The organism is Alteromonas sp. IB21 (genome assembly GCF_016405965.1).
Lineage (GTDB): Bacteria > Pseudomonadota > Gammaproteobacteria > Enterobacterales > Alteromonadaceae > Alteromonas.
In genome coordinates this window covers 1-48,228 of sequence record NZ_JAEFCD010000035.1, presented here as the reverse complement: position 1 = coordinate 48,228, position 48,228 = coordinate 1, and the positions used below count along the sequence as shown (strand labels likewise).

Below are 48,228 nucleotides of genomic sequence, written 5' to 3'. Positions count from 1 at the left end.
TCTCTGTTGGAGAGAGTGGATAAATTTGGTCAATTAATTAATGCAATTGGTATAATAGTGCTATCAGAGCGGTTTGATTGCGTAAATTGAGAAGTATCTGTTACTGCCCCTGGTGAAGATTGAACGCCGTTTATTTCACTGAAAAAGACAAATTCAGACAAATTGGGCACGTCAAAATATTTTGCTTGTTGTGTATTGTCTGACAGGAGGTCACCAAGCACTATGGTTGTGCCGTCCTCTTCAATTATCTCGTTTTCTTTGCTTACAGCAATGTACGCTGTGGTTTCAAGAGAGGACGATAATGCATTATTAGATTGTTGTCGAACGGCAGTAAAACCAGAGCTGGTGGTTTCAGAGGCTTTGGTTAGTTCATAGCTATTAGCGTTACCTTCATTTTGTTGTGTTTGCTGTTCTAATAGTAATAATGGCCTTGAAAGAAACTCTGTTGTGAATTGGTGTTGAAACTCCCCTGGCGAGCTATTAATAGTGCCAATTTCTATCACACTTCCTCCAATAGTGTGTACACCTCGTTGAGCAATTAAAAAGCTTGCGTTTACTGAGGTATCTGGAGCATTTGCTGAATCCCAATCTACTCTTGCTTGAAACGATCCTTTGTTCGTGCCATTACCGCTTACAATATTTTTTATATTAAACGTATAGTCTTCATAAAGCATGCTGTTGTTTTCAACAATTACATTCATCGAAGAAAATATGGCGGCATCCGAAAAAGAGCTATCAAATTCAAAGGTCTGCCATTGATTAGTTAGGGTTTGATCCTTTAATAGCGCAATTGGCCCAGCAAAAGCGAATAAAGGTAAAATAGCTAGAAAAGATAAAGCAACACGTTTGGTATTTTTTATTTTCATTTCTATTGATACATGCAATAACGTTTAGTTGGCTGTTTCAAGCAATATAAGTGCCCTTAGCGTAACCCTTAGATTTAACTAAATTTAATTTTCAAAAAAACGCTAGAATAAAAAAAATGTAAATTAGCCTGACACAGATCTAAATACGCTAGAGCAGCTATCTTACTGTCAGAGCGTTTTACATAAATTACTGGCTTCTCGCCACTTTCATGCCATGTATCAGATTTCAAAGACATTATTTAAAAGGTGTAATTCTTGCTTCTGAAAACTAAGGTTACTCTCTCGTAATTTATTCTGCTCTTTTTAACTATACACTTGATAACGCAGTAGGTTTTTGTTGCGTATATAGCGGTCTCCAATAAAAGCATATTCAAGTTTTTGAACAAACATTGCCCGGAACGAAAAACTAGAGAACATTGCTATGACGCACAAAAATTCAATACTGTTAAAAATAACTTTTATCACTTTACTGTTATCGTCATTCGCGGCTTATGGTGGTCTTCGAACCGTCACTGTAGACTGGTCCAACTATTGTGCTGCAGGTTCAGAGCACTCAACCAGCGATTGCGTATTTAATGTGAAATACGATGATTCAGCAACAAGCGCCTCACTATACACTGACGGCGCTAATGGAGTGGGAGAATTCGGTTACGGCGATGACGTATGGGTAGCTAATGTTATCGCGCCTGGTGCTTCTTTCATAAGCCAAGGAATTGTCGACTTAAGTACTTTTTATAATGTTATTGAGTCACAAGTAAGAGCGGAAAACCCATCTGATAGCACAGTATATAATTTTAATACGATAAATAGCGCCTTGCTAACTGACACCTATTCATATGTCTATAACGATAGCACCGGACTAAATTTGAGGTTGAAAAAAGATAGTTTCAGCTTCGAGTTCAATTTCGATAGTTTGTTGGGTAGTTACGAGGTTTTAGACGTAAATGGTAACACAGTGCTTGATAGAGGCCTGAATCTCGATAGACGAGGAACGGTGATTAGTTATCAAGGAGAAATCATATTTGCCCCTTCACCGGGAGAGCCGACACCGCCACCTGCTACAATACCCGAAACCAACCCGCCAGCCCCAGTTTCTGAACCAGAGCCGTCAATCATTAGTGCATCGACACCTCCTATTGGCGGTTTGTTTTTGGGCGCTTTAATTTTAATTTTATCAATTCGAACATGTATTCAATAACGTCTTATTAGATTAAGCTTAATTCTAATTACTAAAAGTAAATGGTATTTGCTATGCGGCGTGAGCACTTAATTGAAAATAGCTCATAACTACCGAAAGTTGTAGCGTGTCAGATATATTTACAACTAAAGACTAATGGCTGGGTTGGTAGATTTAAATTGTTGAAATTAAAATGAAAAATAAACTGGCACTTAATGTGCATTAAAAGTGAATAAGTGTGGTTAGATATATAGTTTGATGCGAAAAATAGTCAACGCAAGCGTTACGATAGATAGTCAGGCAGCATCAAAATAAGCAACTCTTTTGAGGATAAAAAAATGTTTAAAAAATTACTGTTCAGCTTTTTGCTCATCGCCTCATCTGGCGCGGCAAACGCAGCGTTGATTACACAATCGGATAGTGTTACTCGCCAATCCACCAACTTCAGCACTTCTTTAATATTCGATTTGTTCGACCTTGGTCCTAACTTCGAGCTTACAAAAGTGAGTTTTTCAATTGACGGTGATGTATTTGGTTCAGCGGAGATTGAAAGCCGAGATGCTTCGGCTTCTACAATTGATATTTCGATATCGGTTGAACTTACTCTATTTGATACATCTAACGCGCCATTAGTTATTTCGATCCCACTTTTTACACAGCAATTTGAAGCGACAGCTTATGACGGAACAAATGATGCTGGAGGGACTTCGGGCATAACATACACGGGCTTAACTGCTTCTCAATTTGTAAGTGAGTCTTACACCGATGCGTTAACACTAAGTGCATTTACTGGCACTGGTACTGTAAGCTTAGGGTTTGGCGCAAAGGGTACTTCTACAGCTTCTGGGTCTGGTAATCTTGCAACCTTTTTTGAAACAGAAGCCAGCGGCGATGTTGAAGTAATTTATGAGTACCGTGCGCGAGAAGTTTCTGAGCCGTCAATGGTGGCTTTGTTTGGTTTGGGCTTAATTGCTCTAGGCAGTTTAAGAAGAATTAAAAAGTAGAAGCCGCTGAATAAAATACTTTTTTACAAAGCGCCATTCGTGGCGCTTTTTTTATTGCAAAAACTTTAGCCGATATCGCTGGATATAATCACGAGGTAACATCGCTCCAAGAATACGCCGAAGCAGTCTGAGGTAATGAAGGCTATCAACACGCTCTATCTAGGGCGAATATTTTTTCTTCTCACCCTGAGAAAAATTCATCAATTAGCTACCGCAAGTGCACCTGCTTTGGTGTCGAATAATTATACATTTTTGATTGTTTTTTGGTAAACGTCTGGCAATCCCACCTAACGCTTCGCAAATTGCCATGGTAGTAGTTGCTCGATATCGGCGTTGGGCCGACTGAGTTCATCAAGGCAAATCATCATATACTCGAACACATTGAGGTCGTTGGCCTTTGCCGTTTCGATAATGCTGTAGAGCACTGCGCTGGCGTTTGCGCCCGTGGCAGTTTGGCTAAACAGCCAATTCTTCCTGCCTATCACGAACGGTTTAATCGCGCGCTCAGCGCGATTGTTATCGATACTTAGTTGGCCGTCGAATGTATAACGCGCTAGCTTTTCCCATTGGTTCAAGCAGTATTGTATCGCTTCACCTAATTTGGTTTTCGGTAGTACTTGCTGGACTGATTTCGTTAGCCACGTATGGAACTGATTGAGTAACGGCAGGCTCTTTTCTTGCCTGGTGAGGTAACGCACTTCCACCGTTTTATCTTTTAATTGAGTTTCGATGCGGTAGAGCTTTTGGATGTGATTCAGAGCCCAATCTGCTTTGCCACTGCCTTTTTTACCTGCGCCTTTTTTGGCTTCCATGAACTTACGGCGTGCATGTGCCCAACAACCAATGAGTGTGGCTTGCGTTTGCTCATAGCCTTGATAGCCATCTACTTGCAGGTAGCCGTTATATCCATCAAGGAAGTCTACTGCGCATTGCCCAGCGCGACTATTGTGATAATCGTACAACACGATATTGGGTATCTCTGCATCAGAGATATTACCGTTAGGAGAGTCTGCGCCACTGGTGTATAGCCACATGTAGCTTGTCGCTTTCTCAGACTCAACAACTTTCAACGTGGTTTCATCCGCCGCGATAACAGGTTGTTTTAGCAGATGTTGATGAAGCTGTTCATAAAGCGGTTTAAACAGCTCAGCGCAGCGGATTATCCAATCAGCCATGGTTTTACGGCTTAGCTCGATACCATGCTGTTTAAACATCGCTTCTTGGCGATAAAGCGGTAACCCATACTGATATTTGCTGGTGATGATTTGACTTAATAAGCTTGGCGTTGCGTAGCCTTTTGGAATCACGCTGTGAGGTACGGGCGCTTGTTTAATCGTGTTGCTGATACCGTTCTTTTCACAGGTACGGCACGCATATTTAGGGCGAACATGCTCAATCACTTTGACCTGAGCTGGGATAAACTGAAGCTTCTCTGACTTATCTTCACCAATGCGATGTAAGTCGCCGGAGCAACAGCCACAGATTTTTTCTTCATCAGTAAGGTCGTGAACGATAACTTCACGAGGCAGGTCTTTCGGTAGCGGTTTACGTACAGGCTTTTTACGAGTGTAGCTAATCGCTTCTTCAGCTGTTTCAGTTTCAGCCTCAACAACCAACTCTTCCGCTTCATTGAACAACTCACCTTGCCCAGAGTGGCCTTCGGTGCTTTTTCCAAACTGCTTGTGCTGGGCAACACGGAACTGTTCTTCTAAATAGGCAATCCGCGCGCTCTTCTCTTCAAGAAGCGCTTCAAGTTCAGCGATGCGGGATTGGTATTCTTTCTCGTTCATACCACTATTATCCCGTATTAAGCTGCTGATTACCTTACATTATTAAGACTATTTCGTGATCGTTAATCGCTACTTATGATCACAGGTTATAAGCCGGATGCGTTGTAGTGCAACGGCTGATGGCCTATGACATCGTAGCCCGATAACAGCCATTGTAGCTGTTGTTCACTCATATGCATCTGTTTTAAGTTCGCATCGACAGGCCACTTAAAACGATACTTCTCGAGGCGTTTATACCAGAGTGCGAAGCCCGTTTTATCCCAATAGAGTATTTTGACCTTATCGCGCTTTTTGTTGCAGAAGACGAACAGTGCATCGCGAAACGGATTAAGGCCCATATCCTGCTCAACCACGACAATCAAGCCGTTAATCGATTTACGGAAGTCGACGATATCCATGTACAGGTAAATATCAGCAGGCTCTACGAACATCTTCATTCGGCCAATGCCTTCATCACGGTAGCAACCCAGTGAGGATTAGTATTTGTTGGCACGGTAAGTTGAGCATTTCCAAGTTGCAGAAGAAGTTCGCTATCGGTTTCTTCTGTGTATGACTCAACCTTCGTGACTTCACGCTTCACCTGAACAAACTTGCTGCTTGTTCGCTGTAACCGAATATCACGACGCCTGGTGTAGTAAGTTTGAACATTAATCTGCTGTTGGCGACAAAACTCCACCGCGGTGAGTCCACTTTGCTTTTGTTGTTCAAATATATTGAGCCAGTCTTGGATGTCTCTTCGTTGATGTTGCTGCATGGTCATTCTCCTTAGCAAAAAAGAACACCATGCCGTAGCTGACTTATAAATTGAATGTGGGGATTACCGGACGGACACGTTTTTTGTATTCTACTCGCTAATCAACTGAAATTTCGATAAAAAAATGTTGGTTCGAGTTTTGCTAAATCTTTAACTTAAAGCACCTTTAAACATACATTATAAACTATAGGGAAATTTCAGTATGTTTTTAAAAAAAACACTCGTTTGTTGTACCTTCTGCCTTTTTATCGACATAGCTGCTGCAAGACCTATTGAAATCTTAATTAATGGAGATTTTGAGACAGGCGATCTAACGGGTTGGAGTCAGTTGTTGCCAAGTGCGCCTTCTATTGAGTGGGGCGTAACATCTGGGGCTGCGATAGGCTCATACTCTTTAGCGTCTTCGGACGGAACTCGTTTTGCTTCCCCTTGGGTAGAAGGGCCAAACCCTTCAGTCACTACACTTTTTCAAATTGTTGACTTAAATGCACTTCAGATTGACCTGACAAACACTTTCACATTTGGTGCCGAAGCCATATTTGCAGAAGATAAAATTTCTTTGGGATATCAGCTATTTGATAGTAACCAACAGTTACTTTTTACTAATACTCTATTTTCGGGGAGTGGGGGCGCTAGCCCTAATACTACTCGCATCTCTCAGTCATTTTCGTTTGTTACTGGTACGCAGTATATTAGCTTTTTTGCAACAGGTGAATTGCTCAGCGGATCATATATAGATTCTGGTTTTGACCAAGCATCGATATTAGCGCACCTCAAGCCACAGGCTTCAGTAACTTCACCCAAGTACGTCAACTTTCTGTTGCTCTCACTAGTTTTATTCTTAAATATTAGGCAACTGAGAAAAACGAAGGGTTCTATCTCATAGCTCGATTGTTCGCCTGAAAGCCAAGGGCTAAAATCACCATAGACAGCGCAGTATTTGCTGGTGCTTGTAATGGAAAGTCTACAGATATATGAATGGCCATGCCAATAATAGCCATTAGGCACCCAAACGCTGTACCTTTCATTAGTGTGTTTCTTCGTTGTCTTATCGCTTTTATGCAGCTTACAGCGGAGAGTAGGGGAACCATAAACAATAAAATCGTGGCTGGTATTCCAGCCTCTACAGCAAACTGCAAATAGTCATTATGAGCATGATCGTAAAATGCTTTTATCTCTTCCCCCTGGTATTTGGGAAAAATGCCATAGAAACTACCCATTCCAGAGCCTGTTAACGCAAAGTCTTGCAAAAGCGGAATGCTATCTCTTATTACTTCATCTCTGGTTTCTTGTGAGAGGCTTGTTTGTTCTAAACGAGTTTTTACCTTATCAAGCCCAAACCATGCACTTAAAATAAACATGTCTATTATAAACATGCTAATAATTAATATGCTGAGCCCTTTCGTTCGTTTTTTTATTAAAAACAGGCTGAGTAAACCTACGACCGACATGGAGACAAAAAACGCGGTATTGCCCATTCTAGAACGCGACATTACCAAGGCGATCACCATTATCGCCAGAGCTATTCGTACTAGTGCTTTTCCGTGGAGAAGCGTTTCTAGGAAGTTTCGTAACTTTTGAGTTGTTCGAGATGCACTTTTTTGAGCAAGCAGAGTGCTTACCAAAAATCCCACTCCCATACTTAAGCAAAGCATAAGGTAGTTAGCGTAATGGTTTTTGTAAACAAAAGTGCCAGTGGCCATACCGCGTATTGGTAACCCAAAAACTAAGCTGTTGTCTAGCCTAAAAAGAATTTCTAGCGCGCCATATGTTGCTTGAAAAACACCAATTACTACAACAGCTAGTAGCATAGTACGTATCCTTTGAGCTGAATTGCAAAGAAGTAGCGTACACACAAAAAGTGATATATAAGAAATAGTCTTATAAAGTGAAATAGTCGACTGGGCGCTATCTATTGATAACGTGGCGTAATGTGCGTTTCCCAAGGTATACATGTGTTCAAAGGCTTTATCAAAGGCACTAGCGCCAGAATAAGAAGCGTTATAAAGCGATACGGCTTCTGGCGACAGGTACTGCAGCAGCCAAAGGGGCATGGGAATTATTTGTATAACGCTATAGACGAAAAATAGAAAAAGAAGTGTTAATGGTATCTTATGCTTTAGCAAAACCTGCTTTAGGTTACCTGCGTTTACATAAACGCTAGCAAACAATAAAAAATAACATGCTATGTTCATTAACCCCCAGGCCCAAGGGCGATTACTTGCTAAGGGAATAGGTAGCCAAAATAGAAGTGCTAGTAAGCAAAAAAAAGGGGCCTTTCCTTGTGGCGAATTCTTGGTGTACTTCATATTGTATTACAGCAGTATACGTATTTTAGTCAGTGTAAATTAAAAAAAGAGCAGGCACAAAAAAGGCCTTTGTTAAGGCCTTTAAATATGAACTTAATATTTTATAGCTTTGCTAACTAGTTGCCTGACGCTGCTGCGCCACCACCACCGCCGCCACCAGCACCAGTTCCAAACCCGATTGGGCCTGTTGCACTGGCACCTGCCGCAGTTTGGAACAAGTTGCCTTGGTTAGTTTCAGCCAGCATTGGTGAAAACGCTTCAAAAAGCGTTGTGCCCATGTCGGTTGTAACACCTGCCTGGGTAGACGCAGTAGTAAGTGCTGCATCTGTGGCTTCTTGACCGCTAGCTACTGATTCAATGAAGAACGCCTGAGCTTCAGCTGGAAGCGATGCTAATGCTACTTTTTGCGTTTCTGTTAACTCGGTGCTGCCTTCAGCCAGAAGAGCCTGTACCGCACTAGCGGTGTCTTCAGATTGTGCGACAACCTGAGCAATTCTTGCTTCAACGCTGTTGTCTTCCGATGACGTATCTTGCGCAAATGAAAGCGAAGAAACGCTAAGAAGCATTACAGCAATAAACGATAAATACTTGCGCATAAATCCTCCGGTAAAAAAATTAGGTGACGCGTAAACACAACGCCTATGAAACTACTGGTTTAAGAATATCACTCTCTGTAAACATTGCATAGTGCAAATAATAAACGAAATGTAATTGCCAATCAGGTAGACTCAATCCACTTAGTAGGTGCGCTTACCATGTACCCTTGTATACAATCTACGAATAATTCTTGCAAAGTTTGTGCCTCAATTTCCTCTTCAACCAGCTCGGCAATAACGATAATGTTTAAACCGTGGGCAATATTAACCAGCGAACGAACGAAGAACTGGTTATCTTCCATTTTGTGAATATTTCGCGTAAAGCTTCCATCTAATTTAATGTAATTAGGTCTTAGCTTTCTTAAGTGTGCAAATGCCGCAATGCTAGAGCCCACGCGCTCTATAGTGAGTTTAGCGCCAAGGCTACGCAGCGCTTTAGCCAAATAATGAGTATTTTCTGGCGCGTTTTGTAAACACACCTCTTGGATTTCTACCACTAAATGTTCTGCCGATTCAGGCGCCTTTTTCACAAGTTCTAAGAATTTGTCTATGTAAATGCGCTCTGCCAGAGTTAATGGAGACAGATTAATTGCCACTGTTTCAGCCCCATCAGCACTTAAAAGTGTCAGTATTTTTTTCAATATTACTGTGTCTAATTCACCGGCGTAGTGTAAATGTTGCGATTCAGCAATAAGTTGCGACATTGGAAGATATTCTTGTTCATTTTCTCCCCTAAATCGTGCATAGCATTCCGAGTATACTAAGTTATTGTCAAAATCTTTAACAGGTTGGCGAACTATATCTACTGCGTTGTCGCGAATTATGCGATTAAACTGTTTACGCCATTCACTTTGACTAATACGTGTTTCTAGTTCACTGGCCAGCTGCCAACGTTTTGTGGTGTTTTTAGCTGACGTTAGTGCGGCGTCTGCATTTTCCAATAATTGCTGCTTATTACTGAACTCGTTAAATTTTGCCGCGCCTATATGGGCGAAACCATGGGTATACATAGGTAGCGATTGAGCAGAAAACTCTTCAGACAAGTCATTTAAAAAATCACAGCAGCGAGTTTCGTTAACGCCCTCCAGTAGAACAACAAAGTCACCCCCTCGCACGCGGTAAATTTCAGCCGATAATGCCGCGCCTTTGCTTTTAACGATGTGTGCCAGCGTGTTTATATAAATGTCGGCGGTTTGCGCCCCTTCATTTTGGTTTACGTCACCCAGGCTAGATAACCGTATGATCACCAAGTAACCGGTAGGCGCCATCTCTTTATCCGCAAACAATCTAGCTAGCCGATTATCAAGTGCTAGCTTATTACCTAAATTTGTTAGTGAATCTACATAGGCGCTTTGGTAATAGCTTTGCGCCTGTGCGGTAAGTTCGTTGTGCTGCTTGTTTAAAATACTGGCCATTTTGTTAATGGCGCGAACCATTAAGTTGAGCTCTTCAGTGCGCGGCACATCCTCTATTTCGCTGAAGTCACGGGCACTAATTCGCTCCGACGCGCGAACTACCGCAGAAACCGGGGTAAGAATAATGCGAAGTACCGCATACAGCAAAGCACTGCCCACTATGAAAAGTAACAATGTAAATCTAAACGTACTTTGGGCGTTCTCCCACAGTTGCGCATAGCCTTTACCAGGGTGAGACGTTACTGTCATTACGCCAGCAATGCTCCAACCAGAATTGATTTCTGATTCACTAGTAGGTGGGTTTAATGGAAATAAATCTCTAAACCAGTTTGGTACCCCTTGAGGAGTAGGCGGGTTTTCTTTTTCTAACAAAACGGTATTTTCGGTGTTTCGAAGTTCAATACGTTGATAATAACCACTATCGAAAATAGCGTTAACCATAGTCTCAACAATAGGTAAGCTGTTTTCATCGCCCACATAAGGCGATATGGATAACCCTAACGAGGTGGCCGTGTCTTGAGAGTGAGAAGACAGCTGGCTTTCAACATACGCACGAAAACTGTTTACATTTATGTACACAGTGCCAAAAAAAACCAACAGCAACACAAAAAGAAAACCAAGGCTAAATTGCTTTGTGAGTGACATGTTCTTACCTATTATTATTAAAAGTCCCGCTCTATGCGGCTGGTTAAGTCGTCCCACATTTTATGGCGTGAGTCACCAAGTTTTGTTCCGCGCCCTTGTGCTTTTGCTTTATATAAGCCCTCACCATTGAAGCTGTAAACAGGGCGAAGGTCTGGGCGTTTGTTTGCGGGAAGAATACGAGGGTTTATATTATCAAGAATAAGAGGAATTGCATTAGGTTCTGGGTAATAGGCCAATACCATATGGGCTTGATTTTGACGAAGGGCGGTAACAAACATCATGCGTAATTTGCTGTCGGGAATGCCTAAAGCGCGTAAAGAAAAATATTTAGCAATTACATAGTCTTCGCAATCACCGCCGTTGGTACCCAGCATTTCAACAGGTGTAGCCCAATAATCGGGCTTGCCCCAGTGTTTTATATCTGTGTAGTATGGGATTTCGTTGAAAAAGTTATTTATTTCGTATAAAGATTCTAAATCTTCTCTATCTGATTTTCTGTTTATGAAGTTTATCCAAGAAACGATCTTATTGGCATTTTTGTTGCCAAACTTGTTTGTGAGACTCCTCAATTTTTCAGTACTGAGAAATAGCTTCGTCTTTTCTGGGTTAGAATTACTAGGTAGACAAACTAAGAGCAATAAAACAAAAGGTAAGTATTTGAACTTGTTCAGTTGGCATCTCGCTACTAGAAAAGCTTCTACAGGACTATAGCATTTCACTATATATCCCCCAAATATTTTGTGCAAAGTAGTGTATAAAAGGCATAAACAATAATAGTATACCTAAAACTAGATATTTAAAATCTATTCTTACTGTGTAACGTTCGAAACCTTCTAGCTTAGTTTGCTGGAGGAACATACAGGGATTGAAGTATATGAGAAAGATATTTATTGGTGGATGTGATCGCAGTGGTACTACGTTTTTAGCGAGCTTACTGGGAAGTGCTAAGGGGTCAGTGGTAACTCCTGAATCATTGTTTAAGGACACTAGCTTGAAACTGGAGGATGAATTCAAAAGTATTTGTGATGATTGGCGATTTAAAACGTGGGAAATATCTCCTCCAACGGACTATAGTAGTATCGAAACTTTCATGGAAAGTTGCGTTATGAAATATGCAAAGAGTAAAAATATAGAAACGCCTACAGTTTGGATAGATCATTCTCCCAATAATCTGGAAAATTACTCAAAACTTACACACGCCTTTGATAATACTACTTTCATACACATTATTCGTAATCCTTATGATGTAATCAATTCTATAGTACCTCTTGAATGGGGGCCAAACACATCATTTTTTGCGACAATATTTTGGTTAAAGAAAGTAGCTTCTGGACTTGCAGTATCTGAAAAAGACAATGTGATCACCGTCAAATACGAGTCACTTCTAAAGGACGATAGATTTACTGTTTTGGATGGGTTAATGAAGAGTCTTTATTTGACTTCGAATTGTGATAGTAACGAATCTGTTAACTATTTCCTTCCGGATTTCACAAAAGAACAACATCAGTATATTGGAAAATCCAAGCCGAAAGAAGTCAAGAAAAATAATCTTAATAAATATGATTATTATATCATCAATAAACTTGTAGGTAAGGTTATAAAAAATTTAGGTTACAAGGTGAAGGAACATGATGTTTCGATTATTCTATTAGTATTATTTATAATTTATTCTTTTTTTAAGGAAGTCTTGTTTCGCTTTTTTATTAATCCTAAAAAATATAAGAAAAAGAGAGAAAATCTATATGAATCTAAGGGTTAATGATACTTGGAAGCTAGTTATTTTAATAATTCTCTTTGTATCAATTTCTTCATCTTTCGTGAATGTCAGAAGGCTTGATGGATTTACTATTGCAGCTCCTTTGATTGAATTAGGATTTTTTAAGAACTTAGTTCCTATGCTAGGACTTATTTTTATATTTTTTCCTTTATTATACAATGGGACAAAATTTAACGTTGAAAAAAAAGAAAGAGGATTGTTTTTTTCACTTTTGGTTTTTTCAATGTCTCCCTTTCTGTCGTCGTTTTTAGGAACTACTACGAATTTTGATGCTCGAATATTCCTTTATCCTATTTGTGTGTTAGTGGTATTTAAATACGCTCCACCAAATAATTTTGTATTAATGAATTTTGTACACAGGTTATTAAATGTCTATATTGCGATCAACTATATAGTAATAATTTTCGCTTCAAATTGGGCGTTGCAAAAAGGATATACAATTGGATGGTTTGATGCGATCCAAGTAAGGTTATACGGCGTAAGTGGGCATCCGAATAATCTTTCTTCACTCTTACTACTCTATATATTTCTTACACTTTCTATGAGTTGGATATCGAGCTCAAAAAAGATTTTTTTCTTAATTTCGGCTTTCATATTAATTATTCTTTGTCAATCAAAAACTATACTTTTGATTCTTTTTGTTTGTTTGACATACTTTTCCGTTTTAAAATATCAGGAAAAAGTTACTGCTAAAGAAAAATCTTTTTTTAAGTTTATAACAATATTTTTTACTATAATTTTTCTAGTGTTTTTTGTTAGTTCCATTGGTGAAATAGATAGTATTTTGAAGGGATTTTTAGGTGAAGCGCGATACAATAGGTTATCAACGCTTACTGGCCGCGCTATTATTTGGCAAGTTACAATCGAAGAGTTAATTAAGAACCCGATTTTTGGCTACGGTCCAGGACTATATGATAATCCAGAGTTGTTTCAAAAAAGACTAGGATTTACACCTAGTCATGCTCATAACCAAATTTTCCAAACTCTTGGTGAAACTGGCTTTCTGGGTTTAGTTCTATTTCTGGTTGTGTGGTTCAATTTTGGAAGAGCTTCATTTTCAAGTAGAAATAGCAACAGTATTGTGAAAGTACTCTTCTTAGCCATGACTATACGACTAATTACGCAGTCAGTACTTCGCAGTGGATTCGATGAAATATTTTTATTTCAAATTATTTTTGTTTTTATATTGAGGGCGACTCTTCGTGGAGAACCAGAAAATAAAAGTGCTAAGTATTCACAATAAGTACAAAATTAGAGGTGGTGAAGACAAATCTACAGAGTCAGAAAGAGATTTGCTGGCCGAAAACGGGGTAGAAGTTTACACTATAGATGAAAGTAATAACAAAATAACAGGCATTAGAAGTATTATCTATTTTATAATGTCTTTTTTTAATGTTTTTTATTACTTAAAAGTAAGAAGGATAATTATCGAAAAATCTATTGACGTAGTTCATGTTCAGAATTTTTTTCCTATTATCAGTCCTAGTGTTTTTTTTGCAGCTAGTAAATTGAATGTACCTACGTTAATGACTATAAGAAACTATAGACTGTTTTGCTCGAATGCCCTATTTTTTAGAGATAACAAAGTGTGCAGAAAATGTGAAAAGAAGAAGTTTAACTTTTACGCAATTAAGTACAAGTGTTACAGGGAGTCGCGGCTGCAATCTATATACATCTCCCTTTTGTTTTGGTTTTATGACTCAATTGGAGCATGGAGTAAAGTAGATAGATTTATTCTACTAACAGAATTTCAGCGCGAGATGTTTTTACAAAATGGGTTTAAAGATAAACAATTATCTGTCAAAGGAAATTTTGTTTCAGATTATCCCAGCTACGATGATTTAAAGCTGAATCAAGCTTTATATGTCGGTAGGCTTTCTGAAGAAAAAGGGGTCTTAAAACTGATTGATATTTGGAAGAAACAGTCTTTAGCTAATAAATCAAAAATGACACTTGTGTTGGCTGGAGAAGGACCTCTTTACGATAAAATAAAGTCAGAAACACAAAATGAAAAATTCATTAAGGTGATTGGGCAAGTTGAATATGAAACTGTTTATAAGCTTATGGCAGAATCAGTAGTGCTTATGTTTACCTCCAATTGGTTTGAGGGAATGCCGAGAACGATTATAGAAAGCTTTGCATGTGGTACGCCCGTGATTTCATCAGATCTTGGTGCTATGACTACAATGATAGAAGATGGCATTACAGGGTATAAATATAAAAATGAAAAAGAACTTGAAAAATATGTAGATTTACTGATGAAAAATAGTGAACTATTTCGTTCTATGAAGAAAAATTGTTTTAAAGAGTTTCACAGTAAGTACGAAAAAACGAATAATGCAAAAATTCTTATTAAACTCTATAAAGAGTTAATTGAGGAAAAAAAGGATGATTGATCTAAGAATTCTCAAAATGAGGGTAAACCTTTCCAATATTAAAGAAGTTACAGATCGCATAGTTTTTCTATGTAAAAATAAAATAGGCTCTTATGTTTGTGTATCTAATGTTCATATGTGCATGGAAGTTTATGACTCCCCTGAGTTTGAGCGTATCGTTAATAGTTCTGATTTAACAGTAACCGATGGAAAACCTATTTACCTAATCGCTCGAATCAAAAGTATTTTTCGTGGCAGAGATAGTTTACATAGTTTCTCACAGGTTCGTGGTGAAGATCTTGTATATAATATATGTAAACACGCAAATAGCAGTAAAGATATTAAAGTTGGTTTCTACGGTGGTTTTAATAATGATGTTTTAAAATTAGTTACTGAAAAGCTAACGAAATTATATCCAGGCCTTCAAATAGTATTCGAATACTCTCCTCCTTTTAGGTCGAAAGCGACTTTGGAAAGCGAAGAAATTATAGAAAGGATAAATGCGTCGGGAACAAATATCCTTTTTGTTGGACTAGGTTGCCCAAAGCAGGAAAGCTGGATGTATTTACATAGAGACAAAATTAAGTGTTGTTCTATTGGAGTAGGAGCTGCATTTGACTTTATTTCGGGTTCTAAACAACAAGCGCCTAATATTTTTAAAGCTTTGTATCTTGAATGGTTTTTTCGTTTACTATGCGAACCGAAGAGACTTTGGAAAAGATATTTGATTTTAAACCCTAGATTCATAATGTTAAATATTTTATCAATGTTTAACATTGCTAAATAAAATGAATAAATTTTACGCTATAGTAATTGCACTATTTGCTAGAACTTCAGTTATCACTATTATGTTCTTATTAACAGTTGTGATAACAAATAAACTAAATAAATCAGAAGCAGGGGTTTTTTTATATTGCTTAGCAATAATCACCTTTATGAGCGTATTCTTTCGCTTTGGTTTCGATAACGTAATTATAAAGGAGTTTTCGGGTAAAAGTATTTTAACTAAAACCATTAGAAGAGCAAAAGTATTAAACTCATCCGCGGCCTTATCTATATTTCTATTGATTGTTTCATTGTTAGTTTTGAGCGTCTTATGGTTTCCGCTTCCAGTTAAGAAAGACTTAATTTTTATATCCTTAATTATATCTTTTCTTTTATCAATGTCTGTAATAATTGGAACGCTTTTTCAAGCGCGAAATAACATAATTACAGCAACGTTCTTAAATGGCTTCTTACCTAATTTTTTGTTTATAGTTTTTTTATTGGTGTTCCCGAGCTTAGATGCCTTTGGTTCTTTGAAGCTTTATCTCTTAGCGAGTTCTATAGCAGTTGTAATTAGTTTCATTCTTTATTTTAGTAAATTTGAATTGTTCGGCATAGAATATGTCTCGTTTATTGGCCATAAAAAGAGCGTTAAAACAGCATTTTATTTATGGCAAGTAGCTTTGTCCCAACAATTGATAATATGGTCTGGCCAGTTAATCTCAGGTTTCTATCTAGCGAATCAGGACTTGGCTCTTATCGCTGTTTGTCAAAGAATTTCACTGCTTATTAGTTTTGTTCTTGTAGCAGTCAATTTTGTACTTTCACCCATATATGCTTCGTATTTTAACAACGATGAAACTGCAAAAGCTTTGATGCTTTATAAAAGGTCTGTAATATTCTTAGGCTTAGCAGGTATACCAATATTTTTATCAGTATTTTTTCTATTTGATTACTATAAAACCTTTTTTGGTGAGACACTTGAAGATAGCAATTCCAAGTTGATACTTTTAATTCTTTGTTGTGGACAAATTATTAATTTAGTTACAGGTAGTGTTGGTTATATTTTGAGTTTATCGGGTAATGAAAAGAAATTGCGGAATGCACTTTTTATTACTGTTTTCGCTAGTTTACCTGTCTATATGGTTTTAATACCAATTTATGGTATCTACGGTTCCGCTCTATCAACAGCACTAGCAATTGCTCTTCAAAATATTTTGTCAGTGTTTTTCCTTCGGTACTCGTTTAACAAATAATGTAATTGGGCTGGTGAACTATAGTGAAGTTTATATTTAACTTAAAATTCATAATATTATTTTGTTTAGTTCGGCCATGTCTTGCTCTTGATATTTATATTGATGTAGATAGTAGTGATACAGGTGATGGTAGTTTCGACACTCCATTTAATGATATCCATAGTGCATTGGAGTACGTCGCAAACGAAGTTAAAGAAAAGAATATTCGAATAATATTTAGAGCAGGAAGATATGAATTATCAAAGCCAGTAACATTGACACCAAAAATTTTAAAAGATGTTGAAACTATTATTTTTAAGACTTTCGAAAATGAAAAAGTCATCATTACAGGGTCGACACTTCTCAATCGCTGGGAGGTCTATGATAAATATAAACGGATTGTAAGGCACAAAATCGATTTTGAGTCTCCAGCGATGATGCTCTATATCGACAGCATGTTTGCAACAAGAGCAAGAGAGCCTAATAAACTTTCAGAAAAATCGTTTGGTCCTTATTTCCCTCTTACTGGTGTCCATGGTGATGGTTATATGATTTCCAAATCGTTGTGGGATTCATATGCACCCGAAAATATGGAAGGTTTACAACTAATAGTTAAATCTCACTGGATACACCATAATGCCACATATTCAAACCACAAAGAAATGGGAGAAAATGTAATTTTTCTACCTAAACACAAGGAAGAATTACTTTTCTTCAATAAGAATAACGAATTTTATGACAAATCTTATTTTTATTTTGAAGGTGCTTTTAAATTCCTAAACGAAGAGGGGGAGTGGTATTTAGATTACAAGGACGGGTTTATTTACTATAAGCTGAAAGCTAATCAAAACACCAAAGATTTAGTAGGCGAAATACCTAAACTCGAAACTCTATTTTTTATTGAAGGGAATCGTTTACGTAATTTAAGTAATATTGAATTCAGAGGTTTTAAGTTTACTGGCACGGGGTGGGCTAAGCCTTTTACCAAAGGTGGTGCTTATACTCAATTCGCTCAACCTTACGGAAAATCAAAAGAAGAAGTGCGCTCAGATAACGTTCCTCCAGGACTTATATTCGTCAAAAATGTTAAGAATCTAAGAATCACAGACAATACCTTTACTATGATAGGAGCTACTGCGATAAAAATACATAGTAATGCGGACGATCTAATTATTAGTAGAAATGTATTTTCAGTAATGGGAGCAAATGCGATAGAGATTGACAGTCATTCGTCGAAAAATCCAGATAAGTCACTAAAAAGTAGTGGAGTGATAATAGCGGAAAATATCATTACCAGTACAGGCAATGTAGTCACAAACGGTGGTGCAATCCTTTTACATTACGTAAGCAATTCACTAGTAGAAAAGAATACGATATGTAACTTGCCTTATTCTGGAATCCAAGTAGGTAACCAACCGAAAGGCTATAACGATACAGGCACTTTTGGTAATGTTATAAAAAATAATCACATTTTCAATGTTATGCAGTTGCATGACGATGGTGGAGCTATTTATACATTAGGCGGAAATCAGGAAGGAACAATCATCGAGCAAAACTATATTCATGATATTGAGAGGAGTAAGTGGGCTGGAAATTGGTATGTTGACGCGATATATCTAGATAACTTCACACAATTCATTACGGTAAAAGATAATGTGATAAAGAATTCTAATATAGGAGGAGAAAGAAATAATTCTAAAAACAACATATTTGTAAATAACGGTAGAGATATAAAAGAAGCACAAGTAGTAATAGCTAACGCGGGTGCACCGTCTGAGCTACTTGAGAAGTCTCGTATATGTGAATTGTCAAATGGTTCTGATTAGTATTTCAAAAAGAATATTATAACCGTTCCTGATACAGAGTGACATATCCATTTTAGAAGTTCTTCGTTTAGGCTTGATTTAAAGGCGATTTTTTTGCTAAAAGTGCCCAATTGTAATATTGAGTATCTAATCCCTGAAAGATGCTGAAGCTGTCCTATTGGATGTATTGGTGGCATTTTTACTTTATGGGTTGGCAATATAGCAAAATGCATAAAGTAAAGTTCTATAGAACAAGCAGATATCTTAGGGGGACGATAAAGCTTGAAAAGCGCTAGACCTTTACATTTTTAATAAGTTAAGTGGTAACCTAAGCCTAGGTTTGAGGACTTACTTAGAGCATAACACACAAATAATTTTCTTAAACTCCAACTAAAGCTTGAATGTTTAAAACGATTCCTAACATACAGCCTAGAAAAATACTAAACACCCCTTAGGTATGAGTGTAAATCCTAAGGAGTGTTGGTGTTAATAGAAACTTAGCTACGAGTTTTAAACCCTCTTACCGCTAATATACCCATTGAGCATAGCAGTAAGTATAAGACGTTCGGCGCAGAAGCCGGCACCGTCACAGAAGAGGCGGAAGCGAAAATTTCATAGCTAACAAAGTCTTCTCCTCCATCTGGACTATAGTTCACACCTGAACCGTTCTGCCAGGAAATGTTGAGTATACCGTCAGAAATAAAGCTAGACCAAAGCGCATCACTGATGTTAACGGTACCAACTATAGTGTAATCTATAGTGCCAGCATTATTTGTTACACTTAGACCAGGAGTTTGAGCACTCCAATCCGCTAATAAAATACCATCTATAAAAAATCTGAAGCTCTCATTTACAGATTGAGAATAATCACCTTTAATAACGTAATTTATAAAGGCGTTTGTATTCAAATTCGTCGCAACGCTAGCAGATGTACTAAACGATGACCCTGTGGTAGTGAAAAACGTCGTATTCGACGTGATTAGCGCAGCGTTCGCGCTCAGAGAAGCCAAAGAAACTAATAAAACTAATACATATTTCATATTAAAAACTCAATTGGTTACGAAGTTACTATACTAACTAAAGCTATTATTGTGCCACATTTTAAAAGTTCATTTAAAACAGTATCATAGGGTTGTCATGTCTGGGGTTTGAAGAGTGGTTGTAAAAAATATCGACAACGCTCATGCAAAGATATGAGTCAAATCTTATACGGTATATTAAGCTTAAATGAAATCTATTTAAATTGTACAAAGTTTTCAAAAATAAACAGTTTATTTATGAGGTATTATAGAGTTATCTTAATAAAAATACGAAAAAATGGGTTTTTAAAGGGATATGAAAATTTTAGTAACTGGAGCTGCTGGATTCATTGGAGCAGAGGTTTGTAATACTGTTTTGTCACATGGTCATAGAGTCGTTGGTATTGACAATATCAATGATTATTATGATATCAACCTAAAAGAAGCGCGGCTTCAACGTATTGAAAATTCGATCAATAGCGATAACTTTACTTTCCAAAAGATCGGAATAGAAGATAGGGTAAGCGTCGAAACACTATTCAATCAACACAAGTTCGATAAAGTTATACACCTTGCGGCACAAGCTGGCGTAAGGTATTCAATTGAAAATCCACATGCATATGTTGATTCTAATTTAGTTGGTTTCGTAAATATTCTTGAGGGCTGTCGGCATCACAATGTACAGCACTTAGTTTATGCTTCTTCAAGCTCAGTCTATGGTGCAAATGAAACAATGCCATTTGTAGAAAGCGATAACGTAGATCATCCTGTAAGTTTGTATGCGGCATCAAAAAAAGCAAATGAATTAATGGCGCATACTTATAGCCACTTATATAATTTACCTACTACAGGACTTCGCTTCTTCACAGTCTATGGTCCATGGGGTCGACCCGATATGGCGCTTTTTAAATTTACTAAAGCAATTTTAGAAGGCGATGAAATTCAAGTTTATAATTATGGCGATCACTACAGAGATTTTACATATATAGATGATATTGTTGATGGAATTTTAAAAGCGCTAGATAACACTGCTAGCGCTGATACTGACTGGAACGGGAAATCTCCAAATCCCGCTACAAGCAAAGCACTATATCGGGTCTATAACATTGGCGCACATGACCCAGTTCATCTATTGAGTTTTATTGAAACGTTAGAAGAAGCTTTGGGAGTAAAGGCAAAAAAGAATTTGTTACCTATGCAAGCCGGTGATGTAATCGCCACGTACGCAAATGTTGATGCATTAGGTGAGGCTACAGGATATAGACCTAAGACATCAATTAAAGAAGGTGTTGGTAAGTTCGTAGAATGGTATAAGGCCTACTATAACGTCTAGAATTCTTGAAGCTATATAGGAGCAGAATTATACTGATCCTATATAGTTTTTTGAGTACTGGTGAATACTTTCATCACTCGACGCCAGTCTTTTTTCTTTCCAAAGATAGCTGCTATGTTGCTCTCCAAATGGCAGGTGAAGATGATTCTTAGTAACTATTAAATGATAGGCTAGTGCTATGTAGTGTGTGCTGGGAGACTCTCCGAAAACACTGTCCTCATAAAAGTGCTCCCATGCTCCAAGTAAACGCGCGTTTGAGCGATTGAAGCAAACTCCTAACTCATTTTTATTCAAGCGCTCAAATGCTGCATCCAGCGTTTCATTTTTTAAAATACGTCCGCCAGGCACAAACCAAAAGCCCTTTGCTGGGCGATTATTCCTTAAACCGAATAGAAGTTCCCCATGTTCATTTTCTACCACTAAATCTATTGAGATTAATGGGGTAGAGTCTATGACAGTAGTAAATACTTCTTGAGATAGAAAAGACAATGTTAGCCTCTAAAATTTTCCTGATTGTCCAGAAACCATTGGTAGGTGCTAGAGAGACCTTCCTCCAGCGAAATTTGATACTTCCACCCTAGTTCTTTTAGGCGCGAGACATCCATCAGCTTTCTGGGCGTTCCATCAGGCTTAGACGTGTCCCAGATAATCTCTCCATGGAATCCTGTAACTTTCGCAATTGTCTCCACCAATTCTTTTATTGTGCAATCTTCACCTGTCCCTACATTAATATGACTCAACATTGGGGAGGTGACATTGCAGTAAGTGTCTTTATCTAGGTTCATTACGTGAATTGAAGCCGCAGCCATGTCATCCACATGTAAAAACTCCCTCATCGGCGTCCCACTTCCCCATGCAACCACCTTGTCGTCACTCTTTTCAGCTGCTTCGTGGAATCGTCTTAACAACGCAGGGATTACGTGTGAATTTTCGGGGTGAAAGTTATCATTAGGTCCGTACAGGTTAGTCGGCATGACGGAGCGGTAGTCGCGTCCGTACTGTCTATTATAACTCTCACATAATTTAATACCTGCAATTTTGGCAATTGCATAAGGCTCATTTGTTTCTTCAAGTGTACCTGTTAAAAGCGCCTTTTCTTGCATAGGCTGAGGCGCTAGTTTGGGATAAATACAGCTAGAGCCTAGAAAGAGCATTTTTTGAACGTTATTGGTATGTGCAGCGTGAATAACGTTGGCTTCAATCATCAGGTTTTCGTAAATAAATGAAGCTGGATAAGTATTATTAGCATGTATTCCACCTACTTTGGCAGCAGCCAAATACACTTCATCTATTGCATGTTCAGCGAAAAAGCGAGTTACGTCATTCTGATTTGTCAGATCTAAATCGCTTCTGGAGCAAGTAATCAAGCGAATGCTTGAATCTGCTTCTAATTGCCTGACAATTGCTGAGCCAACCATACCCCTATGGCCAGCAACAAAGATAGTTTTCATGAGTTTGTCCCTTTACTCTTTTGCGACAGAAACGGTATAGCCATGTTTTTTCAATAGTGCATGTTGCTTTGCTTTTTCTAGATCTGCAGCCACCATTTCAGAACACATCTGCTCAACAGTGATTTCGGGTACCCAGCCAAGCTTTTCTTTCGCTTTTGACGGGTCGCCGAGTAAAGTTTCAACTTCTGCAGGTCTAAAATAACGAGGATCAACGCGCACTATGACGTCGCCAACCGATAAGCCAGGTGCTAATTCATGATTAACATCTTTAACTGTGCCAATCTCATCTACACCTTCTCCAGAGAATTCTAGAGTTATGCCAGCTTCTTTTGCTGACATAGCGACAAATTCACGTACAGAGATCTGCTTACCTGTTGCAATAACAAAATCTTCCGCGATGTCTTGTTGTAGCATCATCCATTGCATCCTTACATAGTCTTTGGCGTGCCCCCAATCTCTCAGTGCATCCATATTGCCTAAGTAAAGACAAGGTTCCAGTCCTTGGGCGATATTTGCTAATCCCCTTGTGATTTTTCGCGTTACGAAGGTCTCGCCTCGTCTGGGAGACTCATGGTTGAACAGTATGCCATTACAAGCATACATGCCATACGACTCTCGATAATTAACTGTGATCCAATATGCATACATTTTGGCAACTGCATAAGGAGATCGAGGGTAGAATGGAGTAGTCTCCTTCTGCGGAATTTCTTGGACCAATCCATACAATTCCGAAGTTGAAGCTTGATAAAACTTAGTTTTCTTTTCTAACCCTAGAAATCGAATTGCTTCTAATAATCGTAATGTACCGATAGCGTCGACATCAGCAGTGTACTCAGGAGACTCGAAAGAAACCGCTACGTGGGATTGAGCACCTAAGTTGTAAACTTCATCAGGTTGAACTTCCTGCAGAATGCGCGTCAGGTTCGATGTGTCTGTCAAATCTCCATAGTGCAAATGAAACTTAGGGTTATCATTGTGTGGATCTTCGTAAATATGGTCAATTCGCTCTGTGTTAAACAAAGAAGCTCTACGCTTAATACCGTGAACTTCGTATCCCTTTTCTAATAAAAACTCCGCTAAGTAGGAGCCATCCTGGCCGGTTACACCAGTAATAAGTGCTTTTTTCATCTACAGTTTACCTGTTAATTTTATTTTAAATTTATGGAGATTATTTGGGAATTAAGTTCACATTTTGTATTAATTAATATGCAATGTGATGCCTATAAATATCTACAGGGAAATAAATTAATTTTTGAACATTAATCTATCTAAAATTTTCCTTTAAGGCTAGATGTAAATTATGTATAAAAGGTCAAGTTAAATTGAAAAAGTATTCACTATTAGGTGTATTCTACAGTTAAGTGTTGTAATAAGTAGCTTTTTCTTATCCTCATTATTAAAAATAAGGTTGTGTGAAGGGATTAAAATGAAACCAGTTGTTTTAGCAGGAGGCTCAGGCAGCCGTCTTTGGCCAAAATCTCGTGCGGCGCTTCCAAAGCAATTTTTGTCACTTTGCAGTGAAAACACTATGCTGCAGGACACCATTTTGCGATTGAAAGGCATGGATAGCGAAAACGCCATGATCATTTGCAATGAAGAGCATCGCTTCTTAGTCGCTGAGCAACTTCGTCAAAAGAACATTAATCACAGCGGGATATTGCTTGAACCAGTGGGGCGCAATACTGCCCCCGCTATTGCATTAACGGCGTTACATGCGGTGAAATCAGGTGAAGATCCGGTTTTACTTGTTTTGGCAGCCGATCACATTATTAAAGATGTCAGTGCTTTTCACAACGCAATTGAACACGCTCAAAAGCTTGCCCACGAAGGCAAACTCGTCACGTTTGGCGTGGTACCCAACCAGCCTCATACCGGCTATGGATACATAAAAGCGGCAGGTAAGCTAGGAGCCGGGTATGCGGTAGACAGCTTTGTGGAAAAACCTTCTTTAGAGGTCGCTCAAGAATACGTTAATTCAGGCAGTTATTATTGGAATAGCGGCATGTTCATGTTTAAAGCCAGCCGTTATTTAGAAGAGTTGGCGAAATATGATCCCGCCATTTTATCGGTGTGTGAAAAAGCCATCGAAACTCAAGCAACAGATTTGGACTTTATTCGCGTCGACAGCGAAGTGTTTGCTCAATGTCCCGATAATTCAATTGATTATGCGGTGATGGAGAAAACCGACAGTGCTGCCATGGTGCCGCTTGATGCAAATTGGTCAGATGTTGGGAGCTGGGGCTCGTTATGGGAAACGTCTGATAAAGATGAAAGAGGCAATGTGACCATCGGCGATACACTGTTAGAAGATGTAGATAATAGCTATGTTAACGCCGAACAGCGTATGGTTGCAGTGGTAGGGTTAAACGATGTCATTGTGGTTGAAACCAAAGACGCTGTGATGGTGGCTCACAAAAGTGCATCGCAAAGTGTTAAAAAGGTGGTAGAGCAATTAAAGGCTGAAAAACGCCCGGAATTTGAGTTTCATCGCGAGGTCTACAGACCCTGGGGAAGTTACGATTCTATTGACAGTGGCGATCGTTTCCAGGTTAAGCGTATTACCGTGAAACCTGGTGAAAAACTCTCGGTACAAATGCATCACCACCGCGCTGAACACTGGATTGTGGTGTCTGGCAGCGCTAACGTTACCATTAACGATAACACCCAATTAGTTACAGAAAACCAGTCAGTATACATTCCAATCGGGGCAGTGCATGCGTTGGAAAACCCTGGAAAGATCCCCCTTGAACTGATTGAAGTGCAATCGGGCGCGTATCTGGGTGAAGACGATATCGTGCGGTTTTCAGATCGCTACGGCCGCGTGAACAACTAGCTAAGTACGTTGGCTTTAAACCAACTCCACAATCCCAAACTCCAGCCCTCTATCAAGTTTATGCCTAGCGCTGACTTAATCAAATACAGAACAACTAAACCTAGCAATATTGAAAACGAAACAAAGCTTGTTATTAAGAATGCATTCATAAGAACGGCCATTCTTAGCTCTTTTTCAGAAAGCGTTCGCCTGTTTCTTCCTGCCAGCACAACATAATAATAGCGCCATTTAAAAAACTTTACAGTGCCTCTTAGGTCAACTTTGTGTCGACCCCATTCTCGTGCGCCAATGGCATTTCGCAAGTGGGCCAGTTGTTCCTCTGAAAAGGAGTCACTCACTTTATCTGGCATACGCTCTAGTAAACGGCTGATAACAGGGTCTGTTTTAATGTCGTTGATTTGTTTGCTCATGGTTACCCATTTATCCATGGGGGAGGGAAGAACTTACGTCTAGCGTATTATGAATTGTAGGGGTCGTCTATGCCTAATTGAGCCAAGATTTCGATTTCCTTACTTTCCATTTCCTCGGCATCAGCATCATCAATATGGTCATAACCCATTAAATGTAATAGCCCATGAACAGTCATATGCGCATAGTGATCGCTTACTTTTTTTTGCTGCTCTTCAGCTTCACGGCTAATAACGGGGGCGCAAATAACCAAGTCGCCTAAAAGGTTTATTTCAATGCCCGGCGGTGCTTCAAACGGAAAAGACAACACATTCGTAGGTTTATCCTTTCCTCGGTACTCATGATTAAGGCTTTGGCTTTCTGCTTCATCGGTGAAGCGGATAGTCACTTCCTGCTCATCTAAGCCTTCGTATTCGAGCACGGCATTAGCCCAAAGCTCAAGTTCTGAAGGTGAGGGGATGGCTGATAAAATCGCCTCGTCACCTTCAAATGCTTGTTGTACATCAATTATGGCGCTCACGATGCGTTGTCGTCTTTCGTTTGCGTCGCGATATCGTCTTGTGAAGCCTGTTCACGCTGAAATTGCAATGCTTCTTCTTTACGCGCTTTGCGTAAACGCTCTTGTTCAGCGTCATGCACTTCGTATGCTCTTACAATACGCGCCACCACAGGGTGGCGCACCACGTCTTCAGCGTTGAAGAAGTTGAAAGAAATGTCATCCACTTCGCTTAACACTTCAATAGCGTGGCGTAGACCTGACTTTGCGCCGCGAGGTAAATCTACCTGCGTGATGTCACCGGTGATCACTGCTTTCGAATTAAAGCCAATACGGGTTAGGAACATTTTCATTTGCTCTACCGTGGTATTTTGGCTTTCGTCCAAAATAATAAACGCGTCGTTAAGCGTTCTTCCGCGCATATAGGCTAGAGGCGCAACTTCAATGACGTTGCGCTCCATTAGTTTTTCAACTTTTTCGAAGCCCAGCATTTCAAACAGAGCGTCGTAAAGCGGGCGCAAATATGGGTCGACTTTTTGTGAAAGGTCGCCAGGCAAGAAACCGAGCTTTTCACCAGCTTCTACCGCAGGGCGAGTAAGCAATATACGGCGTATTTCTTGACGCTCAAGTGCGTCAACAGCCGCAGCAACAGCGAGGTAGGTTTTACCTGTTCCGGCTGGACCAATACCAAAAGTAATATCGTGGTTTACAATGTTTGCCACGTATTGCGCTTGGTTGGGGTTGCGCGGCTTAATAACTCCGCGCTTGGTTTTAATATTCACCTCTTTTCCGTAGCCGCCAGTGGCGTCTTTTTCAATAACGCGGGCTTCTTGAATGGCAAGATGAACTTGTTCTGCTTCTAGCTCAGGAATACGACCCTTAATAGGCTGAGTTTCTATATAAAGAAGCTTAAGTAATTCGCTAGCACTTTTTATTTGCTGCGGTTCACCCAACACCTTAAACGCGTTATTTCGGTAGGTAATCTCTACGCCTAACCTGCGCTCAATTTGTTTAATGTTGTCATCAAAGGGGCCACATAAACTCGACAAACGTTTGCTATCTGCCGGTTCTAATTCAAATTCGTTACTAACCAATGTACTCAAGCTACTTTTTTCCTCGCTATAAAATGTGTTTAGGCTGGGTTAAATTGTCCCACGCCAAGCTCATCGGGCAAATCTGCCTGATGCTTTGCCATGATAGATTGGGGCGAAACGGCAACACGCAAGCCCATTTCGCTCTCTCTGCGCACAACTTCACCACGTAGTGAGTTAGTGAATACGTCAGTGATGTTCACGTCAACGAATTCGCCAATCATGTCAGGCGTACCTTCAAAGTTCACTACACGGTTATTTTCAGTACGTCCCGAAAGCTCCATTGGGTTTTTCTTTGACGGACCTTCAACCAAAATACGCTGCTCTGTGCCAACCATGTGACGAGCAATACGAAGGGCCTGTTGCGTAATACGCTGCTGTAGTAGGTGAAGACGTTGCTTCTTAGTTTCTTCACTTACGTCATCTACTGCGTCGGCAGCAGGCGTACCCGGGCGAGCACTGTAAATAAAGCTGAAGCTAAGGTCGTAATCGACAGCCTGAATCAAATCCATGGTAGCTTCAAAGTCGGCATCGGTCTCGCCTGGGAAGCCAATGATGAAGTCGCTCGACAAGCTAATGTTTGGGCGAATTTTTTTGAGCTTACGCATTTTCGATTTGTATTCAATTGCCGTATGGCCACGCTTCATCAGGTTCAAAATACGGTCAGAACCGCTTTGAACAGGTAAGTGCAGGTGGTCAACTAACTCAGGGATAGACGCGTATGCTTCAATGATATCGTCAGTAAACTCAACCGGGTGTGAGGTGGTGTAACGAATACGGTCGATGCCATCGATAGCAGCTACAAGCTCTAGTAACTCAGAGAATCGACAAATTGTACCGTCGTAATTTTCACCGCGATATGCGTTAACGTTTTGACCCAGAAGGTTTACTTCACGTACGCCTTGACCTGCAAGCTGTGCAATTTCAAGCAATACGTCGTCGACAGGGCGGCTTACTTCTTCACCACGGGTGTAAGGTACTACGCAGAACGTACAATATTTTGAACAGCCTTCCATAATTGAAACGAACGCCGTTGGGCCTTCAGCTCGTGGCTCAGGCAGGCGATCAAACTTTTCAATTTCAGGGAAGCTCACGTCAATCACTGACTTTGCGCCGCCTTGAAGTTCGTTGATCATTTCAGGCAAACGGTGCAGCGTTTGAGGGCCAAATACCAAGTCTACGAACGGCGCACGCTGGCGTATGGTGTCACCTTCTTGAGAAGCCACACAACCGCCTACACCAATAATAAGTTCAGGCTTGTCTTGCTTTAACGTCTTCCAGCGACCAAGTTGATGAAAAACCTTCTCTTGCGCTTTTTCGCGAATAGAGCAGGTGTTAAGCAAAATAACGTCGGCTTCTTCAGCACTTTGTGCAGCGCTAAAGCCATGGGTTGAGTCTAGTAAGTCTGCCATTTTTTCCGAGTCGTACTCGTTCATTTGGCAGCCCCAGGTTTTGATATACAGCTTTTTAGTCATAACAACTATTCGGTAACCTGTTAGTGTTCCTGTAAGTGAATGCAGTATCACCTTGGTTTAGCTAAGGTGTCTGCCAGAATGTTATTCTGCATAAGGCGTTGAAAGCGCCCATGCAAAAAGCATCGGAAATGTCAGTTACAGGAAGATGTTCAAAATAGCCGCATATTTTACCTGTTATGCAGGTATATTCCCAGTGTCTTACGACGATTCGTGAAGAATTGATCTAAGCCAAGCCTGTTGTACGTTTTACTTCACAGCGCTTTGTGTTTTAAGACATAATGCAAGTGCGTGTTTTAAGGAGAGTAAATGGTCGATTTTTGTATAAACGGCGGCGGTATGGTCGGCGCGGCGCTAGCGTTGGGGCTTGCTCAACAGGAGTTTAAAGTAGCAGTGATAGAGCCGTATCTACCGGTACCTTTTAATCCCGAGGATGGACCTGACTTAAGGGTTTCAGCTATCAGCGAAGCATCGGTAACGCTGTTAAAAGCCCTTGGCGCTTGGGAACACATAGCTTCTATGCGAGTTAAACCTTACTCTGGACTTAGCGTGTGGGACGACCCATCCCATCGAACAGATTTCACCGCACAAAGTATCGACATGCCTCAGCTGGGCTTTTTTGTTGAAAACCGATTGTTGCAACTAGGTTGCCACGAAGCACTAAAACAGTATGAGAATGTAGAGCTTATTAGTGACCACACAGTGCAAGATATTCAGTTAGCCAATTCTGCTACCGTTAAACTATCTAGTGGCAAAACGATAGAGGCTAAGTGGCTTATTGGTGCCGATGGTGCAAACTCTCAGGTAAGGAAGGCGGCCGGTATTGGCACCACAGGTTGGCAGTATGCGCAGCAGGCGATGGGGATCACTATAAAGATGGAGAACGCCGTTGAACCTGTAACCTGGCAGCAGTTTACATCGAGCGGCCCCAAAGCCTTTTTACCCATGTTTGATAACTACGCCTCGCTCGTTTGGTACGACTCGCCCGACGAACTCAAACGGATTAAAAGTTTAAAAGCGAACCAACTTGAAAGTGAAATTCTTAAAACCTTTCCAGACGAATTGACCAGAAATGGCAATAGCTTTTCAGTTATTGATAAAGCGATTTTTCCGCTTACCCGATCCCATGCTAATCAATACGTTAAAGGCAGATGTGTGTTAGTTGGTGATGCAGCACACACCATTAATCCACTTGCGGGGCAGGGCGTTAATTTGGGCTTTAAAGACGTAGAAACCTTTCTTTCTGTGTGTGCTGAATTCAAGCCATTCGGTAGCGACAACGCATTGTCGCTAACCGATAAAGTATTTTCTCAAAGGCTTATCAGCAATTATGAAAAGCCACGAAAGCGAGATAATTTGGTGATGATGACGGCAATGGATGGGTTTTATACCTTGTTTAGCAATGACGTTGCCCCCATCAAATGGATAAGAAACCAGCTTCTTTCTGTGGCGCAGCGCATAGAGCCTGCTAAACAAGAAGTGCTCAAATATGCGATAGGGTTACGATAATGGAAGTGTTAATTTTACTGGCAGTGTTATTTGGTGCACTAGCATTGATTATACCGCTAATAGAACGCTCTAAAATGCGAATAAGTAACGAGGATGCAGCGAAATGGGCTAAGTGGATTTGGCCCTTAATGGGAATTTTGCTTATTGCCCAGTTGTTGCGTTTGCTGTTTTCCTGAATCTGCCGGTAAACGGGTGTTTGGCGGATAATGTGCTTTAAAATCAGCCGTAGGTATTGGGCGACCGTATTGTTTAAGCATGGTTTTTGCCATCTCATAGTCCCATCTGGCAGCATATCGTAGCCATGAAAAAGCTGATTCTTCTTCATTGAACTGTATCTGAAGGCGGGCTAGAGCGGTCATTGCAGGCAGATAACCATTGTTTGCAGAGAGATAATATAGATCCATTGCTTTCTCTAAATCTCGCGGCGTTGAACCAACCCCGTGTTCCCATAATTTCGCTATAAGGTATTGCGCTGCCGGGTCATTTTTTTCAGCTAAAGGCTGCCAATGCCTTTTGGATAAGTCATACTGTTGGGAATTATAAGCAATATATCCTTTTTCTAGTTTATTACTGCACCCTTGAACGAAGCTAATAAACAGTATGAACGTAAATATTGTTAAAGCTCTCTCAACCATTTTTCTTGTGCTCATTTCTATCGTTTGGCTCAGTGATGAAAATTGTCCACTGGCGTTTTACAATTCATTATATTGAGGTTTAAACGTTTTTAAGTTTTCCCAATGATTCAATTAGGCAGCTTCCAGTAGCATGTTTTTCGCCTGCACTCGTTAAGCGCGCGCCCGTTAAGAACAGTGACCAAACTAATGTTAGCCCTAAAACAGAAGTTTTGGCTAGCTCTCAGCAAGTAGGGCGTGTCGATTGTGTATCTAAATTATCATTATTTGATGGCGGACATTTATATACTGAAATAAGTTAAAAGCTAAGAAATGGGCCATTCACTTTTAAGATCAAGTAAAGTCTTGTTGATTATTTGAGCAATTGCTTTGTTGTCGTCTTGCAAAATGGCGAACGCCCTTAGTCCTACGAATTGATTTTGAAGCCACTCAGCTGCAAGTGCAGTTGGTGTATGTTCAGGCAATTCGCCTTTCTCGATACAGGCTTCAATTATATGTTTAAAGCCAACCTTGAGGGTTTGCATGCTTTCAAGCACTGTTTTTTTGGCAACCTCGCCAATAATATCTAATTCAGCAATAGACTTCACCAGTAAACACTGACGCATATAGCGCTGCTCATCAGGTCCAGTTAATGCCGTTTCAAAAAAGTTGTAAAGCGCATTCAAAGGTGACTCTGCTTCTGCCACCTGCTTTAAGCGTTCTGCACTGTTCTGTGCATAGTGTTCTACAACAAGTTTAAATAACCCTTCTTTACTTTGAAAGCGCGCATAGATACTGCCTGGACGCATATCTAATGCTTGTTGGATCTCGCGCATACCCGCTGCATGAAAGCCTCGTTGCCAAAAAAGTGTGGTGGCTTTTTCAATAATGTCATCATGGTCATATTTCATCGCAGCATACCTTATACGTGAATGTTTTGAACACGTGTTCAATTATCGCTTGAACGATCGTTCAAGTAAACCTATTATTGTTCCCACACTGAAGGGGGAACGGTAACCAAAGGGGTTACTTGAATTTCTAGTTACATCAACAGGAGAGTGATATGAGCGATTTCAAACTACATACTAAAGACACAGCACCAGAAGCCTCAAAGCCCTTACTTGACAATTCTCAAGCAGCGTTTGGTATGGTGCCTAACCTGCACGCTGTTATGGCAGAAGCGCCAGCATTGCTTGAAGGCTATCAAGTGCTGCACAAGCTGGCTCAAGAAACCTCGTTCAATGCGGAAGAGTTAACGGTGGTCTGGCAAGCGGTGAACGTCGAACACTCCTGCCATTATTGTGTACCAGCCCACACCGGTATTGCGAAAAGCATGAAGGTGCGTGATGATTTGATTGAAGAGTTGCGTAATGATGAAACCCTCTCTGACAGTAAATTAAATACGCTAAAAGAAACTGTACTAGCGGTTACTCGTGGTAGAGGAAACATTGATGGTGCGCAACTTGACGCATTCTATAGTGCTGGTTATAAGCATAAGCAACTGCTTGAAATTATCCTAATTCTTGCGCAAAAAGTTATGAGTAACTATACTAACCATGTGGCGGACACCCCAGTTGACGAACCATTCAAAAAGTTTGATTGGTCACCTAAATAGTTCACAATTAACTAACGTTGTTTCAAACGGAAGCTTTGCTTCCGTTTTTTTTTGCTTAGTTAAAAATAGCTTCAGGTAACGAAGCGAAGCCACTATTTTCCAAGTGGCTTCGTTTACGGTGTTAATGAGTGTTGTTCATCGGAACTTTTTCTTTTTCTGGGGCGACTTTTAGATACTCGATTTTAAATTCGACTTCACGTGATACTTCTTCAAGTTCTGAAACATTCAATAAATCGCCGGTTTCTGAACTCTCATGACCAAACTCGCTAGGTATAGAAGACGTACTCAAGTCAACTGGGCTGGTAATTACAGCAGAGTTAATGGTTGATGGCGTTGAACTAGGGAAAAATTCATTTTCAATAGAGGAGGGCAGTCCAAGCATTGCCATCTTTATCGCCATTGGGCTTGCGAGCGGCAAATCCGAAACCTGCGAACCAAAGAAAAGCCTTTTGATGCTACCCGCTTCGTTCGATTCTTTGACGATAAAAGTAGCAGTGTCTGGCCGCCTGATGGCAATATCAGTTTTACCGTCGCCGTTGTAGTCTCCCTGCACCGGAATGTCACTGCTTTCACTGCCGAAAAACAGACTTGAAATAGCATTTTCACTACTTTTTCGTATGTGCCACATTCCCGTTTGCGGAACTCTTACGGCAAAATCAGCTTTTCCATCGCCATCATAGTCACCGGTAACGGGAACATCACGCTCACTTTCACCCATCGTAATTCTGCGTATTGAATTGTCGGTGGTATATCTAATTATCCATTGTTGGGTTGATGGACGCCAAATAGCAATGTCTTCTAATCCATCGCCATCGTAGTCTGCTTGAACAGGAACGTCATCTGCGTTACCACCGAAGTAGGCGCGAACGTAAGTATCTGCAGAATTAGAGGGCCTTATAATCCATTGTCCAGTAGATGGCCTTCTTACCGCGATATCAGTTGTGCCGTCACCATCGTAATCTGCGGGAACAGGTATATCGCCGTCTTGTGTACCAAATGCTAGTCTGAATATACTGCCATCTGACGAGCGCTTTATAAACCAGTAACCAACACCCGGTCTATAAATGCTAATGTCGGCTATTCCGTCGCCATCAAAGTCTCCGTTAACCGGTATATCGGTTTCTTGGCTTCCAAAAAACAGGCGGTAAATGTTTTCACTTTCACTTTCTTTAATGAACTGATAGCCAGCTTCTGCTCGTCTTATTGAAATATCAGCTTTCCCGTCTCCATCGTAATCTAATGGGTTGAGCTGGTTTTCTTCAACACGTAAATTGAATTCTTGGGTACTTACGCGAACGCCGTCACTTGCAGAAATAGTAACCGTGTAATTTCCAATGTTGTCTGCACTAGGCACGCCAAAAAGCTCCGCATTTCCATTACCTAAATCGTTAAAATATAGCCAATTTGAAGTGCCGTCAGAGCTGCTGGCCTTAGGAATGTGAATGTTATCTATCCACACGGTATCACTTCCCGTAGAGACTGATGCATCTTTGTCATACTTCCATTCAAATGAATGTGAGCCCTCGTCTAAGAAAAATGAAACAGTCTCAAAGTCTTTCAAACCTGATTGTGAATACACAAGTATTCCATCGATTAAAAAGTAAAAGACATCAAATGACCCTTCTGTACTAGTTGCTAAGTCAAAAGATATCTCGCCGGCACTTGTTTCTATGTCTAGAAGGACAGATGCAGATTGTCCATCGTTTAGTGATGCGGGTGACGCTAAACTAAATAATCCATCTGCCGATTTATTGGAAGTGATCTCCCATTCTGCATCTCCCATAAGTGTGAATGGAAGATCACTTAAGGCTACGTTTTCAAAGTCAAAAATTTCGTCCTCACCAAATACTATTTCTGAATCAAACGTAATGTCATCGTTGTTAATATCTTCTGCGCTTATATTGTAACGATACAGCTTTTGGGCGATGGCGCTAGTTTCTGGTTGAGATGTGAATTTAGGTGCGACGTTGGCGTCAATGCTCACAGTGAAGCCTTTAGATCTTCCCTCTAACTCAGCAAATATGGTAACAGAAGTCGCACCATTAACATTTTCGGAAATCGTTAATAATCCGGCATCAATTTGAGCTATGTTGGTGTTTGAAACAGACCATATAGCTTTATCTGTTGCCCTAAACGTTTCACCATTTAGTCTTGTAGCGTTTAGTTGGAATTGATGACTTGCTGTGACACTTAAAACATCTAAGGTATTAGTAATCTCCAAGTCTGTAATTTTATCATGATTGACAATCAGTATTTCTTGGGAAAACGTTGAATTTTCGTATGTAGCTACAAAAGTAATTGTGACATCTTGTTCAACATTCAAGACAGTTAAAATACCGTCTGCCAAATCATCTAAATCAACTAAATCAGGCGACGACACGCTATAGTTTGCTTCGTTTGTAACCTCTTTTGTACTGCCATCACTATAGCTTGCATAGGCTAAAAAAGCGCTCGATGAATTATCGTATACTTCGTAAAAGCTATCTACGTAAAAATCTGTGAGCTCTGGCTCTTCACCAAAAATAGTCATGTAGTAGCTCTGAGTCATGCCAGCATAAGTTACGCTTACCAGAACCTCTTGATTCGTGATTAAATCTTCGATTACAAGTAGCCCGGGTTGCACATCACTGAAAGAGGCATAACTCTGGGGCGACACATTCCACTGCGCATCGACGGTGACATCATAGCTACTGCCATCGTTAAAGTAGGCTAACAGGCCAAACTGACGTTCGCTGTTTGGATACAAATTACTGAAATAATCCCCGATTACTTCTATGTAACTTAGTTCCAAGCGCTGTGGCACTACGTTTACTGTGGTGGTGCTTTCTGATGATAAGCCAAGGTTGTCAGTTACCGTCAGTTTGAACTCGAGAGATGTCTCTTCAGAAACGTTAGGTGCATAGGCCCCTGTCGCTGCTTCGTAAGGTGCAACGATGTCGGCGCTAGGCCCACTTATTTGTTCCCACTCAAAAGAAACGATTGTTCCATCAGGATCGTATGAATTAGTGCCCAAGAGCTCAAAGTAGTCCATTGGGAGTATTGTTTGATTTTGACCAGCGTCAGCAATTGGGCTTAAATTTTCACCAGGTTCAACAAAATTGATGTTGTCTATCCACGCGCTATCTCTACCTTCATGAACGCTTCCATCTTTTTGGTACACCCAAGTAAATTCGTGTCGACCGGCTTCAACTTCAAAACTGACCATCTGAAAACTTAATTCACCCGACCACTGAGCTGCAAGGTTGCCGTCTATTTTAAACTGAAGAAAGTCAAAGTCTGGTTCCGAACTCACCGCTCTATCAAACTGAATTCTTCCAGAGGCCACTACCGCATTCAGCGAAATTTGAGAAGATGAGCCGTCAACGCCCCGATTAGATGAGACAATACTGTAATTCCCTGATGCTGCATCTTCATCAGTAAGACTCCACGCAAAGCCATTATTGTTATTGAAATTTGCCTGAGATAAATCACCCGTTTCGAAATCGATTAGCGTGTTGTTCCCATCGCCATTAAGGACGAATATATTAACGGTATCCTGTGCTGACTCTCCGCGATTATCGGTTACTGTTAACCGAAACACTAAATCTAATGATTCGTTTGTGTCGGGAGCGTTAAAGGTGATCACTGGATTTGTGGTATTTTCTAAACTTATTAGCTCACCAGATACCTGCTCCCAATGATACGCGACTATCGTACCATCAGCGTCGTTGCTTAAGGAGCCGTCAAGGGTAACGGTTTCTCCGCCTTCTACAATTTGATTGTTTCCTGCATCAGCAATAGGAGGGGTATTCGGCGAGTAGTCAGAATAACTTTTCGTATTTTGATTGTTTTTTCCAAAAGTAGGCCATGGTGCAGTAGCTAAACTTCCACTGTAGCCGTAGAATGCATATAGTTTATTACCTAAAATATAAACAGAACCGTCATCTGCAATTAGTGGTGAACCACTCAGCGGTGAATCTACTTCGACACTCCAGATGATTGACCCATCGTTTGTTAGTTCATACATAGTATTGTTGCCGTATGAACCCACGTAAATCGTGCCAGTTTCTGACATCGCTGCAGAGCCTTTGATTTCACCCACTGCCTGGTTATGCCACAGAAGATCCCCTTCTTTGGAAATATGATGAAGACCATTTGACGCGCCAATTATGATAGATTCTGTTGGCGTTATTATGGGCGAACTTTCGGAAGATCCAGATAAGCTATATTGCCAAAGGGTTGTACCGCTATTATCAATATGGTAGACCAAGCCAGATGACGCGACGATCAATATGTTGTTTTCTGTGGTCAGGACAGGAGAGCTTTCGAAATTCTCGAACAGATTAACCTCCCAATTTAAACTTCCTGAACGTGTAAACGAGGCTAAGTAGCCTGAAGTTGTCGCGATAACAACGTTGTCGTTTGCATCTATAGCGGGTGACCCTAATACTTCACCGCTTACATCAGCAGACCATATTTCAAATCCGTTAGGCGTGATCGAATATAGTTTGTTTGTGGCTCCGATAAAAATTTCGTTATAACTGTTTAATGCCGGTGACCCTTTGATAGCTTGATTAGCACTGAAAGACCATAAATGTGAACCTTCAGACGATATTGCGTTTAGTACGCCATCTGTCGAACTAACGTATATAGTTCCCTCATAACTCACTACCGGTGATGATTGGTAGGAGCGATTGTTGTACGTGCGTGTCCACTTTAAATCACCCGTGCTTCGAACGGAATAAAATTGGCCTATCCCCCCCGCTAAAATGTCACCGTCTTGAGAAAGCGCAGGTGAACCAGTAGTTTCAAGCGACGCTTCGCCAATAAATTTAACGTTTCCGGCATTGGGGTATAAGTAGTCTATAGTAGCGACATCTGTTGCGGTTAACTCGTTGCCGCCCGTGGGTAAATCTGGGTTATCTAGACGAAGAATAGTTGGGTTGCCGTTACGTGAGAAGCCGTAATTAGAGTAGTGCATGATTGAGTTGAAATCATACTCGCCTACTTTGTAACTTGAGAGATTGATGAAAAAATTTCCCTCTTGGCCAGGTTCGATATTGTCTTCAAGAACCTGTATGTATTCGTCACGGTCTGGCCTTGATTGTTCATGTTCAATACCAATAGCATGCATAAGCTCATGTTGAATCGTGCTATTTGCTAGACACCCTGAACCAAGGGACAGTTCTTGTGCTCCCCCTATACTTCCTATATACGACCAGCAGCCGCTTCCCTTAAAAATTTGAACATAATCGTATTCATTTGTCCGCTCATAGAATCTAACAATACTAACCGCCTCTATTACATCCATATTTTGACGGATCTTGAATTTCTCAGCGTCAGTAAAGTCATTAGTAATGGAGTAATAAACCGATGCGCCCGGCCAAAGGCCTCGATAGCTTGTCGCTAGACCGCTTATAGATTCTTCGTTGCCTGTAAACGCTTTTTTGACGGCAATGTCGCCTTCAATTATGTAGGTTCCATCAAGCACTATTGCAGGTTTTGTTATTTTTTGAGTTTCAGTATTTGATTTTAGCTGAAGCGGATAATAATCCACAAAGGAATGTTGCTGGGCAAGCTTAAGATTCTGCTCAATTTGCTCAAAAGGTGAGTGAATTACGTTCTTTGCCGCATGGGCAGAAAAAAGCGTAAATATAGCTAAGAGTAACAGTGTGCCTTTGGTTAACGCTTTATAAGAAAAGAATGAATGTTCTTCCATGACTGACTTTGTTTCCGATCAATTTTTCCCTATATTAGACCAAAGTCATCGATTAAAAAAGGTTCAACTAAAGTTGTCTGGTTAGCACATAATTTCTGTATAAAATATAGTCTGAGTTACGGTGCTTTGCTTCAATAATTAAGTTGAACTTTTTTTCGATTCTAGTGCCTTAACTGATGGACAATTTCTGCAAGTAACTGTAAAGGACTGTAGTTTTTAGCGGCACCTCTGAAGTGCCGCTTTTTTATGGGCTTGTATGTGCAATAAACAACTCATTGTTCTACTGTGTCCGTTTTTTTTACAACTATTCGGCATCCCCCAGTTGAATGGTTGTAAATTTTTGATTTTTAAGGGTATATAGTGTGGCTTAAAAATTGCTTTTGCGACCCCAGATAATAAAAACAACAAATGCCGTGTAGGCATTTAAATATCGATGGTCCGGAAACTTAATGAAGCCTGCTAAATTTTTCCTTCTAAATCTTTTCTTCTTGCTTGCCTTTAAAACTAACGCTGGTGTAATAAATATTGAAATTACCGACGGTAGAGGCTTAGAACCGAGTCAAACGGACATATTTGAAAGCGCGGTGAACCTATGGGAATCATTTTTGATCGGCACGCGTCTCGATGTTGATGTGAACATGGAAATAGCGGCTACAGCAATTACGGATGATGGTGCTGGAGGTACCCTAGCGAGCGCGGGGTGGTCCCGTGGTATTCGTTATGGAGATGTCGTTTATGTAACGAACGGGTTTATGCAATTCGACTCTGCTGACTTGATATATTTAGAAGTCTCGGGTCTGTTATTCGACGTAATCATACATGAAATGGCGCATGTTATCGGGTTTGGTACAATCTGGAGTTATTTTAGCGGACTATACCAAGAAGACTCAGGTGAATATTTAGGCCAATTCGCGCTGGATACATATCGAAACGAGTTTGATACTAGTGCTAACTTTGTTCCTGTGGATATAGTGAGCGAAAATGAAGGAACTAGGAACGGCCACTGGGCTGAAGATTGGGCTGGTCCTTCGAGCGACCTTCTTACTGGAGTTTTAGAGGGCAGTACAACGATAAGCAACACAACAATAGCCTCGTTCGCTGATATTGGCTACATTGTACGGCTTCCCAATGGGCAAGTGCTTGGGTTAGTTAATGCTCCTGCTATGGTTAGTTTATTTTTAATCGCCTGTTGTTTTATAACATTAAGACGTAAAGTTTGAGTGGAAATACCATTTTTTAGTAACGTCAGATACCGATTTTTACAGGTTTAATTGGCTGAATTATGATAACTTTATGTTGATTTTGGGGCGGTTTTTTTACTAGTCAGTCTTTGGGATGTTGTCAGTTCTTGTATTTTTTTGTACAACGCTAAGCACTTAAGTGTTGCAAGTAAACAAGCGCTAAACAGTAAATAGATAAGAATCGCAGAAAGCATGTGATAACTTCGGTTAAAAAACTGCTTTAAATGTTGTTTGAGGCTAGCTTAATGGTCTTCATTAGCCAACGTTTAGCTTCATCTGTGTCGTTAAACACTTTAACGTTATCTCCAGCTTGTTGATAAATACTGCCGAAATGCTTGCCATCACTCCCCAAGGGGCGCCGCTAAGTTCTTGTAGTATAGGTTGTGCCTTGTCAGTTGAATGTTGAAGTGCCTCAACATTCCAAGGGCCATGTCCTTCCAGAATGAGTATGCGACCTTCCCGGTGAACACGCACTTCACCATGGGGTAAAAAACGGGTCATTTTAACCAGCTGATTTATGAAGCGATTGGCAACTGTGGCTCTAACTCTTCAGCAGTATTAAGAGCAACTATTTCTTCATAACCTTTTTGTTGAAGCAGGGCTTGTAAATCATCCCGTGATACACATTTGGTGTGCTTAGCGAGCGCGATTGCTTCAATGAAACAAGAAAGGTGAGTTGTTGATTGTGCTTGTGTCATATATTTCTCATTGTGTTACGTTGACAGTGAAACTTTGTCGAATACTCAAGTCACTCGTGTGACGTTTATGTGACTTTTTTATGAAAAAAATCAATAAAAGTTCACTATCGTCCTTGAAATGTATATACATTGAATATACATTCATTGTTCGGATTGGTGTTTCTTACCTTTTAAAGCAGTCGAGATGTCTGAAAATAACAACAAAAAGAAGAAAAAGAATAGTCAGATGATTATTCGAATTAATGACGAAGAAAGAGCGCAGTTTATTGCGCTTTGCGATTCTTTGGATACGTCTGCGGCTCGTGAAGTAAGGCGCTTTATTCGTGAATTCATTGAAGAACACAATGAAAAATAGATGCTGGCAGACAGCAATACACTACAGAAAATATTAAGGATATAAAAAATGGCTAAGAAAAAAGAAATCAAAAAAGAGATGAAAGTAGCTAAAGCAAAAATCGCTAAGCAAGAAAGCAAACTAAAAAAGCTTAAGAAAAAGCTAAAAAAAGCATAACGCTATGTAATGCTTGAGAAGGTGGCTACGGCCACCTTTTTTCATTGCAAAAGCAGAAAAACTTTGTTCAATATTTTGTCTCTTAAATGCCACCTGTCATCGATATTTCTAAATTATTACAACTTTAGTATTGTGCGGTGGAATATTTTTGTGATTTACTCAACCTACAGCTTATTTGCTTACCACTTCTAATAATTATAAGTCTAGTCAGACAATTCGGCGTTTAGCAGTACCCCAACAACAGAAAAAGAAAATGTATCCGTAGGTCTTTTTTCTACTCGGTAGAGTAAGAAGCACAGTTTTCAATGCATTAAACACATAAAATTCAGGAACATCACAATGCAACAGGCAAAAATTAACGCTTCTGTTTTCAAGCTTTCTTTGATTGCTTCTGCAATAGCAGGAATGCACTTTTCTACTTCAACACTTGCGCAAGAACAAACTACAGTTGATGAGCAGGATGTTGAACAAATCCAAATTGTAGGCTCACGTCGAGTAGGGCGTACCGTCAATGATTCTCCGGTTCCTATCGATATTATCGACGCTTCATCTATTGAGGCGACAGGCTTAACGGAAACCAACATGATCCTTAACCAGTTGCTGCCAAGCTTTAACTTTCCGCAGCCTTCGGTTACCGACGGTACGGACCACGTGCGCCCAGCTCAGCTTCGCGGTTTAGCCCCCGATCACACTCTTGTATTGGTCAATGGTAAGCGTCGCCACACATCTGCGCTACTTAACCTAAACGGCTCGGTGGGTCGCGGATCATCAGCCGTAGATTTAAACGCCATTCCAGCTAATGCAATCAAACGTATTGAGGTCTTGCGTGACGGTGCAGCAGCGCAGTACGGGTCTGACGCTATTGCTGGCGTTATCAATATTGTGCTTAAAGATGCTGCAGAAGGCGGTGAAGTATCGGCAACCTACGGTGCTAACGTCACTAAAATGGACGGCGTGCCAAACCTTGAAAGTGTTGGTATCGACGCTAACGGCGACCTAGCGTTCACCGAAGGAAGTGACCGAGAGGTAACCGACGGCCAAACCTTTACCCTTCGTGGAAACGTGGGTTTTGAGTGGGGAGACGATGGCTTTATAAATGTTTCTGGTGAATATCGCGACCGCGGCCAAGCAAATCGTGCCGACTACGACCAGCGAGAAAACTATGCTCGTGATGCTGACGGCAATTTAGACCCACGTGAACTAACAGTAAATCGCTACAACCACGTTTACGGCAACGGTGAAGTAGAAGACTACGCGCTATTTATTAATGCAGGTAAAGCGCTAACCGATAGCGTCGAGTTTTACACTACTGCAGGCTATAGCACGCGAGACTCTCTTGGTAGTGGCTTTTATCGCCGTGCACTGGACGCGCGCAACATTGTCGAAATATACCCAGATGGTTTCTTACCTGCTATTCAAACCGATATTACAGATATGTCGCTTATCGCCGGAATTAAAGGCTACGGTGATGTGTGGAATTACGACCTATCAGTTACGCATGGCGGCAACGAGCTAGAGTACGGTGTTGTTAACACGCTAAACACATCCCTTGGCTCAACAAGCCAGACTGAGTTTGACGCGGGTACCCTTGAATACGATACGACTATAATCAATGCAGACGCGTCTCGTCTGGTCGATACAGGGCTGTTTTACAGCGAAATGAACTTTGCAATGGGCGCCGAATATCGCCACGAAGGTTATGACATTACAGCGGGTGAAGAGAACTCGTACATTCAAGGTACCTTCGGTCCAGGCGGTGCTGTGACCGACCCCGTTAACGGCCCGTTTGGTGCCGCTGGCTCGCAAGTGTTCCCAGGTTTTACACCAGAGTCGGCAGGTGACAACAGCCGTCACAACTACAGCTTTTACGTTGATTTAGAAGCTGATGTAGTAGAGAACTGGAACGTGGCTGTGGCAGGGCGCTTTGAAGATTATTCTGACTTTGGCAGTACATTTAACTGGAAGATGTCGCACCGTGTAACCCTTAGCGATGCTTTTGCACTTCGCACGTCGGTATCAACAGGCTTCAGAGCTCCGTCATTGCAGCAACAGTTCTTTACTTCTATTGCCACGGTTTTTGTTGATGGCGAACCAACAGAAACTGGTACGTTCGCGCCATCCAGTGATGTAGCGCAAGCGCTAGGTAGCCCAGGTTTAGATGCTGAAGAGTCTAACAACTTCAGTGCAGGCTTTACTTATTCACCGAATGCTGACTTTAACTTAACGGTAGATTTCTATCGCATCGATATTGATGATCGTATTGTACTGTCTAACAACCTATCAGGCGATGCAATTGAAGCACTACTAGAAGGCACAGGCGCTAATCAGGCGCGTTTTTTCTTAAATGCCATAGATTCCCGTACACAAGGTGTTGATATTGTATCTACCTACACATTGAACACAGCAGATTACGGTGCGTTTAATTTTAACGCAGGTGCTAACTTTAACGACAACGAAGTAACCAGCGTAATCGATGCGCCTGAGGTGTTGCAGAATGCGGGCTTTGACCAAGACAACCTGTTCAGCGATGTTGAGCTTCGTCGTTTTGAAACGAGCTCGCCAGACAGTAAGTTAAACTTGGGCGTTACATGGAACTACGACCGTTACACCACCACGCTTCGCACCACACGCTATGGTGAAGTGGAAGATCCTTCTTCAATTGAAGCCCGCAACGAAATTCTTCCTTCAGAATGGATCACTGACTTAGATGTTCGTATAGCGTTGACAGAAGGGTTAACCGTATCGGTAGGTGCCAACAATGTATTCGATGTATACCCAGAGCCAACCCGAGATTTGGTAGACGATGTAACTACGTTCTCTCGTTTATTCTCATACTCAGGCTTCTCGCCTTACGGCTTCACAGGCCGTTTTGTATACGGCAGAGTGAGTTACGCTTTCTAAACAACACGCGCAACACGCTAAAGGCCGATAGCTTCTATCGGCCTTTTTTCATTGCCGCTATTACTGGTTAAGGTTAATTAACCAGCGGTGTATCGCTAAAAGTGCAACATCATCGTCAGGGATAAAAGCGTCGTAGTCTTGTTGAAGATGAGTTCGTGAAAATGCGACGGTTCTTGCGTTCATTGATCACCTTGAATTTAAATAAATAAGCGTACATATACGTAAAGTATAGTATTACAGTACGTACGACATGCGATATGTTTGCAAGTAACGCAAACTGACGACGTGGCTTCCTATTTTTCGGTGCATTCATCAGTAAGGAGTTTTCTTGACTAATTTTCACTTTTACGAACCCCAGCTTGGACACGGTTTAGCCCATGATCCATTCAATGCCATCATTGCGCCGCGTCCCATTGGTTGGATTTCAACGCAGTCCAAAGCAGGCGTGCTCAATTTGGCGCCATACAGTTTCTTTAATGCACTTAATTATACGCCTCCTATTATTGGCTTTTCCTGCGTAGGTGGAAGAAAAGACTCCTTAGTCAATGTGCAAGAAACTGGTGAGTTTTGCTGGAACTTGGTGTCTAGGCCTCTGGCAACCGCTATGAATAAAACGAGCAAGCCCTTACCACCTGAAGAAAGTGAATTTGCAATATCTGGGCTTGAAACAGTTAACAGCAAGGTAGTATCAGTACCCCGCGTAAAAGAGAGCCTTGTTAGCATGGAATGTAAGTTGTCAGACATTGTTCAGCTAAAAGGTGCACGAGGAGATGCCGTAAATAGCTGGTTTATTATGGGCGAAGTGGTGGGAGTTCATATTGACAAATTGCTGATTGAAAACGGTGTTTATAGGACACTAAAAGGCGAGCCAGTTATGCGCGGTGGTGGTGCTGGTGACTACTATACCATCAGTGAAGCAGATTACTTTGAAATGCTTCGACCATAATAACGACGTGACAATAGGCAAAGACTGTTAATTCTCGGCAGTACTTATGAGGTCTTCTTGTAAGGCCTCAATCTGTTCTAGCACTGAAAGAAAACGTTCGCCAAAAGGCGTAACTTCATATTCCACTCTTGGCGGTAACTCGTGATAGACCTGTTTTTTTAGAATGCCAAAATCCACATTGCGTTTTAGACACTGATTGAGCACTTTGGTACTTAACCCTTCAACAGAGCGTACCATTTCCCCAGGCCGATTAACGCCATTAGCCAACAATTGATACACCGTAAGCGACCATTTACAGCCGTAAATGGTTTCGACCATGCGCGCGCTATCTTGTGGCGGCAACTTTCTTTCAATTTGTTTTTCTTTAGTATTCATAAAGATGTACCAAAAAGTACCTACCTTACCAAATTATACTTACTATTCATTGGCTTACCTGACGAGTAAGGTTACCACGAAATTTCAAATTGAAGGACAGTTATTATGATGTTTTCATTCAGTGGTAAAGCTTTAATTGTAGGTGGTTCTAGTGGTATCGGTTTAGCAACGGCTGTCAGCTTAGTTAGCAGCGGCGTGAGTGTGACCATAGTGGGTAAAAATACTGACAAATTGCAGCGTGCAATAGCAACGCTTAAAGACGCAGCCAAAGATAGTCGAGTGCTCGTTGATTCATTGAGCGCTGATTTATATAAAGATAGCGATGTGGAAGCGTTAATTGCGCACGTAAAAGCGCAAGCCACACCGTATCAGTATTTGGTTAATGCGGCTGGCTATTTTAATCCTACGGCCTTTACGCAACATACGCTAAGTGACTATGATCAATACCATACGCTTAATAAAAGCGTGTTTTTCATTACGCAAGCGGTGGCTATTGCTATGCAAAATGCGGGTGGCGGTAATATTGTTAATGTGGGTTCTATGTGGGCAAAGCAAGCGGTTAAAGCTACGCCATCTTCCGCGTACTCAATGGCAAAAGCAGGTTTACATGCGATGACGCAACACCTTGCTATGGAGCTCGCTGACCATAATATTCGAGTTAACGCTGTTTCGCCAGCGGTGGTAAAAACACCCATTTACAATGCCTTCATTCCAGAAAATGAAACGGATGAAGTACTCGCTTCTTTTGATGCATTTCATCCAATTGGGCGTATAGGTTTACCAGAAGATGTTGCCAGCAGTATTGCTTTTCTTCTGTCTGATCAGGCAAGTTGGACGACAGGTGCCATCATCGATGTTGATGGCGGCGTTATGGCTGGTAGAAACTAAGTAAAGTAATCTAAACGAGAAGGTAGCTTATGCTAAACATGAATTTTGACATACGACTCGCTATTGAAACACAAAGTGAGCCATGGCAGGCGTCGCCGTCAAGTACGGTTTGGCGTAAGCCTCTTGAGCGTGAAGCGAAAGAGTCTGGACACACGACTAGCGTTGTGAGGTACGAGCCGGGCGCTAGCTTCAAAGAGCACGGCCACCCTTACGGTGAAGAAATCTTTGTGCTTGAAGGCGTTTTTTCCGACGAGCACGGTGATTATCCGGCAGGGACGTACCTGCGTAATCCTCCAGGCAGTAAACACAGCCCGTTTAGTAAAGAAGGTTGTGTAATCCTGGTCAAACTGAATCAGTTCGATAAGCGAGATTTGGCTGAGGTTAGGGTAAACACGAACACTGTAGGATGGCTACAAGGGCAGGGTGGTTTGCAGGTGATGCCGTTACATAACTTTGAACACGAGCACGTAGCGCTTGTTAAGTGGCCAAGGGGCGAAGTATTTAAACCCCATAAACACTTCGGTGGCGAAGAGATTTTTGTACTATCAGGTACGTTTAAAGATGAACATGGCGAATACCCCAAAGGTACATGGATTCGAAGCCCGCATATGAGCCAGCATCATCCTTACGTTGACGAAGAGACAGTGATATGGGTAAAGACCGGGCATTTGCCAGTGGCGTTGTAATTTAGCGTGGGTTGATAGAAATAGACAGCCCAGTGCTCAAAGCTTCTATCTCAGTGCGTTGTACGGCAAGACGCTTGAAATAAGAAAGGCTAACTTTAGGTTAGCCCTTCTTGTACTCATTAACGTGGACATTGTTTACCCAATGGAGATGTGGAGTTAATCCCACACGCCATCTTCAGACTTCCCTTGGATTTCACAATCGCCAACTTTGTATTCTACTTTTTGGCCACTGTCTTTTTTCTTAAAGTAGTCTTTGCTAATAGACACAATGGTCGGCGTCATCCATACAATAGCGATGATATTAATAACGGTCATTAAACCTAACGCCATATCGGCCATTGCCCATACTTGAGGAAGTGCTGCCTGAGCGCCCCAATAAATCATACCTAAATAACCTATGGTATAAGCCGCACGGCCTATTTTGTTATCTAGCTTAAACATGTGCAGGTTACTCTCGCCATAGGCGTAGTTTGCGACTACTGAAGTGAAAGCGAACAAGCTAATTGCAGCAGCTACGAAGTCAGTACCGCCTTCACCCAAATGACTGCTCATGGCATCTTGTGTTAGGCGAATTCCTTCCATTTGATCAGAGCTTGAACCGCCAGCAAGTAGAATGATAAAGGCAGTAGACGTACACAGCACGAGTGTATCTAAGAAAACGCCCAGCATTTGAATGTAGCCTTGTGATACCGGGTGGTTAGGGTTTGGCACCGCACTTGCCGCTGCGTGAGGTACTGAGCCGCTTCCCGCTTCGTTTGAGTAAAGTCCACGCTGGATACCGTTTTTAATAGCTGCACCTAACGCGCCAGCGCCAGCTTCCTGTAGACCAAATGCCGACTTCACGATATCAAGCAGCATGGCGGGCAGTTCTGAAATATTGATAAAGGTAATAGCTAATGCCACAAGCACGTAGCCTATTCCCATAAATGGCACAACAAATTCCGCAAAGCGGGCGATACTTTTAAGGCCGCCAACAACAATCAAAGCAGCGAGTGCAATAATGGCTAAACCTACATATTCACTGGGAAAGGAGTAAGCATTATTTAATGCATCGGTAATGGTATTAGCTTGAACGGCACTAAATACAAAACCGTAACCAAAAAACAAGCACAGCGAAAACGCTACAGCTAGCCAGGTTTTGTTAAGACCTTGTTTGATATAGTAGGCTGGGCCACCACGAAACTCGCCGTTTTCGTCACGCACTTTGTATAGCTGGCCTAATACGCTCTCTGCAAAGCCTGTTGCCATGCCTAAAAGGGCAATCATCCACATCCAAAAGATAGCACCAGAGCCGCCTAACGATATAGCTACTGCAACACCTGCTAAGTTTCCTGTGCCTACACGAGCAGATAAGCTGGTACATAAGGCTTGAAAAGAACTAATGCCATCTTTACTCGCTGTCGTGCTGCCCTTTAGCAAGCTAAACATATGGCCGAAGTGCCTGAGCTGAACGCCGCCAAGTTTTACGGTAAACCAAATACCACATGCAAGCAGCATGATGATAAGTACCTGGCCATCACCCCATAGAATATTATTAACTAATGAAACGAATTCGTTTATCACGCACTTTCCTTCGTTATTGTTTTAATAGTGGCTCGACGTGCAAAGATGTACTGAACATGACAGGTGTGTTGTCAGAACGAACGTATAGTTTATGCAAAACGGAGTTTGATAAAACGTTGAGTATGCCGAGCTATATCGATAAAGACACAATACTAGCATGACAATTAAAGGATTGGACAATGAAAACGTCCTGAAACTATGACGTTTTATGCTCTCTTATAGCAAATTTATTCATTTGAAGGAGAGGACGAAGGAGCTTGATAACGAAAAGACAAATACAAACAAAAAAGCCGCTCGTTTGAGCAGCTTCTTCATGAATATGGCTGGGGTAACAGGACTCGAACCTATGAATGGCGGGATCAAAACCCGC

At 40.9% G+C, this 48,228-nt stretch carries 43 protein-coding genes; 19 read left to right on the top strand and 24 right to left on the bottom strand.

Annotation, left to right across the window (positions count from 1 at the left end; translation table 11 throughout):
• Positions 1 to 29 precede the first annotated feature (29 nt).
• Entirely contained in the window at positions 30 to 866 is an 837-nt protein-coding gene (locus JC525_RS18290; RefSeq protein ID WP_198817341.1) for a hypothetical protein, read from the bottom strand.
• Between the two features lie 421 nt (positions 867 to 1,287).
• Here JC525_RS18290 and JC525_RS18285 point away from each other — a divergent pair, with 421 nt between their 5' ends.
• Positions 1,288 to 2,064: a hypothetical protein gene (locus JC525_RS18285; RefSeq protein WP_198817340.1), complete on the top strand. Its 777-nt coding sequence runs from the start codon at positions 1,288 to 1,290 to the stop codon at positions 2,062 to 2,064.
• A 317-nt stretch (positions 2,065 to 2,381) separates the two neighbouring features.
• Positions 2,382 to 3,047 (top strand): choice-of-anchor E domain-containing protein, encoded by a 666-nt coding sequence (locus JC525_RS18280; protein ID WP_198817338.1) that lies wholly within the window; start codon positions 2,382 to 2,384, stop codon positions 3,045 to 3,047.
• Between the two features lie 287 nt (positions 3,048 to 3,334).
• Here the strand turns inward: JC525_RS18280 and tnpC are convergent, their stop codons facing one another.
• The 3 genes from tnpC to tnpA all read right to left on the bottom strand — a co-directional run bounded on the left by tnpC (position 3,335) and on the right by tnpA (position 5,591).
• Complete coding sequence (gene tnpC / locus JC525_RS18275) at positions 3,335 to 4,837, bottom strand: IS66 family transposase (RefSeq protein WP_198817336.1); 1,503 nt, start codon at positions 4,835 to 4,837, stop codon at positions 3,335 to 3,337.
• Positions 4,838 to 4,923: 86 nt separating this feature from the next.
• Positions 4,924 to 5,274: an IS66 family insertion sequence element accessory protein TnpB gene (gene tnpB / locus JC525_RS18270; RefSeq protein WP_015067774.1), complete on the bottom strand. Its 351-nt coding sequence runs from the start codon at positions 5,272 to 5,274 to the stop codon at positions 4,924 to 4,926.
• Entirely contained in the window at positions 5,271 to 5,591 is a 321-nt protein-coding gene (gene tnpA, locus JC525_RS18265; RefSeq protein WP_015067775.1) for an IS66 family insertion sequence element accessory protein TnpA, read from the bottom strand. The genes tnpB and tnpA overlap by 4 nt, the downstream gene beginning before the upstream one ends.
• Before the next feature lie 202 nt (positions 5,592 to 5,793).
• Between tnpA and JC525_RS18260 the strand changes: the two genes are divergently transcribed.
• Positions 5,794 to 6,477, top strand: a complete 684-nt coding sequence (locus JC525_RS18260; protein WP_198817326.1) for a hypothetical protein — start codon at positions 5,794 to 5,796, stop codon at positions 6,475 to 6,477.
• Here JC525_RS18260 and JC525_RS18255 read toward each other — a convergent pair.
• The 4 genes from JC525_RS18255 to JC525_RS18240 all read right to left on the bottom strand — a co-directional run bounded on the left by JC525_RS18255 (position 6,467) and on the right by JC525_RS18240 (position 11,125).
• Positions 6,467 to 7,402 carry an O-antigen ligase family protein gene (locus JC525_RS18255; RefSeq protein ID WP_198817324.1) on the bottom strand — a complete coding sequence of 312 codons (936 nt, stop codon included), beginning with the start codon at positions 7,400 to 7,402 and terminating at the stop codon, positions 6,467 to 6,469. The two genes, JC525_RS18260 and JC525_RS18255, sit on opposite strands and share 11 nt — an antisense overlap.
• 614 nt (positions 7,403 to 8,016) lie before the next feature.
• Positions 8,017 to 8,496: a hypothetical protein gene (locus JC525_RS18250; protein WP_198817322.1), complete on the bottom strand. Its 480-nt coding sequence runs from the start codon at positions 8,494 to 8,496 to the stop codon at positions 8,017 to 8,019.
• 122 nt (positions 8,497 to 8,618) lie between these two features.
• Positions 8,619 to 10,556, bottom strand: coding sequence for a bifunctional diguanylate cyclase/phosphodiesterase (locus tag JC525_RS18245; RefSeq protein WP_198817321.1), 1,938 nt, complete (start codon positions 10,554 to 10,556; stop codon positions 8,619 to 8,621).
• A 17-nt stretch (positions 10,557 to 10,573) separates the two neighbouring features.
• Positions 10,574 to 11,125 (bottom strand): transglutaminase-like cysteine peptidase, encoded by a 552-nt coding sequence (locus JC525_RS18240; RefSeq protein WP_233095292.1) that lies wholly within the window; start codon positions 11,123 to 11,125, stop codon positions 10,574 to 10,576.
• A gap of 305 nt (positions 11,126 to 11,430) precedes the next feature.
• Between JC525_RS18240 and JC525_RS18235 the strand changes: the two genes are divergently transcribed.
• Genes JC525_RS18235 through JC525_RS20170 form a run of 6 tightly spaced genes read left to right on the top strand, consistent with a single transcriptional unit; the run spans position 11,431 to position 18,534 of the window.
• A complete protein-coding gene (locus JC525_RS18235; protein WP_198817319.1) occupies positions 11,431 to 12,315 on the top strand; it encodes a sulfotransferase family protein in 885 nt (294 codons plus the stop codon).
• A complete protein-coding gene (locus JC525_RS18230) occupies positions 12,299 to 13,576 on the top strand; it encodes an O-antigen ligase family protein (protein WP_198817317.1) in 1,278 nt (425 codons plus the stop codon). The genes JC525_RS18235 and JC525_RS18230 overlap by 17 nt, the downstream gene beginning before the upstream one ends.
• Entirely contained in the window at positions 13,536 to 14,729 is a 1,194-nt protein-coding gene (locus tag JC525_RS20210; protein WP_198817315.1) for a glycosyltransferase family 4 protein, read from the top strand. Before JC525_RS18230 ends, JC525_RS20210 begins: the two co-directional genes overlap by 41 nt.
• Positions 14,722 to 15,495, top strand: a complete 774-nt coding sequence (locus JC525_RS18220) for a WecB/TagA/CpsF family glycosyltransferase (RefSeq protein ID WP_198817313.1) — start codon at positions 14,722 to 14,724, stop codon at positions 15,493 to 15,495. The genes JC525_RS20210 and JC525_RS18220 overlap by 8 nt, the downstream gene beginning before the upstream one ends.
• A gap of 1 nt (position 15,496) precedes the next feature.
• Entirely contained in the window at positions 15,497 to 16,729 is a 1,233-nt protein-coding gene (locus JC525_RS18215; RefSeq protein WP_198817305.1) for a hypothetical protein, read from the top strand.
• Positions 16,730 to 16,752: 23 nt separating this feature from the next.
• Positions 16,753 to 18,534 (top strand): right-handed parallel beta-helix repeat-containing protein, encoded by a 1,782-nt coding sequence (locus tag JC525_RS20170; protein WP_198817303.1) that lies wholly within the window; start codon positions 16,753 to 16,755, stop codon positions 18,532 to 18,534.
• Between the two features lie 476 nt (positions 18,535 to 19,010).
• Here JC525_RS20170 and JC525_RS18205 read toward each other — a convergent pair whose 3' ends face one another.
• Positions 19,011 to 19,553, bottom strand: coding sequence for a hypothetical protein (locus JC525_RS18205; RefSeq protein WP_198817301.1), 543 nt, complete (start codon positions 19,551 to 19,553; stop codon positions 19,011 to 19,013).
• Positions 19,554 to 19,848: 295 nt separating this feature from the next.
• Between JC525_RS18205 and JC525_RS18200 the strand changes: the two genes are divergently transcribed.
• Positions 19,849 to 20,865, top strand: coding sequence for an NAD-dependent epimerase (locus JC525_RS18200; RefSeq protein WP_198817299.1), 1,017 nt, complete (start codon positions 19,849 to 19,851; stop codon positions 20,863 to 20,865).
• A gap of 27 nt (positions 20,866 to 20,892) precedes the next feature.
• Here the strand turns inward: JC525_RS18200 and JC525_RS18195 are convergent, their stop codons facing one another.
• Genes JC525_RS18195 through gmd form a run of 3 tightly spaced genes read right to left on the bottom strand, consistent with a single transcriptional unit; the run spans position 20,893 to position 23,444 of the window.
• Positions 20,893 to 21,354, bottom strand: a complete 462-nt coding sequence (locus JC525_RS18195) for a GDP-mannose mannosyl hydrolase (RefSeq protein WP_198817297.1) — start codon at positions 21,352 to 21,354, stop codon at positions 20,893 to 20,895.
• A 2-nt stretch (positions 21,355 to 21,356) separates the two neighbouring features.
• On the bottom strand, positions 21,357 to 22,316 hold the full coding sequence (gene fcl, locus JC525_RS18190; protein WP_198817295.1) for a GDP-L-fucose synthase: 960 nt from the start codon (positions 22,314 to 22,316) through the stop codon (positions 21,357 to 21,359).
• Positions 22,317 to 22,328: 12 nt separating this feature from the next.
• Positions 22,329 to 23,444: a GDP-mannose 4,6-dehydratase gene (gmd, locus tag JC525_RS18185; RefSeq protein WP_198817293.1), complete on the bottom strand. Its 1,116-nt coding sequence runs from the start codon at positions 23,442 to 23,444 to the stop codon at positions 22,329 to 22,331.
• 298 nt (positions 23,445 to 23,742) lie between these two features.
• Here gmd and JC525_RS18180 point away from each other — a divergent pair, with 298 nt between their 5' ends.
• Positions 23,743 to 25,149, top strand: coding sequence for a mannose-1-phosphate guanylyltransferase/mannose-6-phosphate isomerase (locus JC525_RS18180; protein WP_198817284.1), 1,407 nt, complete (start codon positions 23,743 to 23,745; stop codon positions 25,147 to 25,149).
• Here JC525_RS18180 and JC525_RS18175 read toward each other — a convergent pair.
• The 4 genes from JC525_RS18175 to miaB are packed head-to-tail and all read right to left on the bottom strand — an operon-like array spanning position 25,146 to position 28,619.
• Complete coding sequence (locus tag JC525_RS18175; protein WP_198817282.1) at positions 25,146 to 25,559, bottom strand: 3-phosphoshikimate 1-carboxyvinyltransferase; 414 nt, start codon at positions 25,557 to 25,559, stop codon at positions 25,146 to 25,148. The genes JC525_RS18180 and JC525_RS18175 overlap by 4 nt on opposite strands.
• Positions 25,560 to 25,606: 47 nt before the next feature.
• Positions 25,607 to 26,077 (bottom strand): rRNA maturation RNase YbeY, encoded by a 471-nt coding sequence (ybeY, locus tag JC525_RS18170; protein WP_198817281.1) that lies wholly within the window; start codon positions 26,075 to 26,077, stop codon positions 25,607 to 25,609.
• Complete coding sequence (locus JC525_RS18165) at positions 26,074 to 27,156, bottom strand: PhoH family protein (protein WP_198817279.1); 1,083 nt, start codon at positions 27,154 to 27,156, stop codon at positions 26,074 to 26,076. The genes ybeY and JC525_RS18165 overlap by 4 nt, the downstream gene beginning before the upstream one ends.
• A gap of 29 nt (positions 27,157 to 27,185) precedes the next feature.
• Entirely contained in the window at positions 27,186 to 28,619 is a 1,434-nt protein-coding gene (gene miaB / locus JC525_RS18160; protein ID WP_198817277.1) for a tRNA (N6-isopentenyl adenosine(37)-C2)-methylthiotransferase MiaB, read from the bottom strand.
• A 306-nt stretch (positions 28,620 to 28,925) separates the two neighbouring features.
• Here miaB and JC525_RS18155 point away from each other — a divergent pair, with 306 nt between their 5' ends.
• Positions 28,926 to 30,125, top strand: coding sequence for an FAD-dependent monooxygenase (locus JC525_RS18155; RefSeq protein ID WP_198817275.1), 1,200 nt, complete (start codon positions 28,926 to 28,928; stop codon positions 30,123 to 30,125).
• Between the two features lie 125 nt (positions 30,126 to 30,250).
• On the opposite strand, the gene JC525_RS18150 is transcribed toward JC525_RS18155, so the two are convergent.
• Both JC525_RS18150 and JC525_RS18145 read right to left on the bottom strand, forming a co-directional pair.
• Positions 30,251 to 30,775, bottom strand: coding sequence for a tetratricopeptide repeat protein (locus JC525_RS18150; RefSeq protein WP_198817273.1), 525 nt, complete (start codon positions 30,773 to 30,775; stop codon positions 30,251 to 30,253).
• A gap of 287 nt (positions 30,776 to 31,062) precedes the next feature.
• Positions 31,063 to 31,647, bottom strand: a complete 585-nt coding sequence (locus tag JC525_RS18145; protein ID WP_198817271.1) for a TetR/AcrR family transcriptional regulator — start codon at positions 31,645 to 31,647, stop codon at positions 31,063 to 31,065.
• A gap of 152 nt (positions 31,648 to 31,799) precedes the next feature.
• Here JC525_RS18145 and JC525_RS18140 point away from each other — a divergent pair, with 152 nt between their 5' ends.
• A complete protein-coding gene (locus JC525_RS18140; RefSeq protein WP_198817269.1) occupies positions 31,800 to 32,351 on the top strand; it encodes a carboxymuconolactone decarboxylase family protein in 552 nt (183 codons plus the stop codon).
• 121 nt (positions 32,352 to 32,472) lie between these two features.
• On the opposite strand, the gene JC525_RS18135 is transcribed toward JC525_RS18140, so the two are convergent.
• Positions 32,473 to 38,049, bottom strand: a complete 5,577-nt coding sequence (locus JC525_RS18135; protein ID WP_198817267.1) for a M12 family metallopeptidase — start codon at positions 38,047 to 38,049, stop codon at positions 32,473 to 32,475.
• A 449-nt stretch (positions 38,050 to 38,498) separates the two neighbouring features.
• Here JC525_RS18135 and JC525_RS18130 point away from each other — a divergent pair, with 449 nt between their 5' ends.
• A complete protein-coding gene (locus JC525_RS18130; protein ID WP_198817265.1) occupies positions 38,499 to 39,269 on the top strand; it encodes a peptidase in 771 nt (256 codons plus the stop codon).
• A 276-nt stretch (positions 39,270 to 39,545) separates the two neighbouring features.
• On the opposite strand, the gene JC525_RS18125 is transcribed toward JC525_RS18130, so the two are convergent.
• Positions 39,546 to 39,791 carry a hypothetical protein gene (locus JC525_RS18125; RefSeq protein ID WP_198817263.1) on the bottom strand — a complete coding sequence of 82 codons (246 nt, stop codon included), beginning with the start codon at positions 39,789 to 39,791 and terminating at the stop codon, positions 39,546 to 39,548.
• A gap of 14 nt (positions 39,792 to 39,805) precedes the next feature.
• Complete coding sequence (locus JC525_RS18120) at positions 39,806 to 39,988, bottom strand: hypothetical protein (RefSeq protein WP_198817261.1); 183 nt, start codon at positions 39,986 to 39,988, stop codon at positions 39,806 to 39,808.
• Between the two features lie 184 nt (positions 39,989 to 40,172).
• Between JC525_RS18120 and JC525_RS18115 the strand changes: the two genes are divergently transcribed.
• Both JC525_RS18115 and JC525_RS18110 read left to right on the top strand, forming a co-directional pair.
• Positions 40,173 to 40,343 (top strand): hypothetical protein, encoded by a 171-nt coding sequence (locus JC525_RS18115; RefSeq protein WP_173358795.1) that lies wholly within the window; start codon positions 40,173 to 40,175, stop codon positions 40,341 to 40,343.
• A 495-nt stretch (positions 40,344 to 40,838) separates the two neighbouring features.
• Complete coding sequence (locus JC525_RS18110) at positions 40,839 to 43,400, top strand: TonB-dependent receptor plug domain-containing protein (RefSeq protein ID WP_198817259.1); 2,562 nt, start codon at positions 40,839 to 40,841, stop codon at positions 43,398 to 43,400.
• Positions 43,401 to 43,460: 60 nt separating this feature from the next.
• On the opposite strand, the gene JC525_RS20165 is transcribed toward JC525_RS18110, so the two are convergent.
• Positions 43,461 to 43,583 (bottom strand): hypothetical protein, encoded by a 123-nt coding sequence (locus tag JC525_RS20165; RefSeq protein WP_269822362.1) that lies wholly within the window; start codon positions 43,581 to 43,583, stop codon positions 43,461 to 43,463.
• 145 nt (positions 43,584 to 43,728) lie between these two features.
• Here JC525_RS20165 and JC525_RS18105 point away from each other — a divergent pair, with 145 nt between their 5' ends.
• Positions 43,729 to 44,346 carry a flavin reductase family protein gene (locus JC525_RS18105; protein WP_198817258.1) on the top strand — a complete coding sequence of 206 codons (618 nt, stop codon included), beginning with the start codon at positions 43,729 to 43,731 and terminating at the stop codon, positions 44,344 to 44,346.
• Positions 44,347 to 44,373: 27 nt separating this feature from the next.
• On the opposite strand, the gene JC525_RS18100 is transcribed toward JC525_RS18105, so the two are convergent.
• A complete protein-coding gene (locus JC525_RS18100; protein ID WP_198817256.1) occupies positions 44,374 to 44,721 on the bottom strand; it encodes a winged helix-turn-helix transcriptional regulator in 348 nt (115 codons plus the stop codon).
• Positions 44,722 to 44,826: 105 nt separating this feature from the next.
• Between JC525_RS18100 and JC525_RS18095 the strand changes: the two genes are divergently transcribed.
• Positions 44,827 to 45,609, top strand: a complete 783-nt coding sequence (locus tag JC525_RS18095) for an SDR family NAD(P)-dependent oxidoreductase (RefSeq protein WP_198817254.1) — start codon at positions 44,827 to 44,829, stop codon at positions 45,607 to 45,609.
• A 29-nt stretch (positions 45,610 to 45,638) separates the two neighbouring features.
• Positions 45,639 to 46,295 carry a cupin domain-containing protein gene (locus JC525_RS18090; RefSeq protein ID WP_198817252.1) on the top strand — a complete coding sequence of 219 codons (657 nt, stop codon included), beginning with the start codon at positions 45,639 to 45,641 and terminating at the stop codon, positions 46,293 to 46,295.
• Between the two features lie 156 nt (positions 46,296 to 46,451).
• Here JC525_RS18090 and JC525_RS18085 read toward each other — a convergent pair whose 3' ends face one another.
• Positions 46,452 to 47,858, bottom strand: coding sequence for an alanine/glycine:cation symporter family protein (locus JC525_RS18085; protein ID WP_198817250.1), 1,407 nt, complete (start codon positions 47,856 to 47,858; stop codon positions 46,452 to 46,454).
• Between the last annotated feature and the right edge of the window lie 370 nt (positions 47,859 to 48,228).

Excerpts from the sequence above, each read along its gene's own strand:
- JC525_RS18290 (WP_198817341.1), bottom strand. The coding sequence starts at position 866 with ATGAAAATAAAAAATACCAAACGTGTTGCTTTATCTTTTCTAGCTATT.
- JC525_RS18285 (WP_198817340.1), top strand. The coding sequence starts at position 1,288 with ATGACGCACAAAAATTCAATACTGTTAAAAATAACTTTTATCACTTTA.
- JC525_RS18280 (WP_198817338.1), top strand. The coding sequence starts at position 2,382 with ATGTTTAAAAAATTACTGTTCAGCTTTTTGCTCATCGCCTCATCTGGC.
- tnpC (WP_198817336.1), bottom strand. The coding sequence starts at position 4,837 with ATGAACGAGAAAGAATACCAATCCCGCATCGCTGAACTTGAAGCGCTT.
- tnpB (WP_015067774.1), bottom strand. The coding sequence starts at position 5,274 with ATGAAGATGTTCGTAGAGCCTGCTGATATTTACCTGTACATGGATATC.
- tnpA (WP_015067775.1), bottom strand. The coding sequence starts at position 5,591 with ATGCAGCAACATCAACGAAGAGACATCCAAGACTGGCTCAATATATTT.
- JC525_RS18260 (WP_198817326.1), top strand. The coding sequence starts at position 5,794 with ATGTTTTTAAAAAAAACACTCGTTTGTTGTACCTTCTGCCTTTTTATC.
- JC525_RS18255 (WP_198817324.1), bottom strand. The coding sequence starts at position 7,402 with ATGCTACTAGCTGTTGTAGTAATTGGTGTTTTTCAAGCAACATATGGC.
- JC525_RS18250 (WP_198817322.1), bottom strand. The coding sequence starts at position 8,496 with ATGCGCAAGTATTTATCGTTTATTGCTGTAATGCTTCTTAGCGTTTCT.
- JC525_RS18245 (WP_198817321.1), bottom strand. The coding sequence starts at position 10,556 with ATGTCACTCACAAAGCAATTTAGCCTTGGTTTTCTTTTTGTGTTGCTG.
- JC525_RS18235 (WP_198817319.1), top strand. The coding sequence starts at position 11,431 with ATGAGAAAGATATTTATTGGTGGATGTGATCGCAGTGGTACTACGTTT.
- JC525_RS18230 (WP_198817317.1), top strand. The coding sequence starts at position 12,299 with ATGAATCTAAGGGTTAATGATACTTGGAAGCTAGTTATTTTAATAATT.
- JC525_RS18220 (WP_198817313.1), top strand. The coding sequence starts at position 14,722 with ATGATTGATCTAAGAATTCTCAAAATGAGGGTAAACCTTTCCAATATT.
- JC525_RS18215 (WP_198817305.1), top strand. The coding sequence starts at position 15,497 with ATGAATAAATTTTACGCTATAGTAATTGCACTATTTGCTAGAACTTCA.
- JC525_RS18205 (WP_198817301.1), bottom strand. The coding sequence starts at position 19,553 with ATGAAATATGTATTAGTTTTATTAGTTTCTTTGGCTTCTCTGAGCGCG.
- JC525_RS18200 (WP_198817299.1), top strand. The coding sequence starts at position 19,849 with ATGAAAATTTTAGTAACTGGAGCTGCTGGATTCATTGGAGCAGAGGTT.
- fcl (WP_198817295.1), bottom strand. The coding sequence starts at position 22,316 with ATGAAAACTATCTTTGTTGCTGGCCATAGGGGTATGGTTGGCTCAGCA.
- gmd (WP_198817293.1), bottom strand. The coding sequence starts at position 23,444 with ATGAAAAAAGCACTTATTACTGGTGTAACCGGCCAGGATGGCTCCTAC.
- JC525_RS18180 (WP_198817284.1), top strand. The coding sequence starts at position 23,743 with ATGAAACCAGTTGTTTTAGCAGGAGGCTCAGGCAGCCGTCTTTGGCCA.
- JC525_RS18175 (WP_198817282.1), bottom strand. The coding sequence starts at position 25,559 with ATGAGCAAACAAATCAACGACATTAAAACAGACCCTGTTATCAGCCGT.
- miaB (WP_198817277.1), bottom strand. The coding sequence starts at position 28,619 with ATGACTAAAAAGCTGTATATCAAAACCTGGGGCTGCCAAATGAACGAG.
- JC525_RS18155 (WP_198817275.1), top strand. The coding sequence starts at position 28,926 with ATGGTCGATTTTTGTATAAACGGCGGCGGTATGGTCGGCGCGGCGCTA.
- JC525_RS18150 (WP_198817273.1), bottom strand. The coding sequence starts at position 30,775 with ATGAGCACAAGAAAAATGGTTGAGAGAGCTTTAACAATATTTACGTTC.
- JC525_RS18145 (WP_198817271.1), bottom strand. The coding sequence starts at position 31,647 with ATGAAATATGACCATGATGACATTATTGAAAAAGCCACCACACTTTTT.
- JC525_RS18140 (WP_198817269.1), top strand. The coding sequence starts at position 31,800 with ATGAGCGATTTCAAACTACATACTAAAGACACAGCACCAGAAGCCTCA.
- JC525_RS18135 (WP_198817267.1), bottom strand. The coding sequence starts at position 38,049 with ATGGAAGAACATTCATTCTTTTCTTATAAAGCGTTAACCAAAGGCACA.
- JC525_RS18130 (WP_198817265.1), top strand. The coding sequence starts at position 38,499 with ATGAAGCCTGCTAAATTTTTCCTTCTAAATCTTTTCTTCTTGCTTGCC.
- JC525_RS18125 (WP_198817263.1), bottom strand. The coding sequence starts at position 39,791 with ATGACCCGTTTTTTACCCCATGGTGAAGTGCGTGTTCACCGGGAAGGT.
- JC525_RS18120 (WP_198817261.1), bottom strand. The coding sequence starts at position 39,988 with ATGACACAAGCACAATCAACAACTCACCTTTCTTGTTTCATTGAAGCA.
- JC525_RS18115 (WP_173358795.1), top strand. The coding sequence starts at position 40,173 with ATGTCTGAAAATAACAACAAAAAGAAGAAAAAGAATAGTCAGATGATT.
- JC525_RS18110 (WP_198817259.1), top strand. The coding sequence starts at position 40,839 with ATGCAACAGGCAAAAATTAACGCTTCTGTTTTCAAGCTTTCTTTGATT.
- JC525_RS20165 (WP_269822362.1), bottom strand. The coding sequence starts at position 43,583 with ATGAACGCAAGAACCGTCGCATTTTCACGAACTCATCTTCAACAAGAC.
- JC525_RS18100 (WP_198817256.1), bottom strand. The coding sequence starts at position 44,721 with ATGAATACTAAAGAAAAACAAATTGAAAGAAAGTTGCCGCCACAAGAT.
- JC525_RS18095 (WP_198817254.1), top strand. The coding sequence starts at position 44,827 with ATGATGTTTTCATTCAGTGGTAAAGCTTTAATTGTAGGTGGTTCTAGT.
- JC525_RS18090 (WP_198817252.1), top strand. The coding sequence starts at position 45,639 with ATGCTAAACATGAATTTTGACATACGACTCGCTATTGAAACACAAAGT.